The organism is Pedobacter sp. Bi126 (assembly GCF_918698245.1).
Taxonomy (GTDB): Bacteria; Bacteroidota; Bacteroidia; order Sphingobacteriales; family Sphingobacteriaceae; genus Pedobacter.
In genome coordinates this window covers 173,014-230,684 of record NZ_CAKKMS010000004.1, presented here as the reverse complement: position 1 = coordinate 230,684, position 57,671 = coordinate 173,014, and the positions used below count along the sequence as shown (strand labels likewise).

At 38.2% G+C, this 57,671-nt stretch carries 56 protein-coding genes (2 of these 56 only partly in view); 28 read left to right on the top strand and 28 right to left on the bottom strand.

Features of this window, described 5'->3' with window-relative positions; all coding sequences use genetic code 11:
- From atpA to LQ201_RS15835, 7 genes are all read right to left on the bottom strand, one after another.
- Nucleotides 1-591, bottom strand: partial view of a F0F1 ATP synthase subunit alpha gene (gene atpA / locus LQ201_RS15865; RefSeq protein ID WP_029279568.1) — the 5' portion only. It extends 984 nt beyond the left edge of the window; 591 of the gene's 1,575 nt are visible here — the first part of the coding sequence; it begins with the start codon at nucleotides 589-591; its stop codon lies beyond the left edge, outside the window.
- Nucleotides 592-732: 141 nt separating this feature from the next.
- Complete coding sequence (atpH, locus tag LQ201_RS15860) at nucleotides 733-1,272, bottom strand: ATP synthase F1 subunit delta (RefSeq protein WP_230144430.1); 540 nt, start codon at nucleotides 1,270-1,272, stop codon at nucleotides 733-735.
- A 61-nt stretch (nucleotides 1,273-1,333) separates the two neighbouring features.
- On the bottom strand, nucleotides 1,334-1,828 hold the full coding sequence (locus tag LQ201_RS15855; protein WP_057931912.1) for a F0F1 ATP synthase subunit B: 495 nt from the start codon (nucleotides 1,826-1,828) through the stop codon (nucleotides 1,334-1,336).
- A gap of 88 nt (nucleotides 1,829-1,916) precedes the next feature.
- Nucleotides 1,917-2,132 carry an ATP synthase F0 subunit C gene (gene atpE / locus LQ201_RS15850; RefSeq protein WP_056087863.1) on the bottom strand — a complete coding sequence of 72 codons (216 nt, stop codon included), beginning with the start codon at nucleotides 2,130-2,132 and terminating at the stop codon, nucleotides 1,917-1,919.
- A 41-nt stretch (nucleotides 2,133-2,173) separates the two neighbouring features.
- On the bottom strand, nucleotides 2,174-3,304 hold the full coding sequence (atpB, locus tag LQ201_RS15845) for a F0F1 ATP synthase subunit A (RefSeq protein WP_230144429.1): 1,131 nt from the start codon (nucleotides 3,302-3,304) through the stop codon (nucleotides 2,174-2,176).
- Between the two features lie 14 nt (nucleotides 3,305-3,318).
- On the bottom strand, nucleotides 3,319-3,708 hold the full coding sequence (locus LQ201_RS15840; RefSeq protein ID WP_230144428.1) for a hypothetical protein: 390 nt from the start codon (nucleotides 3,706-3,708) through the stop codon (nucleotides 3,319-3,321).
- 293 nt (nucleotides 3,709-4,001) lie between these two features.
- On the bottom strand, nucleotides 4,002-4,226 hold the full coding sequence (locus tag LQ201_RS15835) for an AtpZ/AtpI family protein (RefSeq protein WP_230144427.1): 225 nt from the start codon (nucleotides 4,224-4,226) through the stop codon (nucleotides 4,002-4,004).
- Nucleotides 4,227-4,336: 110 nt separating this feature from the next.
- On the opposite strand from LQ201_RS15835, the gene LQ201_RS15830 reads away from it, so the two are divergent.
- The 4 genes from LQ201_RS15830 (at nucleotide 4,337) to uvrC (ending at nucleotide 11,748) form a co-directional block, all read left to right on the top strand.
- A complete protein-coding gene (locus LQ201_RS15830; protein WP_230144426.1) occupies nucleotides 4,337-7,102 on the top strand; it encodes a gliding motility protein in 2,766 nt (921 codons plus the stop codon).
- A gap of 105 nt (nucleotides 7,103-7,207) precedes the next feature.
- Nucleotides 7,208-9,427, top strand: a complete 2,220-nt coding sequence (locus LQ201_RS15825; protein WP_230144425.1) for a transglycosylase domain-containing protein — start codon at nucleotides 7,208-7,210, stop codon at nucleotides 9,425-9,427.
- A 245-nt stretch (nucleotides 9,428-9,672) separates the two neighbouring features.
- Nucleotides 9,673-9,837, top strand: a complete 165-nt coding sequence (locus tag LQ201_RS15820; protein ID WP_230144424.1) for a hypothetical protein — start codon at nucleotides 9,673-9,675, stop codon at nucleotides 9,835-9,837.
- Between the two features lie 108 nt (nucleotides 9,838-9,945).
- Entirely contained in the window at nucleotides 9,946-11,748 is a 1,803-nt protein-coding gene (uvrC, locus tag LQ201_RS15815; RefSeq protein ID WP_230144423.1) for an excinuclease ABC subunit UvrC, read from the top strand.
- A gap of 217 nt (nucleotides 11,749-11,965) precedes the next feature.
- On the opposite strand, the gene gldN is transcribed toward uvrC, so the two are convergent.
- From gldN to LQ201_RS15775, 8 genes are all read right to left on the bottom strand, one after another.
- The gene (gene gldN / locus LQ201_RS15810) at nucleotides 11,966-12,880 is read right to left on the bottom strand and encodes a gliding motility protein GldN (protein WP_230144422.1); all 915 of its coding nucleotides are present in this window, start codon (nucleotides 12,878-12,880) and stop codon (nucleotides 11,966-11,968) included.
- Nucleotides 12,881-12,887: 7 nt separating this feature from the next.
- Nucleotides 12,888-14,420 (bottom strand): gliding motility protein GldM, encoded by a 1,533-nt coding sequence (gene gldM, locus LQ201_RS15805; RefSeq protein ID WP_230144421.1) that lies wholly within the window; start codon nucleotides 14,418-14,420, stop codon nucleotides 12,888-12,890.
- Between the two features lie 42 nt (nucleotides 14,421-14,462).
- Entirely contained in the window at nucleotides 14,463-15,266 is an 804-nt protein-coding gene (gene gldL / locus LQ201_RS15800) for a gliding motility protein GldL (protein WP_230144420.1), read from the bottom strand.
- A gap of 40 nt (nucleotides 15,267-15,306) precedes the next feature.
- Nucleotides 15,307-16,632, bottom strand: coding sequence for an SUMF1/EgtB/PvdO family nonheme iron enzyme (locus LQ201_RS15795; RefSeq protein WP_230144419.1), 1,326 nt, complete (start codon nucleotides 16,630-16,632; stop codon nucleotides 15,307-15,309).
- 225 nt (nucleotides 16,633-16,857) lie between these two features.
- Entirely contained in the window at nucleotides 16,858-17,628 is a 771-nt protein-coding gene (locus LQ201_RS15790) for a uroporphyrinogen-III synthase (RefSeq protein ID WP_029274186.1), read from the bottom strand.
- A 14-nt stretch (nucleotides 17,629-17,642) separates the two neighbouring features.
- The gene (locus LQ201_RS15785; protein WP_230144418.1) at nucleotides 17,643-18,620 is read right to left on the bottom strand and encodes a DUF4271 domain-containing protein; all 978 of its coding nucleotides are present in this window, start codon (nucleotides 18,618-18,620) and stop codon (nucleotides 17,643-17,645) included.
- 654 nt (nucleotides 18,621-19,274) lie between these two features.
- Entirely contained in the window at nucleotides 19,275-20,591 is a 1,317-nt protein-coding gene (locus tag LQ201_RS15780) for a hypothetical protein (protein WP_230144417.1), read from the bottom strand.
- Nucleotides 20,592-20,929: 338 nt separating this feature from the next.
- Nucleotides 20,930-21,190 (bottom strand): hypothetical protein, encoded by a 261-nt coding sequence (locus LQ201_RS15775; protein ID WP_230144416.1) that lies wholly within the window; start codon nucleotides 21,188-21,190, stop codon nucleotides 20,930-20,932.
- Between the two features lie 226 nt (nucleotides 21,191-21,416).
- Between LQ201_RS15775 and hemW the strand changes: the two genes are divergently transcribed.
- The 7 genes from hemW (at nucleotide 21,417) to LQ201_RS15740 (ending at nucleotide 28,062) form a co-directional block, all read left to right on the top strand.
- Entirely contained in the window at nucleotides 21,417-22,550 is a 1,134-nt protein-coding gene (hemW, locus tag LQ201_RS15770; RefSeq protein WP_230144415.1) for a radical SAM family heme chaperone HemW, read from the top strand.
- A gap of 113 nt (nucleotides 22,551-22,663) precedes the next feature.
- Nucleotides 22,664-23,446: an SDR family oxidoreductase gene (locus LQ201_RS15765; protein ID WP_230144414.1), complete on the top strand. Its 783-nt coding sequence runs from the start codon at nucleotides 22,664-22,666 to the stop codon at nucleotides 23,444-23,446.
- Between the two features lie 324 nt (nucleotides 23,447-23,770).
- Complete coding sequence (locus tag LQ201_RS15760) at nucleotides 23,771-24,322, top strand: fasciclin domain-containing protein (protein ID WP_230144413.1); 552 nt, start codon at nucleotides 23,771-23,773, stop codon at nucleotides 24,320-24,322.
- A gap of 214 nt (nucleotides 24,323-24,536) precedes the next feature.
- Nucleotides 24,537-25,418: a cupin-like domain-containing protein gene (locus LQ201_RS15755; protein ID WP_230144412.1), complete on the top strand. Its 882-nt coding sequence runs from the start codon at nucleotides 24,537-24,539 to the stop codon at nucleotides 25,416-25,418.
- Between the two features lie 135 nt (nucleotides 25,419-25,553).
- Nucleotides 25,554-26,339, top strand: coding sequence for a DUF3050 domain-containing protein (locus LQ201_RS15750; RefSeq protein WP_230144411.1), 786 nt, complete (start codon nucleotides 25,554-25,556; stop codon nucleotides 26,337-26,339).
- Nucleotides 26,340-26,467: 128 nt separating this feature from the next.
- Complete coding sequence (locus tag LQ201_RS15745; RefSeq protein ID WP_029274179.1) at nucleotides 26,468-27,346, top strand: cupin-like domain-containing protein; 879 nt, start codon at nucleotides 26,468-26,470, stop codon at nucleotides 27,344-27,346.
- Nucleotides 27,347-27,447: 101 nt separating this feature from the next.
- Nucleotides 27,448-28,062 carry a sugar O-acetyltransferase gene (locus LQ201_RS15740; RefSeq protein ID WP_230144410.1) on the top strand — a complete coding sequence of 205 codons (615 nt, stop codon included), beginning with the start codon at nucleotides 27,448-27,450 and terminating at the stop codon, nucleotides 28,060-28,062.
- A gap of 220 nt (nucleotides 28,063-28,282) precedes the next feature.
- Here the strand turns inward: LQ201_RS15740 and LQ201_RS15735 are convergent, their stop codons facing one another.
- On the bottom strand, nucleotides 28,283-28,708 hold the full coding sequence (locus LQ201_RS15735) for a DUF4440 domain-containing protein (RefSeq protein WP_230144409.1): 426 nt from the start codon (nucleotides 28,706-28,708) through the stop codon (nucleotides 28,283-28,285).
- 93 nt (nucleotides 28,709-28,801) lie between these two features.
- Between LQ201_RS15735 and LQ201_RS15730 the strand changes: the two genes are divergently transcribed.
- Entirely contained in the window at nucleotides 28,802-29,683 is an 882-nt protein-coding gene (locus LQ201_RS15730) for a carbohydrate kinase family protein (protein ID WP_230144408.1), read from the top strand.
- 75 nt (nucleotides 29,684-29,758) lie between these two features.
- Here the strand turns inward: LQ201_RS15730 and LQ201_RS15725 are convergent, their stop codons facing one another.
- The gene (locus LQ201_RS15725) at nucleotides 29,759-29,941 is read right to left on the bottom strand and encodes a hypothetical protein (protein WP_230144407.1); all 183 of its coding nucleotides are present in this window, start codon (nucleotides 29,939-29,941) and stop codon (nucleotides 29,759-29,761) included.
- Between the two features lie 68 nt (nucleotides 29,942-30,009).
- Here LQ201_RS15725 and LQ201_RS15720 point away from each other — a divergent pair, with 68 nt between their 5' ends.
- The 4 genes from LQ201_RS15720 (at nucleotide 30,010) to LQ201_RS15705 (ending at nucleotide 34,831) form a co-directional block, all read left to right on the top strand.
- The gene (locus LQ201_RS15720) at nucleotides 30,010-31,107 is read left to right on the top strand and encodes a VWA domain-containing protein (protein WP_029274175.1); all 1,098 of its coding nucleotides are present in this window, start codon (nucleotides 30,010-30,012) and stop codon (nucleotides 31,105-31,107) included.
- A gap of 159 nt (nucleotides 31,108-31,266) precedes the next feature.
- On the top strand, nucleotides 31,267-32,754 hold the full coding sequence (locus LQ201_RS15715) for a sigma 54-interacting transcriptional regulator (RefSeq protein ID WP_230144406.1): 1,488 nt from the start codon (nucleotides 31,267-31,269) through the stop codon (nucleotides 32,752-32,754).
- A gap of 5 nt (nucleotides 32,755-32,759) precedes the next feature.
- A complete protein-coding gene (locus LQ201_RS15710) occupies nucleotides 32,760-33,521 on the top strand; it encodes an AAA family ATPase (RefSeq protein WP_230144405.1) in 762 nt (253 codons plus the stop codon).
- A gap of 59 nt (nucleotides 33,522-33,580) precedes the next feature.
- The gene (locus LQ201_RS15705; RefSeq protein ID WP_230144404.1) at nucleotides 33,581-34,831 is read left to right on the top strand and encodes a metallophosphoesterase; all 1,251 of its coding nucleotides are present in this window, start codon (nucleotides 33,581-33,583) and stop codon (nucleotides 34,829-34,831) included.
- A gap of 114 nt (nucleotides 34,832-34,945) precedes the next feature.
- Here the strand turns inward: LQ201_RS15705 and LQ201_RS15700 are convergent, their stop codons facing one another.
- The 3 genes from LQ201_RS15700 to LQ201_RS15690 form a co-directional block, all read right to left on the bottom strand.
- Complete coding sequence (locus LQ201_RS15700; RefSeq protein WP_029274172.1) at nucleotides 34,946-35,635, bottom strand: response regulator transcription factor; 690 nt, start codon at nucleotides 35,633-35,635, stop codon at nucleotides 34,946-34,948.
- Between the two features lie 91 nt (nucleotides 35,636-35,726).
- Nucleotides 35,727-37,400, bottom strand: a complete 1,674-nt coding sequence (locus LQ201_RS15695; RefSeq protein WP_230144403.1) for a sensor histidine kinase KdpD — start codon at nucleotides 37,398-37,400, stop codon at nucleotides 35,727-35,729.
- A 3-nt stretch (nucleotides 37,401-37,403) separates the two neighbouring features.
- Nucleotides 37,404-39,287 carry a prolyl oligopeptidase family serine peptidase gene (locus LQ201_RS15690; protein WP_230144402.1) on the bottom strand — a complete coding sequence of 628 codons (1,884 nt, stop codon included), beginning with the start codon at nucleotides 39,285-39,287 and terminating at the stop codon, nucleotides 37,404-37,406.
- Nucleotides 39,288-39,516: 229 nt separating this feature from the next.
- On the opposite strand from LQ201_RS15690, the gene LQ201_RS15685 reads away from it, so the two are divergent.
- Nucleotides 39,517-41,340 carry a tetratricopeptide repeat protein gene (locus LQ201_RS15685; RefSeq protein WP_230144401.1) on the top strand — a complete coding sequence of 608 codons (1,824 nt, stop codon included), beginning with the start codon at nucleotides 39,517-39,519 and terminating at the stop codon, nucleotides 41,338-41,340.
- 95 nt (nucleotides 41,341-41,435) lie between these two features.
- Here the strand turns inward: LQ201_RS15685 and LQ201_RS15680 are convergent, their stop codons facing one another.
- Together LQ201_RS15680 and LQ201_RS15675 are read right to left on the bottom strand one after the other, a co-directional pair.
- Nucleotides 41,436-42,017: a GNAT family N-acetyltransferase gene (locus LQ201_RS15680; RefSeq protein ID WP_230144400.1), complete on the bottom strand. Its 582-nt coding sequence runs from the start codon at nucleotides 42,015-42,017 to the stop codon at nucleotides 41,436-41,438.
- Complete coding sequence (locus LQ201_RS15675; RefSeq protein WP_215124987.1) at nucleotides 42,010-42,273, bottom strand: hypothetical protein; 264 nt, start codon at nucleotides 42,271-42,273, stop codon at nucleotides 42,010-42,012. Before LQ201_RS15675 ends, LQ201_RS15680 begins: the two co-directional genes overlap by 8 nt.
- Nucleotides 42,274-42,381: 108 nt before the next feature.
- On the opposite strand from LQ201_RS15675, the gene LQ201_RS15670 reads away from it, so the two are divergent.
- On the top strand, nucleotides 42,382-42,684 hold the full coding sequence (locus LQ201_RS15670) for a DUF4286 family protein (RefSeq protein WP_230144399.1): 303 nt from the start codon (nucleotides 42,382-42,384) through the stop codon (nucleotides 42,682-42,684).
- 84 nt (nucleotides 42,685-42,768) lie between these two features.
- Here LQ201_RS15670 and LQ201_RS15665 read toward each other — a convergent pair whose 3' ends face one another.
- From LQ201_RS15665 to dtd, 3 genes are all read right to left on the bottom strand, one after another.
- Nucleotides 42,769-43,095, bottom strand: a complete 327-nt coding sequence (locus tag LQ201_RS15665; RefSeq protein ID WP_230144398.1) for a nucleotide pyrophosphohydrolase — start codon at nucleotides 43,093-43,095, stop codon at nucleotides 42,769-42,771.
- Complete coding sequence (locus tag LQ201_RS15660; protein WP_230144397.1) at nucleotides 43,085-44,626, bottom strand: glycosyltransferase family 39 protein; 1,542 nt, start codon at nucleotides 44,624-44,626, stop codon at nucleotides 43,085-43,087. The genes LQ201_RS15665 and LQ201_RS15660 overlap by 11 nt, the downstream gene beginning before the upstream one ends.
- A gap of 89 nt (nucleotides 44,627-44,715) precedes the next feature.
- Complete coding sequence (gene dtd / locus LQ201_RS15655; protein ID WP_230144396.1) at nucleotides 44,716-45,168, bottom strand: D-aminoacyl-tRNA deacylase; 453 nt, start codon at nucleotides 45,166-45,168, stop codon at nucleotides 44,716-44,718.
- Between the two features lie 30 nt (nucleotides 45,169-45,198).
- On the opposite strand from dtd, the gene LQ201_RS15650 reads away from it, so the two are divergent.
- Together LQ201_RS15650 and LQ201_RS15645 are read left to right on the top strand one after the other, a co-directional pair.
- Nucleotides 45,199-46,224 (top strand): hypothetical protein, encoded by a 1,026-nt coding sequence (locus tag LQ201_RS15650; RefSeq protein ID WP_230144395.1) that lies wholly within the window; start codon nucleotides 45,199-45,201, stop codon nucleotides 46,222-46,224.
- Entirely contained in the window at nucleotides 46,190-48,646 is a 2,457-nt protein-coding gene (locus tag LQ201_RS15645) for a hypothetical protein (RefSeq protein ID WP_230144394.1), read from the top strand. The genes LQ201_RS15650 and LQ201_RS15645 overlap by 35 nt, the downstream gene beginning before the upstream one ends.
- A 138-nt stretch (nucleotides 48,647-48,784) precedes the next feature.
- On the opposite strand, the gene LQ201_RS15640 is transcribed toward LQ201_RS15645, so the two are convergent.
- Nucleotides 48,785-49,831, bottom strand: coding sequence for a 3-oxoacyl-ACP synthase III family protein (locus LQ201_RS15640; RefSeq protein ID WP_215124980.1), 1,047 nt, complete (start codon nucleotides 49,829-49,831; stop codon nucleotides 48,785-48,787).
- A 154-nt stretch (nucleotides 49,832-49,985) separates the two neighbouring features.
- Here LQ201_RS15640 and LQ201_RS15635 point away from each other — a divergent pair, with 154 nt between their 5' ends.
- On the top strand, nucleotides 49,986-50,267 hold the full coding sequence (locus LQ201_RS15635; RefSeq protein ID WP_029274160.1) for an ATP-dependent Clp protease adaptor ClpS: 282 nt from the start codon (nucleotides 49,986-49,988) through the stop codon (nucleotides 50,265-50,267).
- 121 nt (nucleotides 50,268-50,388) lie between these two features.
- On the opposite strand, the gene LQ201_RS15630 is transcribed toward LQ201_RS15635, so the two are convergent.
- Together LQ201_RS15630 and rsmA are read right to left on the bottom strand one after the other, a co-directional pair.
- Entirely contained in the window at nucleotides 50,389-50,988 is a 600-nt protein-coding gene (locus tag LQ201_RS15630; RefSeq protein ID WP_230144393.1) for a thioredoxin family protein, read from the bottom strand.
- Nucleotides 50,989-51,067: 79 nt separating this feature from the next.
- A complete protein-coding gene (gene rsmA / locus LQ201_RS15625) occupies nucleotides 51,068-51,853 on the bottom strand; it encodes a 16S rRNA (adenine(1518)-N(6)/adenine(1519)-N(6))-dimethyltransferase RsmA (RefSeq protein ID WP_230144392.1) in 786 nt (261 codons plus the stop codon).
- Nucleotides 51,854-52,047: 194 nt separating this feature from the next.
- On the opposite strand from rsmA, the gene pdxA reads away from it, so the two are divergent.
- The 7 genes from pdxA to LQ201_RS15590 form a co-directional block, all read left to right on the top strand.
- On the top strand, nucleotides 52,048-53,127 hold the full coding sequence (pdxA, locus tag LQ201_RS15620) for a 4-hydroxythreonine-4-phosphate dehydrogenase PdxA (protein WP_230144391.1): 1,080 nt from the start codon (nucleotides 52,048-52,050) through the stop codon (nucleotides 53,125-53,127).
- A 238-nt stretch (nucleotides 53,128-53,365) separates the two neighbouring features.
- Nucleotides 53,366-54,544 carry a nitrate/nitrite transporter gene (locus LQ201_RS15615; RefSeq protein WP_230144390.1) on the top strand — a complete coding sequence of 393 codons (1,179 nt, stop codon included), beginning with the start codon at nucleotides 53,366-53,368 and terminating at the stop codon, nucleotides 54,542-54,544.
- A 185-nt stretch (nucleotides 54,545-54,729) separates the two neighbouring features.
- Complete coding sequence (locus LQ201_RS15610) at nucleotides 54,730-55,572, top strand: sulfurtransferase (RefSeq protein WP_230144389.1); 843 nt, start codon at nucleotides 54,730-54,732, stop codon at nucleotides 55,570-55,572.
- A 159-nt stretch (nucleotides 55,573-55,731) separates the two neighbouring features.
- The gene (locus LQ201_RS15605) at nucleotides 55,732-56,262 is read left to right on the top strand and encodes a DUF177 domain-containing protein (protein ID WP_230144388.1); all 531 of its coding nucleotides are present in this window, start codon (nucleotides 55,732-55,734) and stop codon (nucleotides 56,260-56,262) included.
- Nucleotides 56,263-56,277: 15 nt separating this feature from the next.
- Nucleotides 56,278-56,469 carry a 50S ribosomal protein L32 gene (gene rpmF, locus LQ201_RS15600; RefSeq protein WP_025143959.1) on the top strand — a complete coding sequence of 64 codons (192 nt, stop codon included), beginning with the start codon at nucleotides 56,278-56,280 and terminating at the stop codon, nucleotides 56,467-56,469.
- Between the two features lie 101 nt (nucleotides 56,470-56,570).
- The gene (gene plsX, locus LQ201_RS15595) at nucleotides 56,571-57,509 is read left to right on the top strand and encodes a phosphate acyltransferase PlsX (protein WP_230144387.1); all 939 of its coding nucleotides are present in this window, start codon (nucleotides 56,571-56,573) and stop codon (nucleotides 57,507-57,509) included.
- 18 nt (nucleotides 57,510-57,527) lie between these two features.
- Nucleotides 57,528-57,671: the 5' portion of a beta-ketoacyl-ACP synthase III gene (locus LQ201_RS15590; RefSeq protein WP_230144386.1), read on the top strand. Its footprint extends 855 nt past the window's final position; the window shows 144 of its 999 coding nt (coding positions 1-144); the start codon lies at nucleotides 57,528-57,530; its stop codon lies off the right edge, out of view.

Genomic DNA, 57,671 nt, shown 5'->3' with positions numbered 1-57,671 from the left:
AGGCTGGCCTGCTTCATAAAATTCTTTTTGGTTGATAATAGTATCGATACAAACGGCAGTTTTACCAATCTGACGGTCGCCAATAACCAACTCGCGTTGACCACGACCGATTGGAATCATCGCATCAATTGCTTTAATACCGGTTTGTAAAGGCTCATTTACCGGCTGACGATAAATTACACCTGGTGCTTTACGCTCTAAAGGCATTTCGTAAGTTTCACCTAAGATTGGACCTTTACCATCTAAAGGCTCACCTAAAGTGTTCACTACGCGGCCAAGCATACCTTCACCAACTTTAATAGAGGCAATTTTTTTGGTACGTTTAATCGTATCACCTTCTTTGATCTCATCTGAAGCACCTAAAAGTACCACACCAACGTTATCTTCTTCAAGGTTTAATACGATCCCTTGTAGGCCGTTTGCAAATTCAACTAATTCTCCCGATTGAACTTTAGTTAAACCGTAAACACGGGCAATACCGTCGCCCACTTGCAACACGGTACCAACTTCTTCCAGTTCGGTTTCTGATTTGAAGCCCGCCAATTGCTGTCTGATAATTGCCGATACTTCGTCTGGTCTTACCTCTACCATAATTTTACTTTATATCTTTTTGTAAATGTTTAGTGCTTAGCGCATGGCGCTTGGCATTTATTCGCCATCCGCTTATCGCAATACTTTTTTGTTTGGCATTTGGCGCATGGCGTTTTCCGCTATACGTTTATCGCCTCGCGCTTACTGTGCAAATTCTTTTCTTAGTTTACTTAAACCGCTGGCAATACTTGCATCAAATTGCTTATCACCAACTTTTAATATAAAACCACCAATTAATTTTTCGTTAATTTTTTCGTTAACAATAACCTGGTTGGCGTTTAATTCTCTTTTAACAATCGCAATAATCTGCTCTTTAGCTGCAGGGCTTAAAGCACTTGCAGTAGTTACATCAGCAGTAACAATACCCTTAATTAAGTTATATTGTTGAACGAACTGTTTAGCAGTGGCAAATAAAATCGCCGAACGGCCTTTGTTTACCACAATCTTAAAAAACGAGATGGTTAGCTTGCTTACTTTATCAGCAAAAATACCGTTCAAAATACCCGTCTTTTTATCTAAAGGTACAATCGGGTTTTTTAATATTGCTTCTAGTTCAGGGGTTTCATCAACCACTTTCTCAAACAAAACCATATCATTATAAGAATCCTCTAACGCGTTGTTTTCAACGGCTAAGTCTATTAATGATTTGGCGTATCTGCTTGCAACTTTAATTTCTGACATATCTTTTGGGTTGGCGTTTAGCGGTTAGCGTTTAGTACGCCCGTCGCTTTACGCAATACGCTTAGTTTAATTCAACGTCTTTTAACAAGTTAGCTACTAAAGTTTCTTGTTTTGCTTTATCATCCAATTGGGTACGTAAAACACGTTCTGCAATTTCCAATGATAATGAAGAAACCTGGTCTTTAACTTCAGCTAAAGCTGCTTTCTTTTGGTTCTCGATTTCGATTTTAGCTTTCTCGATCAGTTTAGCACCTTCAACCTGGGCTTGTTTTTTAGCTTCGTTTAAAATACCATCCTTTAAAGTTTTAGCTTCCTTTAAAATCTCATCACGTTCTGCGCGAGCCTGTTGCATCAAATCTTGATTTTGGCTGGTTAAACGAGCCATTTCTTGTTTGGCTAATTCAGCTTTGTTAAGTGCCTCATCAATGCTTTGCTCACGTTCGTGAATAGCACCTAAAATAGGTTTCCATGCAAATTTTCTAAGTAATATCAATAAGCAGATGAACGATATTCCAGTCCAAAAAATTAATCCTATGCTTGGGGTTACTAAATCCATTTTATCTAATTTTTTTAATCTTAATCTCTTTAATAAGATTGGGTAAATAACCAATCGTTAAATACCCAACCTAATTTTTTCAGGTGAATTACTGAGGGTTGTTTCCTAATAATGCAACTACCACACCGAATAAAGCAGCACCCTCGATAAGGGCAGCAGCGATAATCATTGCAGTCTGAATTTTTGATGCAGCTTCTGGTTGACGAGCAATACCTTCCATTGCTTTACCACCTACTTGACCGATACCGATACCTGCACCGATTACTGCTAAACCGGCACCAATTGCCGCGATTGAACCTACCATAACTAATTTATTTATATTAATTTGTAAAAAATAGTTTTCTATTAATGATGCTCCTCTACTGCCATACCAATAAACAAGGCAGTTAATAATGTAAAAATAAAGGCTTGTAAAAATGCCACCAGCAATTCTAACACATCCATAAATATTACGAATGCCACTGAAACAGGAGAAATCCAAGCCGTTTCGAAAATAAATATTAAGGAAATTAAACTTAATACGATAATGTGACCAGCTGTAATGTTTGCGAACAAACGAATCATTAAAGCGAAAGGTTTAGAAATGATACCAATTAATTCAACAGGAATCATAATCGGATATAACCACCAAGGCACATCAGGTGTTAAAATGTGTTTCCAGTAATATTTATTACCGTTGATATTAACAATAATCATAGTACCCAATGCCATCACAAAAGTCAAGGCAATGTTACCGGTTACGTTAGCACCACCTGGAAAAATCGGAATCAATCCCAACAAGTTGTTAAACCAGATAAAGAAAAATACGGTTAACAGGTAAGGCATAAATTTAGCATACTTATGACCGATGTTTGGCTTAGCAATATCATCCCTTACAAAAACAATGATCGGTTCGATTAAAGACTGTAAACCTTTTGGTGCCTTACCAACGCGTTTTTTATACGCCCTAGCGACTGAAATGAATACAATTAAAATAATCAAAATCGCCACGAACATCGCAGCAACGTTTTTAGTAATTGAGAAATCTAAAACAGACTTACTTGCTTCTTCATCGATTTTTCCATCAGCACCAACTACCTTTATATGATCTTCTTCTAAACGATAATTATTGTATTTACCGTTATAATCATGCTCTCCATGATGGAAGTTACCAGAAGAGAAAACCTCCAAACCGTTAGCAGTATATAAAATTACTGGAAGAGGCAATGAAGTATGCCCCCAAAGATGCCACATATGCGAATCGGCAATGTGTTCCATAATTACCTTAGTTGGCTCGAATTTTTCTTCACCATGTTTAGCAGCGCCATGCTCACCAGAAACTGCTTCGGCAGATCCGGCTACAACACTATCAACAGGAACAACAGCGCTATCAACCTGAGCGAAAGTATCAATTTTGATAGATAAAAACGCGATTAAAAGCGTAAAAACAACAATTAGTCTTTTAACTTTCGACACAAAAACTTGGTTACAATCCATTTATTGGCAGTTTTTTACTTTAAATTTTGGTGGCGCAAGTTACGTAACAAACAGTAAATTTCAAAGGCCGTAAACAATAAATATAAAGAAAAAAAATTAAGCAGAAATATTAGCCCAATCCCCTTCGCTTTTATACTGTAAATCAACACAAAAGCCATACAAAAAATCATCTTCACTGCAATTGATCCCATAATTGCCATAATACCCACTTCAGGATCACGTTTTATACCGATATCAACAAGCATATAGGCTACATAAGTTATGCCGGCCAAAAAGCCAAACATCACCCAAAAGTTATTTACAAACAATTGTTGATCAGGAAATACGACAGGTAAAACGGCAATTACACCTATTAAAAGGCCTACAAAAATGAAATAGATACTGGTAAATTTGGCTAGCGTCAATGTATAATTTCTTAGCAGATAAAAACTTTTGCAAAGATAAGGTTTTTAGTATCATTAAGTAGTGTGGGAGATAATTATTATGAAGGTTGGTTAAATGTTCAAATTGATTAATCGGTTAACTGAAGCAAACAGCAAATTGTTCTATTGCTTAATTGTTTTAAATTGGTTAATTAGTTAAGCGAAACAAAACTTCTAATTTAAATTGTTTTATAGTAACTGCTGATGGCAAACTGTCGCTTGAAAACCGAGAATTGCCTACTGAAAACTGCCTACTGGAAACCGTCAACTGAAACTTACGGCTTAGTGGCCTGCCTAATGGCCTGGTATAATGCAATCCCCACCCCTGCCAAAGCAAAAGCAGCCGTAATTAAATTAGTTTTGCTGTTTCTGTGCTCATCAATCTTATAGCCAATAAAAGTGAGCAGGCCAATGGTAGCAATCATCTGGAAGCCAATAGCAGAATATTTAGTGGCCGCATTTACCTTTTTCTTTGTATCTTCTTCTTTCGGATTTTCCATTTTTTAATGCAATAATTAAATTAACTTTGAATAATTAAAATTTGTTGCCAAATAAAATATTTTTCTACATATATTGTTTATTGTATATCCACCTAAGAGATTTATCATACTTGAAAAATTACGCTAACAAAAACTTAAATCCCTTCTTCATCTTTTTTAGTGTCCTCCTTATTTATGGCTGTGTCGCAAATAAAGATACAGCAGTAGATCGCAGGTTTCAAAACTTAACGGCAAGGTATAACTATATCTACAACTCCAATGTTTTACTAACTGAGTACAATGAGAGCCTACTACAAAGTTATGCCGATAATTATGAAAAAACACTGCCTGTTTACCTCGATCCTGAGCCACAGGTAAATCTGGTGCTTACACCAGGGGTTGCCAATAAACAGCTCGATGACGTTATTGCCAAAGGACAAACTGTTATAAACGATAAAAGTTTTAGTAATTATATTGATGATGCCTATATGCTTTTGGGCAAAGCAAATTATTTAAAAGGCAATTATTTTATCGCATCAGAATATTTCGATTATACGGCAAAAACCTATAACAGCGATTTAAAAACATTCATTATGGCCATGAACTGGAAAGCCCGTAGCCAAATGCAACTGAACAATATGGTACTTGCCGATAAAATTATTGATACCATGTTGCGTGCTTCTGATGAGTTAAAAAAAGATCTGGCAGAGCCATTGGCAACTGCTGCCCAGATGCGTATTTATCAAAAACGCAATAAAGAAGCTATTCTTTTTTTAGAATCGGCAATTGCCCTTCCGGCCGAAAAACAGCTGCGTATACGCTGGCGCTTTATCCTTGCCCAATTGCAGGAGAAAGAGAAAAATCTTCAGGATGCTTATGCCAATTTTACCAAGGTTGAAAAAAGCAACGCTCCATTTGAAATGTATTTTCACGCCAATTTAAACCGCATTAAACTAAGAGCATTGCTCAGTGGCGTAAAACTGAATAAGGAAGAACAGCTGCTTGCTTTGTTAAAAGATGATAAGAATTTCGATTATACCGATCAGATTTATTATCAGGTTGGAGAGCTCTTTTCTGCAGAAGGAAACTTTGTAAAAGCTGAAGAGAGCTACCACAAATCAGTTGCAAAAAGCACCAGGAACCAAACTCAAAAGGCCTTATCCTATTTAAGGATTGCCGACTTAAATTTTAAGGCGTTTAACAACTACATTAAAGCAAAACTGTATTACGATAGTACGGTGATGATTTTACCTAAAAACTTCCCTGATTACGACAACATTGTTAAAAAGGCCGATAACCTGAAATATTTAACGGATAGGTATACCATTATTGCAAAGGAAGATACCGCCCAGGCTATTGCCAAACTTCCTGCAGGCGAGCGCGAGGCTAAGGTTAAAGCCTATTTAACACCTAAAGTTGAAGTGAGCAATACTGGAGGGGTAATCAGTAATCAATATTTAAATGATCCTGACTTCCCAAATCGATCGTTAAATGCTTCGAATAATACTGCGGGGAACACCTTTTATTTTAATAACAATGCTGCAATAAGCAATGGTTTCGGCGATTTCAAAAAACGCTGGGGCAACAGACAGCTGGAAGATAACTGGCGTCAAAGCATCCGTTCATCGGCACAGGAAACCAATCAGGTTTTGGCAGGTGGGAATGTAGCTACCGGAATCGCGCCTGCAAATGGAGAAACGAATCAAACGGCTGTAGACCAAACCACATTAGAAAAACAGTTTTTGGATGGTTTGCCAACCACTCCCGCATTATTGGCTACCTCCGATCAAAAAATCATTGATGCTTATTTCGAAATCGCCAGCTTCTATCAACAAGAGCTAAACGACAAAGCAGAAGCAAATAAGATTTACCTGGAACTGATTAAAAGATATCCGGATAATAACCATTTAGTTGCCATTTACTACAGTTTACATCTAAATTACAAGGGTGTTGATGAAGTAAAATCAGATCAGTATAAACAATTGGTGCTCACTAAGTTCCCTGAATCTAATTTTGCAAAGAATATTTTAGATCCATCGTACTCGGCCAAACAAACAGAAATGGAAAACATTGCCATTAACAATTATAATGTGGCCTTTAATGCTTACGCGAAAAAAGATTATCCAGGGGTAGTGAAACAGGCGGATGATAACATTACGGCTTTTCCTAACAATGATTTAGCACCACAGTATGCCTATTTAAAAGCAATTGCTGTTGGCCGCACCGCTAAGGTTGATGCGCTGCTTACTGAATTTAATTTGATTACCACGCTTTATCCAAACGATAAAATTATTACCCCATTGGTCCGCGATCATTTAAAATATATTGAGGCAAATTTGGAAGAGTTTAAACAACGGCCACTTGCCCTTATCGATTTTGATCCAAATGCGCCACGTTTTGTAAGTCAGGCTACACCAATTGCCGTTCCAACAAAACCTTTAGTAACTGATAATGCCACTGTTAAAACAGCAGAGCCTACCATTGTATCTAAACCTGCTGAGGTTAAACCGGCCGATCCTACCAAACCGGCGAGCATTTTTAGTACAACTAAATCAGAAGAGTATTATTATGTGATCGACGTTGCCGACGCAACTTTAACCTTAAGTTCCTCACGTTTTGGAATAGGGCAGTTTAACCGTGGCAATTACCCCGATAATGATTTGGAACATAAATTGGTAGAGTTAGATAATGATCAGCTGATTTACATTACGAGTTTTATCGATCTTGAAGATGCCAAAATTTACGAATCAAGCATTACAGGCCAGTTAAAGAACATTATGAAAGTTCCAGCCAACTTATATAAAGGCTTTATCATCAGCAAAGAAAACTTCGAAAAGCTAACAGACCGCTCGCGCATTAACGAGTATCTGGAGTTTTTAAAAGACAATTACAAATAAGTAATATGGTTTAAGCTGGTGGAGAAAAATCTATTCTATAAAAAATTAATAAATTTGCATCCAAAATCTTCTATTCTGGAGATGATTGGAAAATAACAACACAAAATGAACAAGTCCCTTTCTGCACAAGAAACAAAAAGATATAGTTTAGTCATCTGGAAATTACTGATCGGGGGAATTGCCCTGTTTGCTATTTTCATTTCGATGGTAGGCTTGGGCCTTTTTGGTGCATTACCTTCTTTCAGGGATATCGAACATCCAAAAAGCAACCAGGCTTCAGAAATTATTGCCGAGGATGGCCGGCCATTAGGCACCTATTTTGTTCAAAACAGATCGAATGTTACTTATAAAGATATTTCCGAAAATGTAATCAACGGGCTGATCGCGACAGAAGATACCCGTTTTAAAGAACACTCGGGCATCGATTTCAAACGTACCTTCACCATTATCGGTTATAATTTAATCGGTAAAAAACAAGGTGCAAGTACCATTACACAGCAATTGGCAAAAAATCTCTTCCCTAGAGAATCGAACCTGAATTTTTTCTCGCTTGTGTTAACCAAGTTTAAAGAGTGGATTGTTGCCGTTAAATTGGAACGCAACTATACCAAGGAAGAAATTATTACTATGTATTTAAACACGGTTGATTTTGGTAACCAGGCTTATGGCATAAAATCGGCAGCCAGGGTTTATTTTAACACTACCCCTGATAAACTTACTTTAACAGAGGCTGCAACGCTTGTAGGGATGCAAAAAGGGATAACCATGTACTCGCCAACCCGCCACCCCGAACGATCAAGAGACCGCAGAAATACCGTAATGGCCATGATGGTCAAATCGGAACTCTTAACCCAGCAAGAATTTGACGAACAAAAAGAAAAGCCCTTAAACCTGCATTTTAATGCGGCAACCGTTAACGATGGTATTGCACCATATTTCCGTTCGGTACTTAAGAATGATATTAAAAACATTTTTCAGGAACAGTCGATTACCAAACCCGATGGCACACCTTACGATTTAGACCGCGATGGTTTGAAAATTTATACCACATTAAATTATGATATGCAGGTATATGCCGAAGAGGCGCAAAAAGAATATATGAAGATCTTACAGGCGCAGTTTATCGCCAGCTGGAAAGGCAGAAACCCTTTTAAGGATAAAGCTTTACAGATTGAACAGGGGATTAAAAGATCAGACCGTTATAAATCCTTAAAACTAGAAGGTAAAACAGACGATGAAATTAAAAATGATTTTAATACCAAAACAGAAATGAGCATTTTTACCTGGAAGGGTAATATTGATACGGTAATGAAACCGATCGACTCGGTACGTTATTACAAAATGTTGTTGCGTAATGCGATGATGACGATGGATCCGACCAATGGTCATGTAAAAGCATGGGTTGGGGGGATTAATTACGAACATTTTAAATACGATCAGGTTAAAATGGGGACCAGACAAGTGGGTTCGACAGCAAAACCGTTCACTTATGCCGTAGCAATTGAAAATGGTTATTCTCCTTGTTACACTGTGCCAAATGTACCAGTAACGATAGATGGCTATGGAGAACCATGGACGCCAAGAAATTCGGGTAAACCACTGCCAGGCAGCATTACTTTACAAAAAGCCCTGGCTTATTCACAAAACTTTGTTACCGCTTATTTAATGAAACAGGTCGGTCCTGTGGCCGTATCTACATTAGCTACTAAAATGGGCATTCCTAATGTTCCGGCATTTCCATCTATTTGTTTGGGGACATTCGATTCATCAATTTTTAATATGGTTGGGGCTTATGGCGCTTTTGCAAACAAAGGAACCTATACCAAACCAATTTATTTGTTAAGAATTGAAGATAAAAATGGGGTGGTATTATTTTCACAAAAGGAAATACCAAAACCGATCATGAGCGAAGAGGTGGCTTATGTAATGACCAGAATGTTAAAAGGTGTAGTAACTAACGGAACCGGATCGAGGCTGAATTATAAATACAAAGTAAACGCACCTATCGGAGCTAAAACGGGTACTACCCAAAATAACTCAGATGGTTGGTTTATGGCCATTACTCCTCAATTGGTGACAGGTATATGGACTGGCTGCGAAGATAGGGCATTCCACTTTATCAGTACCAACCAGGGTGAAGGTGCTAATACGGCTTTGCCAATTTTTGCAGGTTTTATCAAAAGAGTATACGCCAATCCGGCCTTAAAAATTAGCCATGCTGATTTTGAGGCACCAAAATCTGGTGTTTCGATTACCTACGATTGCAACCAATATCAACAACAGGAAGAAGGCGCAACCGAATTGGATGAGAAGTTGGGATTTTAGACACTATTTACAACCAAAAGTTTTCTCCTAAATTTTAGGGGATAAACATTAAATTTGTAATAGAAAATTGTAATTGCATTTTAGGGAGTGTTCTTCAAATATTTGAGAGGTAAAATCGTCACCCTGAATTCATTTCAGTGTCTATTTTGCATAAAAGATGCTGAAATAAATTCAGCATGACGATCGCTCTGCATAAAGGAGTTAAAAATTAAGCATTATAAACAAGTACTAATAGAACTTAGGTTATGAAATTACAGAACATTAAAATTGTTTCTTTGCAAGACGATCTTAAACCTAATATCCTAAAAGGGAATAAATCACTTAATCCTAAAGAACTTTTCGGTATTTGGAAAAACAATCCCAAAAACCTTAAAGATATAAGGAGTGGATCTTGGGATTTCAAAAACTGATATTATTGAGGCAACCGCAATTGTTTACTTACGACAAAAAAGACTTCGATTTCATACCTAATATTATTCTCTATTAAAATCACCTTAATTTTGCTCCATTAATCCTTCATGAGCAGTTTCGACCATAAAACAGCATTAACCGCAATTCCGCATAAACCCGGTGTTTACCAATATTGGGACGCTGATGGAAAGCTCATGTATATTGGAAAGGCAAAAGACCTGCGCAACCGTGTGGGTTCTTATTTCAATAGCGACAGGAATCAGTTTAATGGCAAAACAAGGGTACTCGTTTCCAAAATCCGTAAAATTACATTCACTATTGTTGATACCGAGATTGATGCCTGGTTACTCGAAAATAGCTTAATTAAAAAACATCAGCCAAAATTTAACATCAACCTAAAGGACGACAAAACCTATCCATGGATAATTGTTAAAAACGAAAACTATCCCCGTATTTACTGGACAAGGAAAGTGATTAAAGATGGTTCTACCTATTTTGGCCCTTATGGTTCTATAGGCATGATGCATACTATTTTGGATCTGATTAAAGAAACCTATCCCCTTCGTACCTGCAGCTTACCTTTAACAGAAAAAAATATAGCTGAAGGGAAATTTAAAGTCTGCCTGGAATATCAAATTGGCAACTGTAAGGGCCCTTGTCAGAATTACCAGACCGAAACGGACTACGATAAAAATATAGGTGAGATCAAAGAGATCCTGAATGGCAAAATCGGGAATGTAATCCGGGATGTTAAAGGGATCATCAAATCGGCATCAGAAAACCTGAACTTCGAACTGGCGCATCAATATGCAAGGAGATTGGAAGTACTGGAGAAATACCAGAGTAAATCTACAGTGGTAAATAGCGCCATTACCAACGTTGATGTGGTGAGTATTGCATCGGATGAACGTTATGCTTTTGTAAATTACCTGAAAGTGATGAACGGAACGATTATCCAGACGCAGACCATCGAAGTTAAAAAGCAATTGGATGAGAGTGATGATGAAATTTTAACATTGGCCATGTTAGAATTCAGAACGAAGTTCAGCAGCACCTCCAAAGAAATTATTGTTCCTTTTGAGCCTTCGTTAGAAGATGAAAGTTTAAAATTTACTGTACCTAAGCTCGGCGAGAAGAAAAAACTCCTGGAGCTTTCGCAGAAAAATGTATTGTTCTTCAAAAAAGAGAAACTTAATCAATACGAAAAATTAAATCCCGATTTACGCACCGATCGTATTTTATCTACGATGCAGAAAGATCTGCGTTTAACCCAGCTTCCAAAACATATAGAATGTTTTGATAACTCGAATTTTCAGGGGAAATATCCGGTTTCGGCAATAGTTGTTTTTAAAGATGCAAAGCCATCGAAAAAAGACTACCGCCATTTTAATGTGAAAACGGTAGAGGGTCCAAACGATTTCGCGACCATGGAAGAAGCGGTTTTCCGTCGTTACAGGAGGATGCTGGATGAAAACCAGACGTTGCCTCAGCTCATCATCATTGATGGCGGTAAGGGGCAGCTTTCGTCGGCTGTAAAGAGTTTAAAGTTATTGGGTATAGAAAACAAAGTTACCGTAATTGGTATTGCCAAACGTTTGGAAGAACTGTTCTATCCTGGCGATTCCTATCCATTGTATCTGGATAAAAAATCGGAAACCTTAAAAGTGATCCAACAGCTCCGTGATGAGGCCCACCGCTTTGGGATTACCTTCCACCGCAAGAAACGCGATCAAGGGACACTGAAAACAGAACTGGAGCAGATTGAAGGTATCGGCAAAACTACCGCAGATAAACTGTTAACCCATTTCAAATCGGTTAAAAAAATTAAAGAGGCTACCGAAAAAGAACTGGCAGAGGTGCTGAATAAAAAACAGATGATTACCCTTCAGGCCTATTTCAAACAGGAATAGCTATTTCAACCCAGATTCTCTTTGAGGAGGAATTAGGATTTCTCCTCCGAAGGAGTTCCTTTGGAACACTACGATCGAAATGACGACCAATTTATAGAACCTGTCATAGCCAATAAGATGCCTCATTCTACCTTTCTTACCAGCGCTTCTGTTTTCAATGACAATATGACGTTTAACAAAAAAGGCTCCGATTTATCATCGAAGCCTTTTAATAAGGTTAATATTCCCAAAGACCTTGTTCGTAATCAAGAACAGATTTTTTAATCCTTTCTGATTCGTACAACCTTTCTCTAGGATCGGTAATAATATCTCTGATCTTATTGTCGCCAGGATTTGATTCTTTTACAATATAGCTGCTGAATAAGCGGCGGATAAAGAAATCATCGAAGCTTAATGCTGAAGCATCGTTATTGGTATTGATTAAACGTTTCTTCGTTAAAATCTCTCTAGCTTCTGGATAATACACCCAAAATACCGGTTGCCATTGTTTAGAAACCTCATTGTATTTTAATGGCGCAATACCTACAATACGCGGTTCGAAAACAGAACGTTTGGTATCGAAAATCCAGTCTTCTTTAATTCTGAATTTCAAGAATAACTCTGGATTAAAATCATTAACTACAGTAGTAACCGTTCCGGTTTTGTTGTTCGAAACCTCTGCTGTTCCTAAAGCCGATTTGGAAGCAGAATCTGCCGACATTGGATTAAGAAAAGCATCATCTTCGTTCAATGCACTATCTATTGGTGAGTACGCGGTTAGTTCGTCTTTCTTAATTGCGGCAATTAATACATCAATTAGGCGTGATTTAGGCGATTTTAAGGCTGAGTTAACCGTATCACGTAAGTCAATTTCTCTCCAGATCCGTTTTGCATAAAAAACATCCTCTTCCCTCACATCAGCCAAAGGAACCATTTCAGTACTGTCAATGTCCTTACGGGCATAAAAACCATCTTTAGGTGGTACCTTAAGTTTCTTTTTAGCTGTTTTAACAGGGGCTTTCACTGTATCTGCCACAGGGGGTGCGGCTACTACTGGTGCAGCTTTCTTTGGTGCTAACTTGGTTGGCTTTTTTTGTGCAAAAGCAAACGAGGTTAACAAAACTAAAATAGCAATACTTAAAATCCTTTTCATCTTCTTCTTATTTTACACTAAACGCTAATGAAGGCAAAATTCTTTGACGACCATCTGGCCCTACAGAAACAATATCTTCAAAAAACACCCTTGTACCAGGCGTAATTGAGTTTATTGCACCCTTAACTGCGCCTGCGAAACTTCCACCACTACCTGCAATGGTAACAGCATCAGAACGAGGTTTTATAATGGTTAACTTATAACGTTGTATTTTAAACTTAACATCGAAAGGAAAATCATCCAGATCTGCTTCAATTTCAGTTTCGCTTTTTAGCTGTACTGAAGCTACATCACCTCCAGCGCGGCCACCAACCTTAGCCACCGGAGCAGGGATAGCTTTAACCCTGAATTTTTGTGAGCCTAAGCTAACTGTTTTACCAGCGTTATTTGCAGATACATTAATGGATACTTCCTGGCCAACCATACTTCCTGGAACGTTAACATTATAATTTCCGTTAGCACCAGACATTGAACCTCCTGAAATGGAAGCACGAACACTCTCTAATGGAAAACCTGCTGCCGATACCGTAAATGGATTCGGAATACCTGCATAAATTACATTCAACTTTGTTGAAGAAACAGATGCTGAAGGTTTCGCTACCTGATAAGTTTGTGGTTGGGTTTTATATTCTTTTACCTGACCATCGGTTTGGCGAACACGAACAGTACCTACCCAGGTAAACTGGCCAACACTACTTGTACCACCACTATAAGTTCCTTTACCATCTTTAACGGATAATTTACTTCCATTAACGGTAATATCAGGAGTTGATCTCGAATCGCTGGCTGTTAAAAATACCTCAGCAGTATACGGCTGACCTTGGATTACGTAAGAAGTAGGTGCTACTGCAACTGCTGCAAACTGATCCAGATTAACCTGTGCTTTATCCATATTTCCGAACAATTTCTTAACTATCTCTGCTTCAGCATTTTTAGTATCTGTTTGCAGTTTGGTTAAAATCGTCATTGCAGCAGTTAATGGCGTTCCCTCACCAAAATATGTTTCCTGCCAGTTTCCTTTTCTTTTTCTTACAGGATCTTTAGCTTCGAGAGAGAATGAAACATTCGCTCTATCAGCCGGGTCTAACAAAGAGATTAATTTTTCGCGTGTGGCGTTAATTCTCTTTTTCAACTCATCTGCTTTCTTTTGATTAATCATGATATTCTGTGCAATATCCTGATTTGATCTATTTACCAAATCTTCAGTTTCCGGATCGATTCCATCACCTGCCTGGGTAAATTCTTTTTTAATGCTTTCAATATAATTATTCAAATCATCAGCCGCCTTCTGTGCCTGTTTTGCCTTATCGTAAATTGGCTGTGCACGTGCTGGCTCTTCTTTCAACTTCGAATTTTCGAAGGCAGAAAATAACTGATTAATACTTGTATTTACATTGTTTTTAGAAGTATCCAAACTATCGTTGATATTTTTGAATGCATCTAAAATGGTATCTGATACGTTTAAGGCGAGCATAGCCAACAATACCAAATACATGATATTGATCATCCGCTGCCTTGTTGTTTCTTTTCCGCCTGCCATGTTTGATGTAGCTTTTCCTTTAAAAATTAAAAACTAAACAAATTATACACGTGGGCCGTTCATAGCCGATAACATATTGCCATAAATTGCATTAAGCGATGATAGGTTTTTAGCCAGCTTATTCACCTCTTCTTTAAACTGTTTCGAATCTTCCATCGATTCGTTAAAGTTCTGCATGGTTAATGATAAGTTTGAATAGAATTTATTCATCGATTTTAGATGCGCGCTCGAATCTTGTAATTCTAATTCATATACCGCATTTAAAGCTGATAAATTTTTAGCCAAATTGTTAACCTGATCGTGGTAAGCCTGAGAATCTACAGTGCTCTCACCCATTGCTTTCAAATTAGCTGTAGCTTTATCAAAAGATGCACTTAAATTATCGAAACCAGCTGAAGCTGTTTTAATTTTGCCTGTAAATTCGTTGGTTGCGGTAGATGCATCTGCAACATTAGAAATTGTTGCTACTTTATCACCAAAAGTACGCAAACCAGAGCCTAAGCTTTCAATCAATTCAGGACCGATTTTAGCATCTGATAACATTTTATCCAAAGCTGCTGTGTTCGATGCTGTTGCTGCAACTGGTCTTGCGGATGCAGTTGGTAATTCTCCTTTAAAATCTGGTTTTAATTCAGGATATACTCTTTCCCAAGCTGGTTCTGGCTCTGGTGGGAAAAACCCTGTTAAAAAGAATAAAATTGCCTCTATTCCAAGACCAAGCCCAATCATATAGCTACCTACAATTCCACCAATGTGTAGAATTTTAAATAACGCTCCGATAATTACAATACTTGCTCCCCATGAAATCGCTACGTGTAACCAGCCTGGTTGTTTCTTTGCTGCCATAAAATTTTGATGTTTTTCTTTAGTTTTTAGTTTGTTTGGTTTAATGTCTTAAGTCGGTACCAGGATAAGATGAAACACATCTGAAACCAATGTATGATCTTTGTGTATCCTGATATTCATATGTAGCTACTGCATTTTGTAGAAAATAGCCTGTATCTTTCCAAGAACCACCTTTAACTACTTTACGCTTTTTGTATTTGCTGTCCGTTGCACCAGCATCGTAAGTAAAATTCGGGTTCAAATCGTGCAATAATGGGCTTGCACCTTTATTGTAAGCAGTTAGTGTCCATTCAGAAACATTACCGGCCATGTTGTACAAACCATAATCATTAGGAAAATACGATCTAACACCTACCGTATAAATACCCCCATCGCTCGAGTAATCGCCACGGCCCGGTTTAAAGTTAGCCTGTAAACATCCTTTTGTGTTTCTAATGTAAGGACCGCCCCAAGGGTATTTGGTTTTGGTATTGCCACCTCTTGCTGCATATTCAAATTCAGTTTCAGCTGGTAATCTATAATCTGATCTTGATCCTGCGGGCAATTTTCTTGCTGTAGCAACTCCATCGTACAATCTTGTTCTCCAATGAGAGAATGCTTTTGCCTGTTCCCAGCTTACACCAACTACAGGATAATCATCATAAGAAGGGTGGTTATAGTAACCACGTACCATAGGATCGTTTTGTGAATAAGAATAATCTGTTTTCCATACCATGGTATCAGGGTAAATAGCAACGGTATAACGATCGATATAATCCTGGCGTTTGCTGTTTGGATCTTTATGCCCTAGAGCAGCTTTTTCCATATTTAATTCGGCATAAGAATATTCGAATTTACGAACATCTAATTCTTTTTTCCCTGGAAGCGCATCTAAACCTGAATAATACATACCATCTAACTGGCTAACCTGAGCGGCAGCTGCACCCTTACCTTTATTGCGCCAAATGTTGGCACCGTTTGGTCCAACTTTTCTCCAGTCGATGTATTTCTCCCCACCAACAGCATTTGCGGCATTTCCTTTGGGCGTAACCATAAACTGTTGAGGATTGCCCATCATCACAATTGCAATCGAATCGCGTACCCAGTTGGTAAACTGGCGGTATTCTGCATTGGAAATCTCGGTCTGGTCCATAAAGAACGCGCTAATGGTAACCATTTTACTTGGCCCGTTCTGAGAGAAAGTAATATCTTCATCCGATCCTCCCAGTGGAGTATGCCCCGGCGGCACATAAACCATTCCTAGTGGGATTCTATCGTTTTTAAATTTTCGGTTATAAGCACCAACTAGCTCGCCTTGACCGCCATGGCCACAGCTTGCTAGCATTACAGTTATACCTACAATAGCTAGAAGGTAGATTTTCTTCATATTTTTTATAGTGTGCACAGCACGATTAGGAGCAATTTTATCAAAAATCACTGAAATTATCAACAAAAGCAAATATTTTACGTTAAATCATTACTGAAAGGCAATTAAAGTTACATTAACATTTCGCCAACAGCCCTATATTTTGTTCAAAAACATGCGTAACTCTCTCACTAACAGTAAAGTTACGCATTTATTGTATTGACTTAAAATAAATTATTTATCGTATTATTTATTAGATATTTTGATGTAATTCTCAATAGCCATCGTCATAGATGGAACGCCAGGGGTTGGCGCAGCAATATCCACTATCAGGTCCATATCGGTACAAGCTTTACTTGTGTTAGTTCCAAAAGCAGCAATCCGTGTATTATTCTGTTTAAAATCGGGGAAATTTTTAAACAACGACTGGATACTTGACGGACTAAAAAATGCAATAACATCGTAGAATACTTCAGCTAAATCAGATAGATCGCTCACTACTGTTCTAAACAAAACTGCAGGCGTAAAATTATACCCACTTTTTTCCAGGAACTTCATCGTGTCTTCGGTAGCCATATCAGAGCAAGGATATAAAAACTTCTCGTTTGCATGCTTCTTTAGCACTTCTGCTAAATCTGCTGCAGTTTGTTTACCAAAAAAGATTTTACGCTTCCTATACTGGATATATTTCTGCAGATACAATGCAATAGTCTCAGACAGACAAAAATATTTCAGTTCTGCCGGCACTTCATAACGCATTTCTTCGCAGATTCTAAAAAAATGATCTGCTGCATTACGGCTGGTAAAAATTACTGCCGTAAAATCGGCCAGATTAATCTTATCCTTTCTAAAGTCTCTTGCGGGCACACCTTCAACATGAATAAAGGACCTAAAATCAACTTTTAAGTTGTGTTTTTTGGCCAAATCGTAGTAAGGAGATTTTTCTGTTTCAGGTTTTGGTAAAGTAACCAAAATACTTTTTACTTTGCGGATTCTAGAGTCGTTCTTTTCTTGCATTTTCCTTTTTCCTGCTACAGTCCTATCGTTTTAATTAGTATTAGGATAGGACATATTTCGAGGGCGCAAAAGTACAAAAATAAATGCATTCTAGAAAACTTATTATTAGAAAGTATCGTTATACCTGCCCGCAATAGCTGAAAAGCAAAAATAATGCCTAACAGTAAGAATGCCAACACGATATACACCCCACCGTATTTAAGTGGCGATAAGGCGAAAGCAACTACTAAAGGAATAAATAGTAGGGATGCATTGAAGTAGCTGAGGTACAAAATTGAGATGTATTCGCCCACTGGTTTCTGCACATTGAACAGATAACCCAAAAAGCGTAAAAGAACCAATTTGAGGGCATAAAAAACAATTATAGTAATCGATATACTAAAAAAGAATTTAAACCCATCTTTAGCCTGATACATATCATTCCACTGCGCTACCAGAAAAAAGAACATGCCAAAAACGAAACCAAACTGCACAAAAAGCAACAAAAATGGCCATGAACTAAACAGGTTGTCTTCCTTGTTAATATTATTCAAAATCCTGTTGCTGAAAAACGATTGAACGATTGCCGATAATTGTTTCGAAAAAGCATTTTTTAGAATGGCAAAGATGATAAGCATACCAAAAATAAATCCAAGTAAACCAACATTGCCTTTTGGGATTCTTGTTCCCAGTTGATAGGGATTTGCCTTTTTCTTTAAGTGCTGATATTTCTTTTGCCAGGCCAGTAGATCGAGTTTAGGAAAAAGATATTCCTTTTCAATGGTATCAAGCAGCGCCCCCTTGTTAATTAAACTGTCAGGAAGCACCCAGGTGTGATGAACAAGCGAATCGGTCGAAAATTTCTGTCTGGCAAGGGTTGCCGAATCGGGCCGGTATCTTCTATAATGATATTGATTTACAGCTACACTATCTGTTTGAACAGGAATTTCTTGTGCTACTACAAAATTAGCAGACCATACAAACGCGAACAAAAAGAAAATAAATTTCGGCATGCTGTTAATCAAAACTTAAGGATGCAAAAGTAGTCGAATAATCATGGTTTACCTAAAGAAATTAATCAATCCAGATTATAGCCATTATTTCTGCAAGATCCTATTCATGTTAAGGATTGCTTTAATCCAACCACTTGTTGGAATTGCAACCCTGCTTAAAGTGGCAAAACTTAAAAGCTTGCTATTTAGTTGTTGTGGCACTAATGATTTCTTTCCCATAGCAATTAAAGTAAAGCTATTACTTTAATTATGTAATTTATAATGATCCTTTTATAATCGATTGGTTATTAATTATAACAATAAAGAAAAACTAACTTTGCTATCTTTGCCCCAATACATGAAACACCAATAAATACTGAAAATCAAAGAGTTAAGAATAAAAAATAATTAGCACGGAGAGAGTAGTTAAACGACCTTTTGTACTTCGAACAATGTTGATAATATTCCGTACACAATACTAAAAGCAGAGATTTTCCAAATATTTATCCGTAAAAATATACTGCTTTTGCCAACATTAGCAGTATATTTTTACGTAATAAAATGCTGCCTTTTTAAAAGGGAATTTTAGCCGCCGATTCTCAACAATATCAGTCCAACTTAAAAACAGTTTGACCCTAATTATGGTAACCTTCTCAAAAATAAAAATCGATGGCCTTACTTCAAATAAAGCATGCGCAAACGTTTGTTTACAACCATAACCACATTACCATTTGGCAGTACCAGCATCGCCTGAGCAGGAGATAACCTGGTCATAAGTGCATTATCGATATCAACACCATTTATCGGAAAATAATCAGAAATGGTTCCGGCTATGATCCTCATCCGATTATCACTGGCCTTAATTTTTTTGATGCGCCAGTTGAATGATGAAATAAACAAGTCGCCATTTCCAGCAAGTGCATAAGCAGATGGCGTAGACACCCCTGCCTGCTCAGCCGGCGTATTATCTGCCGACTCAGGCTTTTGTAGATAAGTATTTTCCCCTATAATGCGCTCTACCTGTCTGCTTGATGCAATATATTTCCAGATATAACCCGCGCTCTGAAAATAGATGCCACCCGTCCATCCATACAATAGACCGCCGATGCTGGACATTTTCAACGGATCACTCGGGTCTGAAACATACCCTGCTCCCGCCTTGTCTTTTCCGATAACCGTCCTGATGATTCCGGTCGCTTTCTCAATCCTGCGAATCACATAACCCTGTTTAAAGTAGATATCACCGTTGCCTGCAACAGCAAGCCCCTGAAAACTCCAGGTATCCAGCCACGATTTGCCATAGGGAACATTATCGGGGATATCCAATGAAGCAGGATATGGCACTGGACTTCCGCCCATAAGCAATTCAACTTTATTATTGGAAATACTATAGCGAAGCAGGTAATATTCTCCACCAAACAAGATGTGGTCATCATCTTCCATCGTCATTGCGCCTACATTGTACAAACGGGGTTCATATATCCGAATAAAGCTGTCAGAGCCGTCAACACCTGTTTTTCTAATAGAAGTATAACCCAAACCGCCCAGTCCCGGCGAATACGAATAAGCATCTCCTTTGGAATTCAGGCAAGCCGTTGCTTCAACCGAACTTTTGGCAAGTGTTTTGATGCCGTATTCACTCTGCGGAATTTTCAGTCTTTTATGCCTGTAAACCTTATTGCCTAAATAGAGGGTGAGTGAATCATCCGTTAGCTTTCTAATCACCCCGTGACTAGGTCCGAATCGTACCAGAGAATCCGGTCCAAGCTCCATATCGCTCTCCAGATCATAACTATACATTGCGCTATAGTCTGCAATAACATTTGTCTTACTGAAAATATATAGAGAGTTAAACAACCTATCAGTTCCTGTTGCCAGCCACCAGCCTGTTATCTTGCTTGTATCGACAAGTACAGGCTTCTTTTCCGGAGTAATGGGACTAGGAACAATATCGTTTTTCTTACAGGAAGACAAACTAACAGCTAGTATCACTGATAGGTAAAAGAATGGGGAGCAGCGCATGGTATTTTTTTTTGGGTAAAGATAGCAAAACGCCCAGTTTTATAAAACTTGTGGGCAACATCGATTTCACTCATTGCTTTTTGAAGATATACAATATCAATAAAGTCCTTTAATCTCGTTCCATTACCAGAAATGGCATTAAGTTCCAATGCAGCAATATCATCATGCTTTATCCGACGGCCATTTGCAAAGACAAAGCCGTTCAGCCGACCAGGAAAAAAGCCTTCAGCAATTCATTATTCATTAAAGTGTTTAGGAGTTCCAGTGTAGATTCACTGACAGTTTCTTTTCGTAGCATTTCATTGAAGTTAAGGGTATATTAAATGATGGCTTACAAAGCTCATATCTTTATCATTCAGATAAGTCAAGTTTTTAATGGCCAATTTTACCCCTGCAACCCCATATTTGTTTAATATAAAATACCAGTCTTTTGGCCACCCTCGCTCAATTACCCTTTGAACGACTACATCACGCATTTCGTTATAATCAAAATCACTGAGGTTAAACTCCCAGAGCAATTTTGGATTAAGGGTTACATCAGGAAAATTTTTATAGTCACCAAAATACATAATCTTTCTTTCCTACGCTGTTTAACAAAAATACGGAATATCCATGCTAAAGGCAATTAAAATATAAAGAATGAGAGGGATCGTCGTAGACTCATTTACTACCCCCCTATAATCTCAAAATAGCATCTCTTCGGGTTAATCGGATCAGCTCCTTATGGTCGCCATATTTCTGACTAATGACATTATCTTCTGCACACAAGTCATTTTTATACCTTATTTTTGCCAAATGTCCGGTATCTATATTCATATTCCTTTTTGTAAAAAGGCCTGTCACTATTGCGACTTTCATTTCAGCACTTCTTTAAAATATGCTGATGAAATGGTTGATGGGATATGCAAAGAAATCAAAATGAAGAAAGACCGGATTACAGGGCAGGTTGGAAGCATTTATTTCGGCGGCGGAACCCCATCTATCTTATCGCAGGTAGCTTTACAAAAGATTTTCGATGCCATTAACCACACTTTTTCGGTTGATGCAAATGCTGAAATTACCATCGAAACCAATCCAGATGATTTAACCGCCCAGAAATTAAAAGAACTGAAGCAGTTGCCTGTTAACCGATTTAGTGTAGGTATTCAATCTTTTTATGATGAAGATCTGACCTGGATGAATCGGGCACACCAGGCCCAAGAAGCGGAAGATTGCATCAGAAGGAGTCAGGATGCCGGTTTTGAAAATCTTACCCTCGATTTAATTTATGGTTATCCTTTGCTTACCGATCAAAAATGGTTAAGTAATATCCAAAAGGCAATTGAGCTTGAGGTTCCACATATTTCGGCCTATGCCCTAACAGTAGAACCACGGACGGCTTTAGCTCATGCCATTAAAAACAAAAAACAAACGCCAGTAAACGATAATCAAAGCGCTGCTCAGTTTGTAATTTTAATGGATAAACTGATTGATGCCGGATTTGAACACTATGAAATTTCGAATTTTGCCAAACCGAATCATTATGCCGTGCACAACACCAATTACTGGAAAGGCGTAGATTACATTGGCATAGGCCCATCAGCACATGGCTTTAATGGCCAGAACCGCTATATGAACCCCGCCAATAACGCCCTGTATATGGAAACGTTAGGCCATAACAAACTTCCTGAAATTATTGAAGAACTGAGTTTAAACGACAGATTTAACGAGTACATCATGACTTCGTTAAGAACGATGTGGGGAACTGATTTACAAAAAATAAATACCGATTTCGGGAAAGACTTTTTAGCGGAAACAAAACACAACCTTAAAAATTTCGAGGATAAAGATTGGCTAATGATTGACGGAGATAAGATTTGTCTAAGTCAGAACGGAAAATTATTTGCCGATCATATTGCTTCAGAATTGTTTATAGTAGGAGATGAATGAGTGAATTGAGAACAAACTAGAGAATGAGTGAGTTTTGAATGAATGAATTGGTTTTATCGCAGAGCCAACCATTCTCTCATTCAATCATTCCTTAATTCAATAATTATAAATTTATGTCAAAAATTGTATGGATTACAGGTGCATCATCAGGTATTGGTGAGGCCTTGGTATATGAATATTTTAAAGCGGGCAATAAACTGATCATCTCTGGAAGAAATCGAGATGAGCTTTTCCGTGTAAAAGGAAACTGCCAAAACTCTTTTAATGTACATGTTTTACCATTCGATTTAAGCGAAACGGCTACCCTCGAAAACAAAGCTGCCGATGCCATCCGTATTTTTGGAAAAATAGATTTACTGATCAACAGCGGTGGTGTAAGCCAGCGGAGTTTGGCGCTTGAAACCAATCTACAAACAGAACAACAGATTATGGACACCAATTTCTGGGGAACAGTGGTACTGAGCAAAGCAGTTCTGCCTTTGATGATCGCTAACGGTGGTGGACAGATCGTTGTAATTAGTAGCCTTGTTGGAAAATTCGGCACGAAATTCCGCTCTGCTTATGCGGCATCAAAACATGCACTGCATGGTTATTTCGATTCACTCCGATCGGAAGTTTACGATAAAAACATCGATATTACCATCATCTGTCCAGGTTTTATCAAAACAAATGTTACCTACAATGCACTGACGGGAGATGGTAATCCGCTTAATAAGATGGGCGATGCGCATGAAAACGCCATGACTCCGACCGAATGTGCCAAACAAATTGTAGTGGCTGTTAACAACAAAAAAGAAGAGGTTTATATTGGCGGGAAAGAAACCAGAGCCGTATTATTGAAACGCTTTTTCCCTAAGCTTTTTTCTAAAAAGGTAAGAACGGCGAAGGTTAATTAGAGAAGCGTTTTGAGGTTGGCGTTAAGCGTGATCCGCCAAGTTTAAAAGGATGCGACTAAGAGACGAACCCAATTGATCTAAACCCGGTTGAAGCGCTATCCTTTTGGCGGTCATTTTGAGCGTAGTCGAAGAAAGCCAAAAGATTAAGCGAAAAACGGGACCAGCCCATCCGAAGAAGCACCACAGCACCTTTACAAATCAAAAAAAATAAAAATTAAAATACTAACAATCAGCACATTAAAAATTATTTTTTATTTCTAAAAACCAAGTATCTGTAAGCCATCGTAAATGGAATCAAATAACAGAAACTTAAAATTAGAAATAATGAAAAATTTAATCTTATCCGCATTTGCCGTAATTACCATGGCATTCACTACTCAAGTTTACGCTCAGAAAAATCCAATGGTTGGTGGCGCAGCCATGTATTCGACTAAGGATATTGTAGACAATGCTGTAAATTCAAAAGACCACACTACACTGGTTGCAGCAGTAAAAGCTGCAGGTTTGGTTGAAACTTTAAAAAGTGCTGGCCCTTTTACAGTTTTTGCACCAACTAACGCTGCATTTGATAAACTTCCTGCCGGAACGGTAGACAATCTTGTTAAACCTGAAAACAAAGCAACCCTAACGACCATTTTAACTTACCATGTTGTTGCTGGTAAAATGGATAGTAAAGCAATTGCAAAAGCAATTAAAGCTGGTGGCGGCAAAGCTGAACTTACAACGGTACAAGGTGGTAAACTTTGGGCATGGATGGAAGGCAAAAAATTAGTTCTAAAAGACGAAAAAGGCGGAATGAGCACAGTAACCATTGCAGATGTTTACCAGAAAAATGGTGTAATCCACGTTATTGATACTGTTTTAATGCCGAAATAACATTTAAAAGATATCCTTATTAAAACCAAAAATCACGCCTTAAGTGATTTTAACATTAACGCACTTTGCTCATTTAGCAAGTGCGTTTTTCGTTGTCAAACATCGTACTTTCTGACTTTTTTTGATGAATTGTCAGTTTTTTTTCAAGTTTTTGCATTTGTAATGCTTAGTGTTTTTTAACTATTTAATTTTGCGGTATTAATAGTTTTTTAACATGAAATTCAATTTATCTCCGATAGATGTAGTTGAAGACATATCTAAATCAGATTTCGAACTGAACTACCTTAAACCGCGTAAACCATTGGTAATAAAAAATATGGCCAAAAAATGGCCTGCTTACCAAAAGTGGACGATGGAATACATGAAAGAAGTTGTTGGCGATAAAACTGTTCCGCTTTACGACAGTTCTAAAGCCGATCCTTCTAAACCAATAAATGCCTCTGCTGCCGAAATGAAATTTGGCGATTATATAAATCTGATTAAGGAAACACCTACAGACCTGCGTATTTTTTTGTTCGATCCGATAAAATTTGCACCAAAATTACTTGAAGATTATATCGCACCGAAAGATTTAATGGGCGGTTTTTTAGATAGTTATCCAAATATGTTCTTTGGCGGTAAGGGATCAGTAACGTTTTTACACTATGACATTGATTTAGCACACATTTTCCATACGCACTTTAACGGCCGCAAGCATGTGATCTTATTCGATTACAAATGGAAAGAACGTTTATATCAAATCCCGTACGCCACTTATGCCTTAGAAGATTATGATGTAGAGAACCCCGATTTTGATAAATTCCCTGCTTTAAAGGGCGTTCAGGGCGTTGAAGCCTTTTTAGAACATGGCGATACCTTATTTATGCCAACCGGATACTGGCACTGGATGAAATACCTGGATGGTTCTTTCTCAATTAGTTTAAGGGCATGGGACAAAAGCTGGGCAGTAAAAGCAAAAAGCTTGTATAACTTAACTTTACAGCGTAAATTTGACGACTTTATGAAAGCAAACTACCGCGAAAAATACATGCAATGGAAAGAAGAACTTGCAGTTAAAAGAGCAAGTAGAGCACTTGAAAAGAATTTACCAAAATAAATAATGATTGAATGATTAAGTTTTGAATGATTGAATGAACAGGTGTTTAACCCTGCTAATTCACTAATTCCATCATTCTCTCCCTCATAATTTAAGTGACCCACTCAAACATCCAATCATTCACTCATTCAATATATGCATCCTAACATTATAAAAATCCAGGAAAGAATAGCGCCGCTTAGGCAAGAAATCATCAACCATAAAGTTTATTCGGCCATTAGTGAAATAGAAGATCTCCGGGTTTTTATGGAACACCACATTTTCGCCGTTTGGGATTTTATGTCGCTGCTTAAAGCCCTACAAATTAATTTAACCTGCACTACTTTACCTTGGTTCCCGGTAGGTGATCCTGTTACCCGGCAATTGATCAATGAAATTGTGGCAGGTGAAGAATCGGATGTGGATGCCAATGGAGCCATAAAGAGCCACTTCGAGTTATATTTAGATGCCATGGACCAATGCGGTGCCAATACCAAACCCATCAATATCTTTTTACAGGAACTAAAAAACGGGAAAAGTTTTAATGAGGCTTTCACGAAAGCGAGTGTTCCTGCAGCGGCAAAGGATTTTGTAAATGCAACCTTCGAAACCATCAACAGTGGAAAAACACATTTACAGGCCGCAAGTTTTACCTTTGGCCGCGAGGATTTAATTCCAAACATGTTTTTTAGCATGGTAAATGACCTGAACAGTACCCAGGCTGATAAAGTTTCGATTTTTCAATATTACCTGGAGCGCCATATCGAAGTAGATGGCGATCACCACAGCCATTTGGCACTCTCTATGACGGAGAAGCTTTGTGAAAAAAATGAAGTCTTTTGGGCCGAAGCAGAAGAGACCACAATACAAGCCTTGCAGAAAAGGATCGACCTGTGGGACGCTGCCTATACCGAAATTGTTAAAAATAAAGTTGAGGCGTAATTATTAAATTGTTAAGTATTTACTACTTTTAGATTACGTGATTTTAGTCACATTTACCTGTTAACATCAATTTTGTAAAATAAAATTTACACATTTGTTGTTCGGCACAAATAACCGATTTTAAGCGCATGAGTTTCATTTTAAAACCTGTTGATATCGTTGAGAGCATCACTCCCGAAGATTTTAAGAAAAATTATCTGAAAACTAAACGTCCGTTAGTAATCAGGGGCCTAACCAAAGACTGGCCTGCCAGAGAAAAATGGACGACTGAATATTTAAAGGAAATTGGTGGTGAGCTCGAAGTTCCACTTTACGATAACTCTAAAGCCGATCCATCTAAACCGATCAATGCAGCTACGGCGCATATGAAATTTGGCGATTACCTTGACCTGATCAAACGTGAGCCAACTGAACTGCGTATATTCTTTTTTAACCTGTTTAAAAAAGTACCCAGTTTAATCAATGATGTAAAAATCCCAAAAGATTTAATGGGTGGTTTTATCGAAAGTATGCCTGCTATGTTTTTTGGCGGTTCTAACTCGGTAACCTTTTTACATTATGACATCGATTTACCGCATATTTTCCATACGCACTTTGGCGGGAGAAAGCACATCGTTCTTTTCGACAACAAATGGAAAGACAGATTGTATTGCCTGCCAAATGCAACTTATGCTTTAGAAGATTATGATGTGGCCAACCCAGATTTTGAAAAATTCCCCGCACTGAATGGTGTAGAAGGTTATGAAGTTTTCCTGGAGCATGGCGATACTTTATTTATGCCAACCGGAATGTGGCACTGGATGAAATACCTGGATGGATCGTTCTCTTTAAGCTTGAGAGCCTGGGATCAATCAATTACGCGCAAAGTAGCCAGCGTTTGGAGCTTATTCACCCACGGTGCGATTGATAGTTTAATCAAAATGACTTTCAAAGAGAAATACGCCCATTGGAGAGAGAAAAAAGCAGTTAAAATTGCCGAAAGGGCTTTAGCCAAAGGCAGACCATAGAAATTATTGAAAATTAAAATACAACGGGGCATCGGTTACGATAGCCCCTTTTTTGTTATAATTGCGCTTAACACCGGGAATTAAAAAATCAGATACCTAAGATGGAAAACAATATCCTTAGCGAAAAAGAAAAAATGCTGGCCGGCAAAGCTTATCAGGCTAGCGGAGAAGAACTATCAAAAGAAAGATTAAAAGCGCGTGAAATTGTTTTCGAGTTTAACAACCTAGCGCCAAAATTTATCAAACAACGGAAAGAGCTATTAAAAAGGTTATTCGGGAAAACAGAACGGATGTTTTACGTAGAACCTCCGTTTAGATGCGATTATGGCTACAACATCGAAATTGGCGATAATTTTTACGCAAATTTTAACCTCGTCATTTTAGATTGTGCCAAGGTACGCATTGGCAATAGCGTTTTTATTGCACCAAATGTGGCTATTTATACCGCAGGCCATCCTATTCATGCACATTTACGCGATCAGGAATATGAATGGGCACAGGAAGTGACCATTGGCAACAGTGTTTGGATCGGCGGAAATGTAGTGATTAATCCAGGGGTAAAAATCGGATCAAATGTGGTCATCGGATCAGGTAGTATCGTAACCAGGGATATTCCGGATAATGTTTTTGCCGCAGGAAATCCATGCAGGGTAATCCGCCAGTTAACAGATACAGATAGGGATTATTATTATAAGGATTTTAAGTTGGGAGAATAAATAATCGTCCCGATTTGCAATCGGGACGCATGAGAAGGGCGATTTTATCGCCCTTAAATTAATTTAAACAGCATTAAAAATGCTGATCACACGAATCCTCGTTACAAACGAGGACTATAAAGTTGGCCGTCATTCCCGCGCAAGCGGGGAATCTTAAAGCCTATTGCATTACGATTCCCAATCAAGTTGAGAATGACGATTTAATCAAAACCTTCCATCCTTAGCTACTATGATCAGCAACCACTTTCCATTCGCCCTTAATTTTTTTAATTAACAAGGTAAAATATCCTTTAAGTTCATCCTTTTCGCGTTTAACATTCCAGCTGCCCAATACAAAAGCCAGATCAGGCTTTAAAAAATCGACCTTTTTAATTCCAAACACCAAAAAACCCATTGCCGATTTATCCGGATAGCGCTTTTTATAATTATCCAATGTTTTTTGCCAGCCATAAGTTGGTCCGTTTTTACCTACAAAAAGTAAACTATCCGATTTTTCATAACCCTGCATAAAGGCTTCAACATCGCCTTTGTTCCAATCTGCGCGTTGCTTTTCGAGTAAATTAAGTATGGCTTGTTTATCATTTGCATTTTGAGCAAAAGCACTAAAGGAAGCTAAAAACAATGCAATTACAAGTATTCTTTTCATGGTTATTTAAGTTGAGGTAAAAATTAAAGATATGAAACAAATTATTTTGTTCCATGCATAAAAATTCTTTATTTACATATCTATAAATCTCCTATGCAAAATAAAGTAATCACAATTGGCGAAATACTCTGGGATGTTTTCCCAGAAGGTAAAAAAGCTGGCGGCTCGAGCATGAACGTTGCGCTTAATTTGCACAAACAAAGTATAGACAGCAGTTTTATTAGCGCAATTGGTGATGATGAAAATGGAAAAGAACTATTCGATTTTCTAACCAGCAATCATTTTGCAACTGATTTGATCCAAGTAAACGCCGAATTACCAACCAGTACGGTTGTAGTGCAGTTGGATGAAAACCATCAAGCCACTTATACGATTAAACAGCCTGTAGCCTGGGATGAAATCAAAATCAGCGAGGAAAGCATGGCCGCTGTAAAACAGGCAGATGCATTGGTATATTGCAGCTTAACCTGCCGGGATGAACGATCTAAAAAAACTATTCTTACACTCTTAGAAAATGCCAAGACTAAAATATTCGACATAAACCTCCGTGCGCCTTTTTATACAAAAGAACTAATTGAAACACTTTTGGCAAAAGCAGATATCCTAAAAATAAATGAAGATGAAATTTTATGGGTAAAAGAAACGTTTGCTTTAACTGGCAATACGGATGAGCAACTTTTAAAGCAACTTTCCGGTCAGTTTAACATTGAAATGATCTGTCTCACGCTTGGTGATAAAGGTGCCTGCGTGTTAAAAGATGGCAAGTTGTTTAAACATGCTGGTTACAAAGTACAAGTGGCCGATACAGTTGGTGCCGGAGATGCCTTTTTGGCTACATTTATTGCCTGTTATCTACAGGGTTACCCTATGGAGACCACATTAGATAACGCCTGCAAAGTTGGGGCATTTGTAGCCTCTCAGCCTGGCGCAAACCCTAATTACAATAAAAAGATTTACCATATGGCATTGGGTTAAGCATTCTGCTTTGTTGCCACGGAGACACGGATTAACACGGAATTTTAGATCTGATCTGAAACGGTGGGTTTTGCGTTAGGGATTGTAAGGGTTCAGTACCAATATTTCATTGGTACCGAAGCGAAGCGTAGCCCTGAAAAGCCCGCCCCTTTCCCGTTTTTCACGGGATTGGGAAACGCCCAGATCAGTTTGACAGTTTTCAGTTGGCAATTCAATCTGCTTTGGTCTTTCAGCTTTTACCTTTCTGCTTTGTTCCAAATATGACACCGCGCTTAAATTAATACAAAGCGAAACTTTTATCTTCGATAAATCGTTAATACAAGCACATGAGAGGTTTTCGTTTTTCTGATTATAAGCCGGGCGATGCGCCAAAGGGTGGGTTTGATGAGTTGCTGAAATTATTTAGCGAACTGCTGAATTATACAGCTGGAGATGCAGCAGAGGCTTTAAGCTGGCTGAATGAGCTCGACAAACAATATAAACTAACCAATAATGATTATGGGATTGGTAATTTTATCGACGACCTGAAAGACAAAGGTTATCTTACGGAAGACAATCAATCTGGGGAATTTAAAATAACAGCCAAAACCGAACAGACTATCCGCAAATCGGCCCTTGATGAAATTTTTGGGAAACTAAAAAAGTCAGGACGGGGAAATCACAACAGTAACCAATCAGGAGTTGGTGAAGAAAAAAATGCCGATAGACGCGAATACAGCTTTGGGGATAGCTTGGATCAGATTGATATGACGGCTTCTATCCATAATGCGCAGATTAACCATGGGATTGGTGATTTTACCTTAACCGATCGCGATCTGGAAGTAGAGGAAAAGGATTTTAAAACCTTAACATCTACCGTATTGATGATCGATATTTCGCACTCGATGATCCTATATGGCGAAGACCGGATTACCCCTGCAAAAAAAGTTGCGATGGCTTTGGCCGAGCTGATTAAAACGAAATACCCTAAAGATACTTTAGACATTGTGGTTTTCGGAAATGATGCCTGGCCAATTAGCGTGAAAGACCTGCCTTATTTACAGGTTGGCCCTTATCATACCAATACTTATGCGGGATTAGAATTGGCTGCTGATTTACTCCGTCGCAGAAAAACGCATAACAAGCAGATTTTCATGATTACCGACGGAAAACCAACCTGCTTAAAAGAAAATGGCAAATACTATAAAAACAGTATGGGGTTGGATAGGAAGGTAATTAATAAAACCTTAAACATGGCTGCCCAATGTAAGCGCCTGAAGATCCCGATTACTACATTTATGATTGCCAAAGACCCTTACCTGCAACAGTTTGTGCGCCAGTTTACCGAAATTAATGGCGGCAGGGCTTTTTATAGCTCGTTAAATGGGTTGGGCGAATACATTTTTGAAGATTACATTAAAAACAGACGTAAGACGGTTAAATAAGGTAGAGGGCAAAAGGTGGAAGGTTTAAGGTAAAACCTAAAGCCGAAAAGACCTATTTAACGAGTCTTAGAAACATTTAAACAAGGGAAGATTTAGCGATTGATGTTGCGTGCTGCAACCTTAAACCCTAAACCCTAAACCTTAAACCCATTTTAAAAGATGCAAAACACCACATTAGGCGAATTAAAAACTACAGGATATAAATCGAGATCTGTAAAGGAAGAGCTCAGGGAAAATCTGATTAAAGTTCTCCGCGATAAAAAAACCGAATTTGAGGGCATTATCGGCTACGATGAAACGGTGATTCCTGAATTACAAACCGCCATTTTATCGCGCCACAATATTTTACTTTTAGGTTTGCGTGGGCAGGCTAAAACACGGATTGCCCGTTTAATGGTAAACCTATTGGATGAATATGTACCATATGTTGCCGGAAGTGAGATTTTTGATGATCCATTGAACCCGATTTCATGGTATGCTAAAAACGAAATTGCCATAAAAGGCGATGATACTGAAATTGCCTGGTTGCACCGTAGCGAAAGGTATACCGAAAAACTGGCCACGCCCGACGTTACCGTTGCAGATTTAATCGGTGATGTTGACCCCATTAAAGCCGCAACATTGAAATTAACCTATAATGATGAGCGTGTAATCCACTTTGGTTTAATTCCGCGTGCACACCGCAGCATTTTCGTGATTAATGAGCTTCCGGATTTACAGGCCCGTATCCAGGTGGCATTATTTAACATGCTGCAGGAGAAGGATATCCAGATCCGTGGTTTTAAACTGCGTTTACCCCTGGATATTCAGTTTGTATTTACCGCAAACCCTGAGGATTACACCAACCGTGGAAGCATTGTAACACCTTTGAAGGATAGGATTGAAAGTCAGATTTTGACGCACTACCCTAAAACCATAGAAATTTCGCGCAAAATTACTTTTCAGGAGGCAAAATTAACCACCGATCAAAAAGCCAATATTGAGGCCGATGGATTGGTAAAGGATTTAATCGAGCAGATTGCTTTTGAGGCACGTAAAAGTGAATATATCGATCAAAAATCAGGCGTTTCTGCCAGGTTAACCATTTCTGCTTATGAAAATTTAATCAGCACGGCTGAAAGAAGAATGCTGATTGCAGGCGAGAAAAATACTTTTGTCCGCCTATCTGACCTTGCAGGAATTATCCCGGCAATAACAGGTAAAATAGAACTGGTTTACGAAGGCGAACTTGAAGGGCCAGCGCATGTAGCTACAACCTTAATCGGCAAAGCGGTTAAAACGTTATTTGCGCGTTACTTCCCTGATCCTGAAAAAGCAAAGAAAAGTAAAACGGCCAATCCTTATACCGAAGTAACCGAATGGTTTACGGAAGGCAACAATGTAGATGTTACCGATGCTTTAACCAATGCACAGTATAAAAAAGCGCTGATGCTGGTACCGAGTTTATACGATCTGGTAAAGAAGTTTCATCCTAAATTAAGCGAAAATCAAACTTTATTGTTAATGGAGTTCGTATTGCATGGTTTAGCTGAATATTCGCAATTGAGCAAAAATTATTTAAATGGCGGCTTTGGTTTCTCTGATATGTTTGGCAGTTTATTTAACGCCGAATTTGACGAAGAAGAGGATGAAGACGATTTCAGATAAAATTAATGGAGTTTAACGGATATCTTTTATCGCTAAGGTTAAAACAAGAGCACCTTCCTAATGGGTATCCGTTTAATATTCCATGCTTAAAATCTTTTGAAAAGTTAGACTTCCATCCTAATGTTACCTTTTTTACCGGCGAAAACGGGGTTGGAAAATCAACCCTGATTGAAGCTATTGCAGTTTATCTTGGTTTCAATGCAGAGGGCGGAGGTAAAAATTTCAATTTTAAAAGCACAGCAACACATTCTGCATTGCATAACTATCTAGCGATAACTAAAAGTTTCAAACAAATTAAGGATGGTTTCTTTTTAAGGGGAGAAAGTTTCTACAATGTTGCCAGCGAGATTGACAAACTTGATGAAGATGACCCAGATATCCCTATATCTTTAACTAAGATAATAGATTCTTACGGAGGCATTTCCTTACATGAACAATCGCACGGAGAATCTTTTTGGTCGCTGTTTATGAACCGCTTTAGTGGCCATGGTGTTTATATCCTCGATGAGCCCGAATCGGCCCTTTCGGCTACAAAACAAATTGCTATGTTATCCAAAATCAATAGTCTGGTAAACAAAAATGCCCAATTCATTATCGCAACACACTCTCCGATCTTATTATCATACCCCAATGCCTGGATATACGAAATGTCGGAAAATAAAATAGCCAAGGTTAAATATGAGGAATCGGAAGTTTATCGGGTTTATAAAGCTTTTTTAGATCATCCTCAACGAATATTAGATAATTTATTTACTTCAAATACTTAATTTAGACAGGTCAAAAGAACCTGTCTAAATTTTTAATTTAACTCGAATAACCCGATCGTATGGGAAGACTACCTTTCATCATTGCCGCCTGCATATTCATCATTGCTTTTGACATTTATTGTTACAAAGCCATAATCGCTGTTTTTAAAAAATGGAAACCGACTACTAAAAAAGTATTCGCTATTGCCTATTGGAGTTATAGCCTGCTTTTGATTTTCGGCGTTTTCTGCGGCATTTACCTCAACCTTTTCCTTACGTTAAGGGCCATTATTTTGGTTGCCTTCTTTTTAACCGTTGCCTGTAAACTGGCTATGCTTCCATTTTTGATCCTGGATGATTTACGAAGGTTATTCATTAAAATTTTCAGGAGGAACAAAAAAAGTGAAGTTTCAACAGCACAAAGTACAACAGCAGAACCCATTTCACGCTCTGAGTTTCTGGTTAAAGCCGGATTGGTAGCAGCAGCGGTACCCTTAACTTCATTAAGCTGGGGCATTATTTCTGGCGCATACGATTACCAGGTGCGACGGGTAAATTTAATCCTCCCTAACCTACCCAAAGCGTTTGACGGCATTACCATGGGACAGATTTCGGATATCCACTCTGGAAGCTTTTACAATAAAACAGCCGTAAAGGGCGGTGTAGAAATGCTATTGGGCGAGAAACCCGATTTCGTATTTTTTACCGGCGATTTAGTAAATAACCTTACCAACGAGGTAAGAGATTATCAGGATATATTTTCGAAAGTAAAAGCACCTCTAGGTGTATATTCAACATTGGGAAACCACGATTATGGTGATTATTTTTTTGGCAAAGAATCTTCTCCTGCCAAGGTAAAAAACCTGAAAGATATGGTTGATGTGCATAAGGTAATGGGATACGATTTACTAATGAACGAAAACCGGAGACTAAAAGTAGATGGAGAAGAGATCGGAATTTTAGGTATCGAAAACTGGGGAATGGGCCGCTTCCCTAAATATGGAAAAATGGAGCTTGCAGTTCAACATACAGACGATTTACCGGTTAAACTTTTGCTTAGTCACGATCCTTCGCACTGGCGTGGAGAAGTTTTAAAGAAATATCCGCAAATAGATGCAATGTTCAGTGGCCATACACATGGAATGCAGTTTGGCGTTCGTTTCAAAGAGGTTCAATGGAGCCCGGTGCAATACATCTACAAAGAATGGGCGGGTTTGTACCAGGAGCAAAAACAACAGCTTTACGTTAATGTGGGCTATGGCTTTTTAGGTTATCCGGGCAGGGTTGGTATTTTACCTGAGATAACTATATTTACTTTGAAGAGGGCGTAGACTAAACATAAGTGAATTTCGAATGATTGAGTTTTGAATGATTGAATGAGAGAATATCGGCATCAGGCCTAAAACATTCGCTAATTCAATCATTCTCTCATTCAAGAATTATATTTATCCCGCATTAAAGCGATAACCTACTCCCCTAACAGTCTGTAACAATTGTGGATTATCAGGGTTTAATTCTATCTTCTTACGTAAGCGCACAATATGCATATCAAGTGTTCTGGTATTCACATCAGAGTTGTAACCCCACACCACCAACATCAATTCGTCACGGTTAATAACTTTACCTGGGTTGCGCAAGAAATAAAGGAGGATACGGTTTTCCAATATCGTTAATTCGATTTTCTTTCCATCTCTAAACAACGTATGGATGTTTGGATGATGTTCCATATTACCAAAACGGTGAATTTCGGCAGTATCTTTATTCACAATAAATTTCACCTTACTCTCCAACATCGCAACCAAAACATCCATATTAAATGGTTTGGTGATATAATCAGATGCACCAAAGTTATAGGCGTCAATTTTATCAACATCCTGCGCTTTTGCAGTCATCATAATGATCAGGTTTTCGAATCCTTGCTTGCGCACATTCTCGCAAACTTCGGCGCCCTGTTTACCCGGCATCATCCAATCCAATAAAACAATATCAGGCTGATCGGCAACAATCATTCTTTCACCAGCTTCGCCATCATTTGCTTCAAGCACAGTATAACCTTCAGCCTTTAAACGGTGGGCCACAAGAAAGCGAAGATTTTCATCATCTTCTACAATTAATATTTTTACTTCTTTTGACATTTGTATGTGTGTTTTATATGCGGTTGTAATGTTGAAACGCTGTAATGTTTAAAGGGTTAAACTCAACTTACAACCTTCCAACTCCTAAAATTTAACTATTATAAGGCAGTACAATCTTAAATTCAGTACCGCTTCCTACTTTACTTTTTACAGAGATTTCTCCCTCCATAAAGTTAACCAGTTCTTTGCAGAATGCCAAACCCAGGCCTACACTGCCCATTTGGTTATATTCGTTCTGAATCCTGAAAAACTTCTTAAATATATTGTTTAATTCTGATGCTGCGATACCTATTCCCTTATCGGCAAACCGGAAAACCAGCACCCCTTTAATCAACTTTGCACTAATGTGTAATTTTTTCTGTTCTGGTTTCGAATATTTGTAGGCATTCTCTGCCAGATTATCGAATAAACTCCCTAATAGTACCGGATCGGTAATAAAGGTTTTAAAGCCCACCACCTCATAGGTAATCTTAAAATCGGGATGTTTTAATGTATGCGATTCGACGGTACTTTCAATAAAATCTACAATATTAACTTCTTCCTGATTCAGTTTAATCGCCTTATTTTCAATCTGTGTAAAGGCCAATAGTTTGTTCATTAAGCCATTCAGCTTGTCGGCTTCTTCATCCAGGATCTTGCCATAAAGCTGCTGTTCCCTCTGGCTTAATGTAGTAGCACTTTTAATATTGTTTCCCGCAATCTTAATCACGCTGACGGGCGTTTTAAACTCATGCGTAAGGTTATTCACAAAATCGTACTGCAGCTTAAACATTTTGCTATTGATATTCAGGTTACGGTAAATCAAAAAAGCAACCAATAAAAGTACGCCGTACACCAATAAAAGCACCAGGGCGATCGGCATGAAGTAAATAAAAATTTCTTTCTTGATGTAAGATCTTGATGAAATAAGGTAGAGCTTAAAATCAGAAAATGCGCCCGGCAGAGCAATTTCGGTATTAATATTTTCTTCAGAAGTATCAATCGGATCGTAAGTCAACGGCTCAATCCTGATCGTTTGGTACAGCAATGGCCTGGTATTGATGATCTTTATTTTATGTGCATCGAGATTAAAAACCAGTACATCCTGTTGATAAACAGGCGCTGGATTTAATTTCCGTCTGATCATATCTTTATAGGCCCTTAAATCTTCCCGACGGGGAATATTTAAATAGGTGATTTTATTTTCATTCGAGTTAACGATAGAAAAATTAGTAAACAATTCCTCTTGTGTAGGTACCAATGCTGTATCCAGATCCTCAACAAAAGTGGCAAGTTTTATGGCTATTGCATTAAAATCGCTCCCTACATTAAAAGATTTGGTATCATCTTCTGAATATAATTTTACCGAATCGGGTTTAACACCTTTGCCAAACTGAAAAATAGATTTAGGGCCAATACCTAAGTGGTTTGCATTGATCCCATCCTTCACAGGAACATTCTTCACCTCGGTATCGTAAAAAGTAACCTTCGAGATAAAAGGATATTTTAACATCACGGTATCTACAAATTTTGCTGCTGTAGAAGAATCTAAAAAGCCACTATAATATGAAATCTCGGGCATTTTGTTCTGAAAGAAATCATTATAAGGCTTAATACTCTGCTCTAGCACGTTTACTTTCTCAGATACAAAATCGTTCTCAATCGATTTCTTGCTGTAGTTAAACGCCAAAAAAAGCGATAGAATAAAAAGAATGGAAATGAGTACAATGAAGGTTATACCGAGCGAGAAATTTTTACGATATCCACTTTTTTTATCTAAGGCCATACCCTATTTCTTACCTAGATTTTCCTGTAAAAATTCTTCTAATGCTTTGTACAGAGCCGTTCTACTTTGTTGACGTACGATAGGGTTTGGGCCTTCTTCCTTTTCGATATAGGTAACCTGAACATTCCGTTTTTTCAGCTCTTTAATAAACTGAACACCTTCAGCCACATTAACGCGAGGATCCTTAGGGTTCTGCGCTATAAAAACAGGCGCTTTAAACCGGTCGGCATGGAAAACAGGTGATGCAAACCGCATATAATCGGTATCTGTTACCGGATTGCCTACAATTTCATAATACATCTGCAAATTCGCTTTTAAAAACGGCGGGATGGTTTTCAGGTAACTGAACAAATTGATTACTCCTGAATTTGATCCGCCACATTTATAAAGATCGGGATTTTTATACAAACAATTTAATGCAATATAACCACCAAAACCATTGCCATAAATGGCGATTTTTTTAGGATTGGCAATTTTTTTGGCAATTAACCATTTTACGCCATCGTTAACGTCTTCCTGGATTTTATCGCTCCACTGCTTAAAACCAGCGGCATAAAAAGATTTACCATAGCCGGTAGACCCACGATAGTTTACTTGTAAAACAGCATAGCCACGGTTAGCCAAGAATTGAACTTCTGCATTATAGCCCCAACTATTTCGCCCTGCAGGGCCATTATGCGGCAGAACCACTACAGGCAAATTAACAGCCTTTTTATTTTTTGGTAGGGTTAAGTAACCGTTAATGGTTAAATTATCCGAACTTTTAAAACAGATTGGTTTCATGGCACTCATATCGCCCTGTTTAATAGATGGGCTAATATCAGTTAGTTTTTTAAGTTTATTCTCACTAACGGTATAGAGATAATAAGACCCCGGATTTTTATCGGTAAATGTTCTTACCACAAAAACCTTGTCCATTTTATCTTTATCCATAATTTTCCATTCGGTACCTGGTAAAAGCCGATCTATTTTGGAGTAAGTAATCTTCGTACTGTCATCAAGGTAATATTTTTCCTTTTTCCAGGTTTCGCAGGTTACAAAAAGCATTTTCTTTTGTGGCCGCGAATATTTTGCATCTACTACGTTTAAGGTATCGTTTGCAAAAAGTACCTGTTTTTCTTTACCTGTTTTTAGATCGAGTGCCACTAGTGCATTCTTATCTCTATTTACATTTGAAATGGCATAAAGTATATTAGGCTGGCTTTCTGAGAAGGCAACTGGCTGTAAAGTGGTTTCGAAATTGTTGGTAATTACCGGAGCAAAGGCCTGGTTTTCGTTTTCCCGGTACATCAAGGTTTCGTTCACCCCATCACTCGCAACAGCAATTTTCAACACTCCTCTATTATCTGTCATCCATTCGGTAATATTTCCAGGGTTTTTAGCTGCAATATCCATTTTACCGTTCCTAACATTTAGGCGGTAAACATCGAAAACTGTCGAATCGCGTTTATTGGATGCAACAATAATGTATTTATCATCAATTAACTGATCTTCTATTACCCTTAACCTACTTTTCTCGTTGGCACTCAGCTGAACCTGCTTGCTTCCATCTTTATTGATCACAAAAATATCCGATTTGCGCTCTTTAGATTCGTCTTCAGCATAATAAATCAACTCGTTATTGCTGGTCCAGAAGTGAAAACTGATATTCTTCCCATTCAAATGGGTTAACTGAAGACTGTTTCCGGTAGCAAGATCTTCAACGAAAAGATCAAGTTTTTTATCATGAAGCTTTAAATAGGAAAGACTTTTCCCGTCCGGAGAAATGCGATAATAGGCCTTATCCTGCGTTTTAAAAAAATCGTCCACAGGAATAGTATCATTGTTAGCACCTTTACAGGCCCAGATCAATGCAACCATTAACAATAGAAAAATCTTTTTTAGCATAAATAAATCCTTTACGGGATGACAAAAATAAGTATCATAACAACTTAACTGCGATTTACACCAACAATGTTACTTATGCAATCAAATAATAAGTCGTGGTTCAATTTAGTATTTATAAAATACCTACAAAATAAAATACAGGTAACATTTAAAATACGTTTAATATCAATTGATGCTTTAGCTAAAGATGTATTAAAATGTTACATTTAAAACTTATAATTTAGGGTTTATGAACCGCTTGCTTTTCATCATATTCTTATTTCTATCTCTTGGGGCCAATGCACAAATCTTCCGTCCCAATCAACAGATTGCACCTGATGAAAGTAGCCTGGCCATTCAATACTATAATGATGGTGATTATGAAAAAGCAGTTGTGCTACTGGAAAAACTTTATGCCATACCCAATAACGAAGCCTATTTCGATATTTACTTTAATACATTGGTAAAATTGAAGCGTTATGATGTTGCGGAGAAAGTGGTTAAAAGGGAAATTAAAAAAAATCCACAGGGTGATGTTTATCCAATAGCATTGGGCAAACTTTATCAAGAGAAGGGTGATGTACAAGCGGCAAACAAGATTTTTACCGATGTTATTAATAAACTTCCAAAAGATGAATTTAAGGTCAGGAATTTAGCCAATAGTTTTTATCGTTTCGAAAATTATGAATTTGCGGTTCAAACTTTTAAGCAGGGAAGAAAACTGTTGGGCAACGATCAACTCTTCGCCTTTGAGCTATTAAATATCTACCGTTTTAAAAAGGATAAGTCCATGCTCATGCAGGAATATCTTGATGCGCTTGGAACAATGCCTCAGCTTTTACCACAGGCTGAAGCCGTACTCGCCTCTATTTTTGAAGATAAAAACGATTACCAAACCTTTCAGGCAGCCATTTTAAGGAAAATACAGAAAGAGCCCGATGCCGAAATTTATATTCAGTTACTCACCTGGAACTATATTCAACAACAGGAATTTGATATGGCCCTGCGCCAACTAATTGCATACGATAAACGCACCAAAGCTGATGGAGGCACCTTGTTTAATGCCATTTATACCTTTGTTGACAATGGCGCATACGAAACAGCGATTAAAGCTTACGATTACCTGTTAACTAAAGGAAAGGATAACCAGTATTATCTTCCTTCAAAAATAGAAATGCTGAATACCAAGTATAACCTGCGTACCAACGGGAAATATACAGTAGCCGATCTTGATCTGTTAGCGAAAGATTATCAGGCCTTACTGGACGAAAACGGCAAGAACAGAAACACGCTTTTCGCGATAAAAAAACTCGCAAACTTGCAGGCTTACTATTTAAATCAACCCAGTAGTGCAGAAAAAGAGCTTGAAGAAGCCATAAAAATGCCAGGCATTAACGATCAGGAGTTAGGCCAACTGAAACTCGATTTAGGCGATATCTATATTTTAACCAACCAACCCTGGGAAGCTTTTTTAGTATACGAGCAAGTGAGCAAACAATTTGAAGGACAACCCGTAGGAAATGAGGCACGTTTCAGGAGTGCTAAACTTTCCTTTTATCAGGGTAATTTCGAATACAGCAATGGCCAATGCCTGGTTTTAAAGGCTGCGACTTCACAACTCATTGCAAACGATGCGCTGAATCTGAGTTTACTCATTAACGATAATATTCAAACCCCTGCTGATAGCAACGCGCTAAAAATGTATGCCGATGCGGAGATGCTTTTATTCAGAAACCTCCCTGAACGAGCAGTTAAAAAAATGGATAGTATTGCGATGGCGTTTCCACAAAATAGCCTAACCGATGCGATAATGATGAGTAAAGCAAGAATTCTCATCAAAGCCAACGATTTCCAAAAGGCAGCCGATATCTTGAAAAAGGTAACTGAAGATTTTAAAGATGGGATTTGGACAGACGATGCGCTTTTTACATTGGGCGACCTTTATGAAAAGAAATTGAACGACATCGCACAGGCCAAAATCTATTTCCAAAAACTGATTACGGATTACCCGGGGAGCATGTTCAGTGCCGAAGCCAGGAAAAGGTTTAGGAATTTACGTGGAGATGGGGTATAGTTCAGTGGTTCATTAGTCATTAGTTCATTCGTAATGGTTAATTGTTGTAACTGGTTAATTGACTCCAAACGCCTATCGCTAAACGCCAAACCAACCTATCGTTTCCAGTCCCAAACTACAACATTCCATTCTACCGCGCTGTTATCTGTATAAGTATGAATAACCTCGAAACCAATACGTTTATGTGCATTCATCGATCGTAAATTGATGCTTGCAATTTCGGTGATTGCGAAATCGTATTTAGATTTAGAATAATCTTTATAAGCCTGATAACATTGATCGAACAAACCTTTACCACGATAAGCCTGACTAACGCAAACCTGCCCTACAACGATATAGGAATAGGAAGAAACGGATTTACCGTGATATTGGATGTGATCGAAACTTTCGTACATTTCAACCAATCTTGGGATATCATTTTTAGATTCCTCAGTCATTGCTAACACATAAGCCACTACCAATTCTTCATCTTTTGCAATAATGTTGGGTTCGTGCCGATGCATCTTTTCCAGATCATCAAGCGAATGCGAAACGGTAACAAAGCCTTCTTCTTTTATTTGTTCTGGAGTTAAATCTTTCTTTAAGTTTTGCTTCTGAAGCTCAAGAATGCCTTCAAGCTCTTTTGTAGTAGAAGATTTGGTAATAATAATCATTTCTGGATAGATGGGATTAGGCATCTAGTGCAATAATAGTTAAGGTTAGCAACAAAACGAAGCAAATTGCTGCCAAAATTAAAATTCTGGCGCCATGCTGCCTATCCGTTAGAGAATAAGAAAAAACCTTTTCGCCAGTATTTAATGTTCTCTTTTTCTTCATTAAATCCCAACCAATCACCAGCCCTAAAATGCCGCCGAAAATTGCAGTTAGGTATCCGGTATAAATATAATTACGAGTGGAATTGTCTATTTTTTGAGAGTCGTTAGTTCGTATCATGCTTAAAAACAATGGGATTCGTCAAATCTAACAGATTGACACCACTTTAAAGAATAAAATCCATTATCATCAATTTTTTAACATTTATATATTATTTACCTTTGTGCCATGTTTTTATATAATGTTACGCTCATCTTAGATGATGCAGCGGCTGAAGAGTGGTTACAGTGGATGCAAGATGTTCATATCCCTGAAGTGATGGCTACGGGTATGTTTATTTCCAACCGTTTATTAAAGGTTGTAGACTCACCGAACGAGGGTGTAACCTATTGCGCACAGTATGTTGCTGAAACATTAGATCATTACAATAAATACCAGGAAATATTTGCCCCTGCTTTACAGGCTGAACTAAACGAAAGATACAAAAACCGCTTTGTGGCATATAGGAGTTTGATGGAGTTCGTTGGCTAAGCCAAAAGAATGATTGAATTTTGAATGATTGAATGTTATTAAATACCCTTTATTCACTCAGTCAAAATTCAATTACTCAATAATTCACTTAAGCTTCTCATTATTCTTATGCCTATCTGCATCGCGGATGCTCTTTTTTTCCAGGTTCTTTTCCAAAGCATCGGTAAGGTTTATGCCTGTTTGATTAGCCAGACAGATTAAAACGAACATCACATCGGCCATTTCATCGGCGAGGTTTACCTCTTCGTCGCTTTTTTTAAACGACTGCTCGCCGTATTTACGGGCCATAATACGGGCTACTTCTCCAACCTCTTCCATCAAAATGGCGGTATTAGTGAGTTCGTTAAAATAGCGGATGCCTGTGGTTTTAATCCAATGGTCTACGGTTTCCTGTGCTTCGTTAATGGTCATGTTTTTCTTCTTCTATTTCTGATTTTATAATGCTAGTCATTTCAATATTGGCACCTTCAAGCAAAAAAACTCCTGCGCCCCTTTCTCTCGTATATGGAGTAGTTACTTCACCAATTTTGGTGATCCTGGCAAAATAGGGCTGCTCTCTCTTCCGCTGTGGATCTTTGTCCTTCCATTCGGTAATCATAATGAAATCTTTGATCGGCTTATCCATTTTAAACCAATACAAGTAATCGGCATTGTATGATACCACATTGATGTTTTTATATTTTGAATAATAATTAATTGCACCTGCTTGCCCATAATTATCTGCACGAACCAATACGGTAGATTTATCTTTAACCATTCCGTAAGCCGAATCAACAAGTGCTGCCAATTCCTTCCAGCCTTGCATATCGGCATAGTCCTGCGGCAGCTCGTGATTTTTACCATCTTCCCATCGCAAGGCACCTACCCGTTCAAATCTCTTATGATGTGCTACAATTTCATCAGGACCATAAACTGGCATAATAAGCGGTATCAAATAAATGAATGAGCCAATATTAAAAGCAAACAGCAATCCCGTTAATATATATTTCTTTGCTAAAACCCGACTTAAATAATGCGCACCAAAAGCCAGTAAAACCGGATATAAACCTAATGCATAATAATCTTTTGCCTTAAAATAGCTAAATACAATAAGTGTAAACAGATAGGAGAGAATAATCCATCTGTATTTGCTGAAATCCTTATAAAAAACAAGGCTGCCAATGCCTGCTAAAAGAATAAAGATCGAACTGATAAAAAAGAGGAACTGTCCGATAAAAAAATCAATCCGGTTTACATGAACCAATTGCGTTGCCTGTAAAAGTTTCATGTGGGCGAGCACCGGAAAGTGATTGTTAATCTGCCAGATTATATTGGGCGAAATGATTAAAAACGCTATCAAAACGGCCAGATAAAGATATTTATCGGTAAATATTTTTCGTTTTGATGTAATGAGTATAGCTGGTAGTAAACCAATGATGAGAAAAAGGATGTTGTATTTATTTAAAAAACCTAAAGCGACAAAAATGGCAAAGGCATACAGATATCTGGCTTCGTTTTTATCGAAATATTTTAACAGATAATAGAATATAGCTGTCCAAGCTAAAACATCGAAAGAGTTGGGCTGGTAAAGGGTATTTAGTCTGAGCAGAGCAGAACACAGGCAGGCTACAGCAACCAGGCATTTTGCCAATAGGTTACCCTTTAAAAAACCGACAATTTTCCAACAGTATAATATAGTGAAGGCACCTAATAATGCAGGAACAAATTTTACCACGAAATATCCATTGCCAAAAGCTTTAATAAGCCATGAAAATAGCGAGGTTAATGGCGGAACTGAGGTGAAACCCGCAGCGAGGTGGTTCGCCTGATCTAAATGCAGAAATTCATCACGGTGCAATTCGTAAACTGAATTGACCAATACAAAAGATAACACTAACTTTAAAATCAGAAAAAACGCAAGACAACTGTATTCCGCTAGCCGGTTCGGATTTTTATCCTTCATATTAGCTTAGGTTAAATTTTGGAATAAATTAATATTGTTTTTTGACAATTTAAGACTTCATAAGTTACGCCGCTACTTTTTAAATTGAATTATTCCTTATCTTTTGTATCAATCAAAATCGTAACTGGTCCATCGTTTAAAAGTGCGATTTTCATATCAGCACCAAAAATTCCGGTTTTTACTTTTTTACCCAATAAATGCGATAGCTTTTCGATCATTTTCTCATAAAGTGGAATCGCCACATCTGGTCGTGCTGCCCTTGTAAAACCCGGACGGTTTCCTTTTTTGGTAGATGCAAATAAGGTAAACTGACTGATCAATAAAATATCTCCACCCACATCGGCAAGTGCTTTATTCATCATTCCGTTTTCATCTCCAAAAACGCGCATACCGATAATTTTCTGCGCTAACCAATCCAAATCCTCTAAAGCATCGGCCTCTTCTATGCCTAACAACACTAAAAGTCCCGTATCAATCGCTCCTGTTGCCTCACCGTCAACCGTGCAACTTGCCTGTGTAACTCTTTGTAAAACTGCCCGCATTTTATACTACTTTTGCTCAATAAAATTGATATGCGCAAGATAAGTATTTTAGTGATTTCTGTGTTTCTCTTCCTTGGTTGTAAGCAAAAATCAATTGTTCACCCTACTTTTTATTATTGGAAAACGGATTATCAGAACAAAAAGGAAGAAACCAGTTATCTTGATCAATTTAAATCTAAATCTTTGTACGTGCGGATTATGGATGTAGATTTTAATCCAGATCTTCAGCTGCCTGTACCCATTTCGCCAATTAAATTTTCAGATCCGTTACCCAAACAGATCGATATTATCCCTGTTGTGTTTATCGTTAACGAGGTTTTTAACAAGATTGACACCATGCAAACAGCGGTTATGGCCGATCGAATTGTCAAATTTATAGCTGCAAAGGTAAAACAGTCCGGAAAGCAAAATTATGCGGAATTACAGATTGATTGTGATTGGACCAAAGGCACCAGAAACAGGTATTTTAAATTTCTCGAACAATTAAAGGCGAATCCGCTTTTAAAAGGCAAAAGCATTTCAGTAACCTTGCGGTTGCATCAGGTTAAAAACATCGTATCAAGCGGAGTGCCGCCAGTAGAAAAGGCCATTTTAATGTGTTACAACATGGGTAATCTGCGTAAATATGGTGAACAAAATTCCATATTGGATCAGCACGAAATGGATCTTTACCTTAAAGATTACCTTGAGCGATATCCCTTGTCACTTGATGTAGCCTTACCTATTTTTGAATGGGCAGTGGTATTCAGGAACGGGCAATATGCGGGTATCTCCAAACGAATAGGCAAAATCCAGATCGGGGATAAAAAACTTTTTAAACAGAGGGGAAATTCCATTCTCTATGATCTTTTGGCTGATTATCCTGTAGCCGGATTAAAAAAAGGAGATGTGTTAAGGTGGGAAGAGATTTCCACTGAAGATTTACTTTCGGCCTCCAAATTTTTATCCCGATATTTAAGCCCTAGAGACCGGAACCTCGTTTTTTACCATTTAGACACCGACCTTTTAAAACATTTTACTAATGAAGACGTTCAAAAAGTTATCGCTAATTTTTAGTGTATTCCTAATTACTTTTTTCGGCGAAATTGCCGTAAATCTTGCCTGTGGTGGCGAGATAGATCCTTATGATTACTACATTTCTTATTTCCACAACAACATAGAAGGGGATGAATATTCGCCGTTCGCCTACAACCAGATGGTTTACCTCAACAGCGAAACGGATATCGAAAGCGAGCCAGATATCAATAGTCGTGAATGGGCGAAATACCTCAATGTTAAAAAAGAAGATGTGCTAAAAGTAATGTATAAAACAGATAGTGCCACTGACGTAAAACTCGTTAATTTTGAAGGTAACGTTTCGCAATTACCCGATAGCTTACAACAGAATAGTTTTATCAAGGCGTTAAGCAAACGCAAAGAATCACTAAAGTATTATCAATTCGCCAAAAGCTGTGAACCTTTGGCCAATGTGGATTTTAGTCTTTGGGACCCTAATCCCCGTGATACGACCGCCATGGGTTCAAAAGCCCAGGAAGGTCTAAAATTAACAGAAGCAGAGAAAGACGATTTTCTTAAACTGCGCTACGCTTACCAAGCTGAACGGATGTTTCATTTTGCAGGATTGCATGCCGAAAGCAAATCAACCTACGAAAAGTATATCAAAACCAGTAAGGTAAACAGTGCGGTTAAGGGCTGGGCATTGGCACTCTATGCCGGATCGACCCGTAGATTGGGAAATCCGGAAGAATCAGCCTTTTTATTCTCGAAGGTTTTTGCAAGCAATCCGGAGCGAAGGGTACAGGCTTATAAAAATTATTATTACACCAGTTCGCCTGTTAACGGAGCGTTAAAATATGCCAAAACCAATAACGAGAAAGCCAATATCTGGGCGATAAACGGCTTTGGAGATGCTGATTCGGGTATAGAAAGTCTGAATAAAGTTTATCAGTACGAACCAAAAAGCCAGCTTAATGGAACACTGTTGGTGCGCGAAGTAAATAAATTAGAACAAGATCTTATCGAGGCGAACGATATTGCCAAAATTGGCTATAATTATTATTTTTCGGATAACGGCAATTCTAAATATAAAGACAGTTTAAAAAACATCAATTTAAAACACCTAAATGAAATCAGGAATTTTGCAGTAAAACTGGCTACCGAAAAAAAATATCCACAGCCTGAGCTGGGCACGTTAACAGCAGCTTATTTATCGTGGATGGAGAACAAAGATTTTCTGGCGACAAATTATCTTGCCATTCTAAAACCAGATAAATTGCCAGAAAGATTACGCAACCAATACCGCATTACCGACTTATTAATCAAGGCAAAAAACATCAAAAAAGGAAATCCTTTTAATGAGAACGATTTATTGCCGACTTTAAAATGGCTCGACGAAAAACGTTTCGCAGAGAATAGCGAGCAACCAAAAGGACCATATTATTATGATACAGATCGTGCCAGCAAACGCTTTAGCAGAACGACCAGGAATTTTTATCAGCAAATATTGGCATCAGCTTATTTGAGTATGGGCGATACTGCAAAAGCGGCATTAGCAATGGTTAAAGGCGACCTGGAATATAAAACGTTAAAAGAGAATTCACTTTTCCAGAATATGAGTTACCAAAGTATTGCCTTTTGGCAGAAAAACTTAAGTCCGAAAAGCATGCAGGGCTTAGCTGTTTATAAAGCCAGGGCAACAGGCAATGATGTTACCGCTTTGTTGGCATCGGCTTTAAACCAGCTTAAAAACGATGATTTTTATGAACTTTTTGGGACAACTTATTTACGCACACATCAATATGATAAGGCTGTTCAAATGTTTGCAAAGGTTTCGCCAGGTTACAAATATTTTAACCCTGATAACTGGTACGCTGATGAAGCCAACGCAAAACTTTATGCTAATCCTTTCATCGAAACGATAAACGATTATCCTAAAAAATATGTAACAGCGAAAACATCAATTACGAAAAAAGCTTTTGCCGCCGAAATGCTCCGCTTGCAGAAATTAACCATTAGTGATAAAAAGAACGCGGCGCTTTATTATTATAAAATGGCTAATGCAGTTTACCAAACAGGTTATTTTGGAAACAGCTGGTTTTTAATCAGTTATGACTGGTCGTCATACGACAACAGCAACCCCGCAAAATATGTATACGATGGTGATTATAAAAAAGCGCAAACGGCAAAAGCCTGGTATTTAAAAGCTAGGGCATTAAGCACCAATGCCGATTTTAAAGCAAAATGTACATTTATGTTGGCTAAATGTTTGCAGAAACAGATCATCATGAATGCAAACCCGCTATCATTTTATTATTACGATAAAAAAGATGTGAAATGGAGAAATTTCATCAAGGCTAATTACAATAATCCTTATCTTAAAGAATTAAGGTTTAATTATGCCAAAACGCCTTTTTATGCTGTTGCGGCGGGCGAGTGTAGTTATTTAGGAGATTTTATTAAGCCAAAAACACAAAACTAGGCCCCTCGAACTACGTCACTATTAAGAGCTTCAAATGAACGGTCGTCATCTCGACCGAAGCAACGCGGAGTGGAGAGATCTTTAGATATAGATTTCTCCACTCCGCGTTGCACTTCGCTCGAAATGACGAATCTATGGTTACCACCTAATCAGTGCGCTGGCCCAGGTAAAGCCCGATCCGAATGCGGCAAGGCAAACCAGATCGCCATCTTTAATTTTGCCTGCTTCCCAGGCTTCGCACAAGGCGATAGGAACAGAAGCTGCTGTGGTATTTCCATATTTCTGGATATTATTAAAAACCTGATCATCATTTAGACCCAACAACTGCTGTACATACTGGCTGATACGCAGGTTTGCCTGATGTGGCACCAACATATCAATATCTTTTTCCGTTAAATTATTTGCGGCCAAAGCCTCTTTAATTACTTCAGGAAATTTTACCACCGCTTTTTTGAAAACCGATGGCCCATCCATATAAGGTAAAGCGGCACCGCTATCCAAAATTTCCTGCGTCATAAATAAGCCACCCAACTCCTGTTCAGGATAGGCAGGTTTATCTTTCAACCATTTATTGGCGTGAGAACCTGGATAATACATGGCCAGGATTTCGGCATCGGCACCATCGCTATGCAAATGCGTACTTAAAATCCCTTTTCCGGGTTCATCTGTAGGCTGTAATACCACAGCGCCAGCACCATCGCCAAAAATCACCGATACATTACGGCTACGGGTTTCGAAATCCATCGCGAACGAATGTTTCTCGCTTCCCACTACCAGCACATTTTTATACATACCTGTTTTTACAAACTGATCGGCCACAGAAAGGGCATAAACAAAACCCGAACACTGGTTGCGGATATCTAAAGCACCAATTTCACCCATGCCCATTTCGCGCTGCAATAATACGCCACAACCCGGGAAATAATAATCGGGGCTTAATGTGGCAAAAACTATAAAATCGACATCCTTCGCAGTAATCCCAGCCCTTTCAATCGCGATTTTGGCTGCCTCAATACCCATGGTGGTAGTGGTTTCCTCGTTACGATCGGCAAAACGGCGCTCTTTAATACCGGTACGTTCCTGGATCCACGCATCGTTGGTATCCATAAAACGGCTTAAATCATCGTTGGTATATACATTTTTCGGAACGTAGTAACCTATTCCGGCTATTTTAGACTGGTGCATACTCGTGTTATTATAATTTGGTTAAACAAAGTTAGTTAATTAAAAAAGATATGAGCGCTGCGATTTGAGCCGTGAGATTTCATCGCAATATCCTAAAATCTAATATCTCAGTCCAATACCTAAAATCTTCTAAATTATTGTTTATTTTTGCGCCATGTCTACAGAAACCAAAGAAGAGACCTTTACGCTCGAAGAAATTTTAACTTCCCTAAAAACCGTACATCGCCTTATTTTGTGGAATGATGATATCAATACTTTCGATCATGTGATCTACTGCATGATGAAATATCTCGATTATAACGAATCGCAGGCTGAAAAAATTGCCTGGAAAGTACATAATGATGGAAAATGCCCTGTTTTGGAAGGTTCATTTACTGAGATGGAAGTTTATCGTAAAATTTTACAGCAAGAGGGACTAACTGTTTCTGTTGATTAAATTTACGAAGTAAGATTTTTTCTACGAATCGTCATGCTGAACTTGTTTCAGCATCTATCCAGTTGTTAAGATCCTGAAATAAATTCAGGATGACGACCTGCGAAGAACGCAGTCACAGGTATTACCCTTCCAACCCCTCCAACAGTTCATTTAATCCGGCCTGTGTAGTCTGCGTTTTATCTTTAGCGTACCAGCCGTGAAGTTTTTCTGCCAAAATTGGCATTTCAGTACTTTCTTTTCTCCACTCTTTTAAAAGCTCCTGCAAAATTTGTGGCCTTGGGCCCCAGGTTCCTAAAACCTGATCTGCTGATTCGTTTAACACAATTAAAACCGGAATAGCTCTTCCACCATTGGTTAAATGCGCATCAATTAAGGGCAAATTTTTATCTCTAAGCACAAATTTCAGATCAATTTTACCTAATGACGCAGTCGCGATTTTATTGAACACCGGAACAATCTGGGCAGCATCGCCACACCAGCCTTCGGTAATCACTAAAAATTTATAATTTTCTTTAAGATGATCAATGGTCGAAGTCAACTCATCGGTTAAGCTAACTGTTTTATCCACGCGATTCATCCTTTGCACATTCATTTTAGTATAGTGCAAATCGTAAGTTACATCACCAGTAGCCTTTCCCTCTAATAGAAGTTGATCAATCAATGCACGATAGGTTTGATAATCCATTCCTTGTGTGCTGAAAATTTCGCTGTAATTAACCATGATGTTTAAAATTATGTCGCAAAGGAAAGGAGAAATTCAATGAAAATAATCACGGATTTGCAAGAATCGCTTCGCGGATTTAAACCTCCATCAACTTACTCACATGCTGCGTTAAAGCCACAAAATCTGCAACAGTTAACTGCTCTGCGCGTTTCTCAAAATAAATATGATCGTCCATTTTATCCTTAGGCATCACCGCAGAAACAGCATTACGCAAAGTTTTTCTCCGCTGGTTAAAACCCGCCTTAACCACCCGCCAGAATAATTTTTCATCACAGTCTAAAGTCTCCACTTCGTTTCTGGTTAAACGGATTACTGCAGAGTGTACTTTTGGAGGTGGATTAAAAGTACCCGGCTTAACCGTAAACAGGTATTCGATTTTATAATAGGCCTGAAGAAATACACTCAGAATTCCATAATCCTTACTTCCAGCAGGTGAAGCACAACGTTGGGCAACTTCTTTCTGAAACATCCCAACCATTTCTACAACCTTGTTGCGGTTATCTAAAATCTTAAATAAAATCTGCGAAGATATATTGTATGGAAAATTACCAATAATGGCAAATTGACCTGGAAAAATAGCATTCAAATCGAGTTTCAAAAAATCGCCATTAATCAATCGATCGCCAAGCTGGGGATACTTTTCATTTAAAAAATGGAAAGACTCGGTATCGATATCGATAAGATAAGTTTCTAAGTCTTTACGCTGCAGCAAAAAATCAGATAGAATTCCCATCCCTGGCCCTACCTCTAAAACCTGATTGTATTTATCGGTATTTACCAATGCCTCTACAATGCGGTTGGCAATGCTTTTATCGGTTAAAAAATGTTGGCCTAAATGTTTTTTCGCTTTTACTAAACTCATCTTTTCTTTTTATTTTGCCACGGAGGCACAGAAATCGCAGAAAAATTTTATCGAAGAATGAGATTATCCTATTTCTTTTCCGTGTAAACCGTGTTTCTGTGGCTACTCTATTTTGTACAAAATAACTAATTTTTATCCGGTAAGCACCTGTTTAAACGAAAATCAGTAATTTGCGCTAAAATTTTCCAGTAATTATGAGCGATAAACTTAAAATTGGCATCAGTATAGGCGACGTAAACGGCATAGGTTTAGAGGTAATCATTAAAACATTATCTAATCCTGCCATTTTAAATTATTGCACACCGATTGTTTATGGCCATACCAAGGTTTCATCTTTTCATAGAAAAGCAAATAACCTGGGCGATTTTAGTTTTAATGTAGTTAGCCATGCCAACCAGGCACAGCCAAAAAAGGCAAACATGATTAATTGCTGGGAAGAGGATGTGAAAATCGAATTGGGGCAGGTTACGGCAACAGGCGGAAAATATGCACTTTTATCACTTGAGCGTGCAACAGCCGATCTGGTAAATGGCGATATCGATGCACTGGTTACTGCTCCGATCAATAAACATAACATTCAATCAGAAACTTTTGCTTTTCCCGGCCATACCGAATACCTGCAGGAAAAAAGTGGCAGTAAAGATGTGCTGATGTTTTTGATCAGCGAAAATTTACGCGTAGGTGTAGTTACTGGTCACATTCCGGTGAAAGATGTTCCAACCTCGATTACAAAAGAGAAAATTATCGGTAAGCTAAAACTGATTAACGAAAGCCTGAAAAAAGACTTTTGGATCGAAAAACCAAAAATTGCCGTTTTAGGCTTAAACCCGCATGCCAGCGATAATGGTTTATTGGGTGCCGAAGAGGCTGAAATTATTACACCGGCTATTCAGGAAGCCTACGATAAAGGTATTGTTTGTTTTGGCCCATACCCTGCTGATGGCTTTTTCGGCAATGGTAGCTACAAACAGTTTGATGCCGTTTTGGCCATGTACCATGACCAGGGCTTAATTCCTTTCAAAACATTAGCTTTCCATAATGGCGTAAATTATACCGCCGGTTTAAACTTCGTGCGTACTTCTCCCGATCATGGAACGGGCTACGATATTGCGGGTAAAGACCTGGCTGATTCTACTTCATTTACCGAAGCACTGTTTTCGGCCATCCATATTGTAAAAAAACGTAGGGAGCAAGAAGAAATGCTGGGCAATCAGTTGCGTACAGGTGGAAAAGTGGTTGAAACGCAGTTTGATATTAAAGATGATGCTTCTTAAAAGGTAGAAAGACTAAAGCTGAAAGACCAAAGTTTTATTAAACTCAGATCTGTAAGGCAGCTTAGGTGGTCATTTTTTTTTTGCAAAGCATGGTCTTGTGTTTCATAGGTTCCGAAAGTCCTGCTATGCGTTCCAATCTTTTTGTGATTTTCATACTGAGCTTGTCGAAGCACCATATCAAAAAATATTTCCACTACTATCAGGTTTATTTTAGGTAAAATTGTGCATCAAATTCAAAATGAGCGGCACTAAAAAACCCAATTACATTCTTCCCACAATTGTTATTGCACAGTTTCTCTGTACATCGCTGTGGTTTGCTGGCAATGCGGTATTACCAGATTTTGTTAAAAGCTTCCCAACAGAAACAAATCTATTGGCCAACCTCACCAGCATGGTACAGTTTGGTTTCATCAGCGGAACATTAGTTTTCGCTTTTTTTGCCATTTCCGATATTTTTTCACCCTCAAAAGTGTTCTTTATCTGCGGAATTGCAGCTGCCTTGTTTAATCTGGGCATTTGTTTAGAACTAGCCGATGTCCGTTTATTGTTGCTTTTTCGCTTTTTAACTGGTTTTATGTTGGCTGGAATTTATCCTGTCGGCATGAAAATAGCATCCGATTACTTTAAAGATGGGCTAGGGAAATCGTTGGGTTTTTTAGTTGGTGCTTTGGTTTTCGGCACTGCCTTCCCTCATCTATTAAAAACATTTACAGCAAATTTTCCCTGGCACTACGTAATCTTTGCTACTTCGGGATTATCTCTGATTGGTGCAATTGCTATTTTATGGTTTGTGCCAAACGGTCCATTTAGAACTGCCGGACAGAAATTCGATTTCCGCTCTTGTTTTAATGGCTTTAAAAATCCTGATTTTCGATCTGCTGCTTTCGGCTATTTCGGGCACATGTGGGAACTTTATACCTTTTGGGCTTTTTTACCCGGCATGCTGTTGCTTTACAACACTAAACATGCACATGCAACTTTAAATATACCGCTGTTTTCGTTCTTAATTATCGCATCGGGAGGTTTATCTTGCATGATCGGCGGTTTGCTCTCACAAAAATTTGGTGCAAAACGGATTGCCACCATTGCGCTGTCCATTTCGGGCTTATGCTGCCTGCTCTCGCCGCTTTTCCTATTCTGCGGCTCGATATATCCTTTTCTTGTATTTTTATTTTGCTGGGGCTTGTCTGGCACGGCCGATTCGCCCTTGTTTTCTTCTTTAATTGCCAAACATGCCCCCCAAAGCCTGCGGGGAACTTCGTTAACACTGGTAAATTGTATCGGCTTTGCCATTACGATTATTAGCATCCAGGTGATTAATCTTTTGGCAAAAGAAATGAATTCGCATTATCTTTATATGGTTTTGGCTGTTGGTCCAGTTTTGGGGCTATGGGCACTTATAAGAAAAACAACTTAAAATGCGCCTATTTGGGATTATATTAATTGTAATAAGAGTTTTGATGGGGTTTTCGCTATGATGCCTTTTTCTTATCGCCACGAAATAGACACTAAAGTTAGTAAGACTGGAGAATATTCTTTTATATGGCTTCCAATATTAATTACTGGAATTATAATTACATTAGTTATCCCTAAAAAACATAGATGAACACAAAATTATCACCCATTATAAAACCAGCAGAATTAACCTGGTTAAACCAAGACGATGAAATCGTAATTATCGATGCCAGTGCCGGATCAAAAGCAAGATATGACGAGCAACACCTTGCTGGTGCGCTCTTTGCTGATGTAAATAACGATTTAGCCAACATTGGCGATTTTGCCATTGGCGGAAGGCATCCCTTACCAACATTCGACCAGTTTTCTGCTGTTTTACAGCGACTTGGCATCACAAAAGACAGCCATGTGATTGTTTACGATGATAAAAACGGCGGTAACGCCGCTGCGAGGCTGTGGTGGATGCTAAAAGCAATCGGTCATGAAAAAATACAGGTAATTGATGGAGGCTTTCAGGCGGCTGTTAAAGCAGGTTTTCCGACTACAGATAAAGTAGAAATTCCAAAATCTGTCGAAAAATACGAAATCACAGCATGGAACTTACCGTTATCAGATATCAATGAGGTAGAAAAAGTTGCCAAAACCGACGATTATATTGTGATTGACGTGCGCGATGCCAACCGTTTTGCAGGCCTTACCGAACCTATCGATTTAATTGCAGGGCATATCCCTGGTGCGGCAAATATTCCATATACCGAAAATTTGGATGCTACGGGTGCTTTCCTGGCCCCTGAAATATTGAAAGAAAAATATGCTGAAGCTTTGGCCCACGTTAAACCCGAAAACGTAATTGTACATTGTGGCTCGGGCATTACCGCCTGCCATACGCTATTAGCTATGGATTATGCCGGTTTACCCATCCCTAAGCTTTATGTTGGTTCCTGGAGCGAGTGGAGCAGAAATAACAAGGAAATGGTATTGGCAGACTAACCTTCTTACATACCTTACAGGTTTCAGAAACCTGTAAGGTCTTTCAGTATTTCGATTAACATTCTGAAAACCTGTCCGATTAACATCAACAATTTTTAAAAAACATTTTTAATCTAATTATTTTATCCCTACATTTGCAGGCTAAAATTTTACAGTACTTTGAACCCACTAAAACAATTTTCATTACCGTTTACCGGATTAAAATTGGGAACTCATCAGTTTGATTATGAGCTTGATGACGCCTTTTTTAATGCATTTGAGTATTCGTTAATTAAAAGTGGAAATTTAAAAGTAGACCTGGAACTTGAGAAACAAGAGACCATGTTGCTTCTAAAATTCAAAGTTATTGGCACAGTTAATTTAGATTGCGATAAATGTTTATCTGAGTTTTCGTTACCTGTAAATCTTTATGAAAGGCAGATTGTAAAGTTTGCTGAAGATGAACTGGAGAGCGATGACGAAGAAATTATTTCGCTAAGCCGTAAAGATACCGAGATTGATATATCGGGTCCTCTATACGAAATGATTAATGTAGCGGTACCTTATATCAAAAACTGCGAGCAGGCAGATAAAGATTGCGATCAGGAGATGATTGACCGTTTAAATCAATTATCGATCGAAAAGCAGGCTGAAGAAAATGAACAAACAAGCGACCCACGTTGGGAAGCCCTTAATAAGTTAAAAAAATAATTAGATTATACACCAATGGCACATCCAAAACGGAAAATCTCGAAACAGAGAAAAAATAAAAGAAGAACACACTATAAAGCGGTTACTCCTTCTTTAGCAACATGCTCGGCAACAGGTGCTATTCACGTACCTCACCGTGCTTACAACGTTGATGGTAACTTATACTACAACGGCAAACTGGTTATCGAAAATACTCAGATAGGGTAATTTTCTTAAAAAATTGTTTGTGTTTTCAGCGGCTTTAGTCATACCTTAGTCAACTGAAAAATTCAGGATTACACCTGACTTAACACAAACAGATTTTTTCTATGAAAATAGGCCTCGACATAATGGGCGGAGACTATGCTCCCAAAGCAATTGTTTTGGGAGCAATAGCTGCTCATCAATCGCTTAACGCTGGAGAGCATTTAGTTCTTATTGGCGATACCGAACAGATTAAACCCATTCTTGCAGAAGAAGGTTTTAATCCAGATCATTTTGAATACGTTCATACTGATGAAGTAATTGGTATGGGCGAACATCCCACCAAAGCAATCGTTCAGAAACCAAATTCGAGCATAGCAGTTGGTTTTAACCTTTTAAAAGAAGGCAAAATCGATTCTTTCGCAAGTGCTGGTAACTCTGGAGCCATGTTGGTTGGCGCAGTTTTTAGCGTTAAAACCATTACGGGCATTATCCGCCCTTGTTTATGTACAATTCTTCCAAAAATTAAAGGTGGTACTGGCTTACTGTTAGATGTAGGTGCTAATGCCGACTGCAAACCCGATATTTTATTACAATTTGGTGTTTTAGGCAGTTTATATGCAGAAAATCTTTTGCAGATAAATGATCCGAAAGTTGCCCTGATAAATATTGGCGAAGAAGATGAGAAAGGAAATATGCTAAGCATGGCTACTTTTCCGTTAATGAAAGAAACCAACCTTTTCAACTTTGTGGGCAATGTGGAAGGACGAGATTTATTTAACGATAAAGCCGATGTAATTGTGTGCGACGGTTTTACCGGAAATATAATGCTAAAATTAGCAGAATCGTTTTACGTACTTACCATCAAAAAGGGACTTAAAGATGAGTTCTTCGATCGTTTTAATTATGAACAATACGGTGGAAGTCCGGTTCTAGGCGTTAACGCTCCCGTTGTTATCGGACATGGAATTTCTAGTCCGCTGGCTGTTAAAAATATGGTTCTACAATCCAGAGAAATGATCACTACAGGATTGGTAGAAAAGATTAGAATGGCATTTAAATAATTTATTAAAATTCTTAAAATGAGTAAAATTCACGCTGCTATTACAGCAGTAAATGGTTACGTTCCCGACTATGTGCTTACAAACGCAGAGTTAGAAACCATGGTTGATACTTCGGATGAATGGATTACCAGCAGAACGGGAATTAAAGAACGTAGAATTTTA

Bases quoted from the DNA above. Each gene is read 5' to 3' on its own strand.
- atpH (WP_230144430.1), bottom strand. From the start codon at position 1,272: ATGTCAGAAATTAAAGTTGCAAGCAGATACGCCAAATCATTAATAGAC.
- LQ201_RS15855 (WP_057931912.1), bottom strand. From the start codon at position 1,828: ATGGATTTAGTAACCCCAAGCATAGGATTAATTTTTTGGACTGGAATA.
- atpE (WP_056087863.1), bottom strand. From the start codon at position 2,132: ATGGTAGGTTCAATCGCGGCAATTGGTGCCGGTTTAGCAGTAATCGGT.
- atpB (WP_230144429.1), bottom strand. From the start codon at position 3,304: ATGGATTGTAACCAAGTTTTTGTGTCGAAAGTTAAAAGACTAATTGTT.
- LQ201_RS15835 (WP_230144427.1), bottom strand. From the start codon at position 4,226: ATGGAAAATCCGAAAGAAGAAGATACAAAGAAAAAGGTAAATGCGGCC.
- LQ201_RS15825 (WP_230144425.1), top strand. From the start codon at position 7,208: ATGAACAAGTCCCTTTCTGCACAAGAAACAAAAAGATATAGTTTAGTC.
- LQ201_RS15820 (WP_230144424.1), top strand. From the start codon at position 9,673: ATGAAATTACAGAACATTAAAATTGTTTCTTTGCAAGACGATCTTAAA.
- uvrC (WP_230144423.1), top strand. From the start codon at position 9,946: ATGAGCAGTTTCGACCATAAAACAGCATTAACCGCAATTCCGCATAAA.
- gldN (WP_230144422.1), bottom strand. From the start codon at position 12,880: ATGAAAAGGATTTTAAGTATTGCTATTTTAGTTTTGTTAACCTCGTTT.
- gldM (WP_230144421.1), bottom strand. From the start codon at position 14,420: ATGGCAGGCGGAAAAGAAACAACAAGGCAGCGGATGATCAATATCATG.
- gldL (WP_230144420.1), bottom strand. From the start codon at position 15,266: ATGGCAGCAAAGAAACAACCAGGCTGGTTACACGTAGCGATTTCATGG.
- LQ201_RS15795 (WP_230144419.1), bottom strand. From the start codon at position 16,632: ATGAAGAAAATCTACCTTCTAGCTATTGTAGGTATAACTGTAATGCTA.
- LQ201_RS15790 (WP_029274186.1), bottom strand. From the start codon at position 17,628: ATGCAAGAAAAGAACGACTCTAGAATCCGCAAAGTAAAAAGTATTTTG.
- LQ201_RS15785 (WP_230144418.1), bottom strand. From the start codon at position 18,620: ATGCCGAAATTTATTTTCTTTTTGTTCGCGTTTGTATGGTCTGCTAAT.
- LQ201_RS15775 (WP_230144416.1), bottom strand. From the start codon at position 21,190: ATGTATTTTGGTGACTATAAAAATTTTCCTGATGTAACCCTTAATCCA.
- hemW (WP_230144415.1), top strand. From the start codon at position 21,417: ATGTCCGGTATCTATATTCATATTCCTTTTTGTAAAAAGGCCTGTCAC.
- LQ201_RS15765 (WP_230144414.1), top strand. From the start codon at position 22,664: ATGTCAAAAATTGTATGGATTACAGGTGCATCATCAGGTATTGGTGAG.
- LQ201_RS15760 (WP_230144413.1), top strand. From the start codon at position 23,771: ATGAAAAATTTAATCTTATCCGCATTTGCCGTAATTACCATGGCATTC.
- LQ201_RS15755 (WP_230144412.1), top strand. From the start codon at position 24,537: ATGAAATTCAATTTATCTCCGATAGATGTAGTTGAAGACATATCTAAA.
- LQ201_RS15750 (WP_230144411.1), top strand. From the start codon at position 25,554: ATGCATCCTAACATTATAAAAATCCAGGAAAGAATAGCGCCGCTTAGG.
- LQ201_RS15745 (WP_029274179.1), top strand. From the start codon at position 26,468: ATGAGTTTCATTTTAAAACCTGTTGATATCGTTGAGAGCATCACTCCC.
- LQ201_RS15740 (WP_230144410.1), top strand. From the start codon at position 27,448: ATGGAAAACAATATCCTTAGCGAAAAAGAAAAAATGCTGGCCGGCAAA.
- LQ201_RS15735 (WP_230144409.1), bottom strand. From the start codon at position 28,708: ATGAAAAGAATACTTGTAATTGCATTGTTTTTAGCTTCCTTTAGTGCT.
- LQ201_RS15730 (WP_230144408.1), top strand. From the start codon at position 28,802: ATGCAAAATAAAGTAATCACAATTGGCGAAATACTCTGGGATGTTTTC.
- LQ201_RS15720 (WP_029274175.1), top strand. From the start codon at position 30,010: ATGAGAGGTTTTCGTTTTTCTGATTATAAGCCGGGCGATGCGCCAAAG.
- LQ201_RS15715 (WP_230144406.1), top strand. From the start codon at position 31,267: ATGCAAAACACCACATTAGGCGAATTAAAAACTACAGGATATAAATCG.
- LQ201_RS15710 (WP_230144405.1), top strand. From the start codon at position 32,760: ATGGAGTTTAACGGATATCTTTTATCGCTAAGGTTAAAACAAGAGCAC.
- LQ201_RS15705 (WP_230144404.1), top strand. From the start codon at position 33,581: ATGGGAAGACTACCTTTCATCATTGCCGCCTGCATATTCATCATTGCT.
- LQ201_RS15700 (WP_029274172.1), bottom strand. From the start codon at position 35,635: ATGTCAAAAGAAGTAAAAATATTAATTGTAGAAGATGATGAAAATCTT.
- LQ201_RS15695 (WP_230144403.1), bottom strand. From the start codon at position 37,400: ATGGCCTTAGATAAAAAAAGTGGATATCGTAAAAATTTCTCGCTCGGT.
- LQ201_RS15690 (WP_230144402.1), bottom strand. From the start codon at position 39,287: ATGCTAAAAAAGATTTTTCTATTGTTAATGGTTGCATTGATCTGGGCC.
- LQ201_RS15685 (WP_230144401.1), top strand. From the start codon at position 39,517: ATGAACCGCTTGCTTTTCATCATATTCTTATTTCTATCTCTTGGGGCC.
- LQ201_RS15680 (WP_230144400.1), bottom strand. From the start codon at position 42,017: ATGCCTAATCCCATCTATCCAGAAATGATTATTATTACCAAATCTTCT.
- LQ201_RS15675 (WP_215124987.1), bottom strand. From the start codon at position 42,273: ATGATACGAACTAACGACTCTCAAAAAATAGACAATTCCACTCGTAAT.
- LQ201_RS15670 (WP_230144399.1), top strand. From the start codon at position 42,382: ATGTTTTTATATAATGTTACGCTCATCTTAGATGATGCAGCGGCTGAA.
- LQ201_RS15665 (WP_230144398.1), bottom strand. From the start codon at position 43,095: ATGACCATTAACGAAGCACAGGAAACCGTAGACCATTGGATTAAAACC.
- LQ201_RS15660 (WP_230144397.1), bottom strand. From the start codon at position 44,626: ATGAAGGATAAAAATCCGAACCGGCTAGCGGAATACAGTTGTCTTGCG.
- dtd (WP_230144396.1), bottom strand. From the start codon at position 45,168: ATGCGGGCAGTTTTACAAAGAGTTACACAGGCAAGTTGCACGGTTGAC.
- LQ201_RS15650 (WP_230144395.1), top strand. From the start codon at position 45,199: ATGCGCAAGATAAGTATTTTAGTGATTTCTGTGTTTCTCTTCCTTGGT.
- LQ201_RS15645 (WP_230144394.1), top strand. From the start codon at position 46,190: ATGAAGACGTTCAAAAAGTTATCGCTAATTTTTAGTGTATTCCTAATT.
- LQ201_RS15640 (WP_215124980.1), bottom strand. From the start codon at position 49,831: ATGCACCAGTCTAAAATAGCCGGAATAGGTTACTACGTTCCGAAAAAT.
- LQ201_RS15635 (WP_029274160.1), top strand. From the start codon at position 49,986: ATGTCTACAGAAACCAAAGAAGAGACCTTTACGCTCGAAGAAATTTTA.
- LQ201_RS15630 (WP_230144393.1), bottom strand. From the start codon at position 50,988: ATGGTTAATTACAGCGAAATTTTCAGCACACAAGGAATGGATTATCAA.
- rsmA (WP_230144392.1), bottom strand. From the start codon at position 51,853: ATGAGTTTAGTAAAAGCGAAAAAACATTTAGGCCAACATTTTTTAACC.
- pdxA (WP_230144391.1), top strand. From the start codon at position 52,048: ATGAGCGATAAACTTAAAATTGGCATCAGTATAGGCGACGTAAACGGC.
- LQ201_RS15615 (WP_230144390.1), top strand. From the start codon at position 53,366: ATGAGCGGCACTAAAAAACCCAATTACATTCTTCCCACAATTGTTATT.
- LQ201_RS15610 (WP_230144389.1), top strand. From the start codon at position 54,730: ATGAACACAAAATTATCACCCATTATAAAACCAGCAGAATTAACCTGG.
- rpmF (WP_025143959.1), top strand. From the start codon at position 56,278: ATGGCACATCCAAAACGGAAAATCTCGAAACAGAGAAAAAATAAAAGA.
- plsX (WP_230144387.1), top strand. From the start codon at position 56,571: ATGAAAATAGGCCTCGACATAATGGGCGGAGACTATGCTCCCAAAGCA.